Source organism: Saccharothrix sp. NRRL B-16348 (assembly GCF_001280085.1).
Taxonomy (GTDB): domain Bacteria; phylum Actinomycetota; class Actinomycetes; order Mycobacteriales; family Pseudonocardiaceae; genus Actinosynnema.
Window position 1 is genome coordinate 1 of record NZ_LGED01000257.1, and the last position, 57,671, is coordinate 57,671.

Here is a 57,671-nt window from a genome sequence, read left to right on the forward strand (position 1 = left end):
CGGCCGTGACCATGTCGAACTCACGGTTGAGAATCCCGACGTAGGTCGAGTCGCCCAGCTTGCTCGCGGCGACCGCGGTGCCGAAGTACCGGCCGCTCTCCGCGGCGGACGCGCCCAGCGTGGTGCCGGCGCTGGCCACGCTCGGCAGGACGACGGCCAACGCGCCGATCAGCCCGACCGCACCGGCCAGGGCCGCGACGCGGCGCGGCCCTCCTCGTGCCACCGGCCTGCCGGCAGCGGTGACAGCAGTTCTGGACATCACTTCCTCCAAGGGGTCGACCGGACCGGTACTGCTCCGGTGCGGGGGCCGCCCGCGCGTCGGGAGCGGCCGGGTCGAGCACGTGCGGGCTTCACTCGCGGCCGGGCGGTGCGCCGGCGGGGGATCGAAAGTTGCGACACGATCGTTTGACGCTTTCGAAAACTAAAGCGGATGATCGCCTGAGTCAAGGATGGAAATTCACCTATAGAGACGCAAGAGCGCAGGTAGGGCCGTACGGACGGCCAACGGCACTACCTTCTCCGGTTTACGAAAGTATCGGAGCCGGTGTCGACGATGTGGCACCACCACACCGGCGTCGGCTGAAGAGTGGGGCGGTCCACCAGCGACGAACGGCCCGCCGGGCTCCTAGCGTCGGCGTATCGCACGTGATCGCCATCACTCAACGTGGAGGATGCGCCCATGTCGGATCGTCGCCCTGTCCCGGCCGTTCGCGGCCCCGCCGCGGCCCTCGTCGCGGCGGTGGCCGTGGTGCTGGCCGCCGTGGTCTCCCTCGTCCCGTCGGCACGACCCGCCGCCGCCGCGACCCTGCAGGAGGTCACGGGTTTCGGGACGAACCCGGGCAACCTGCAGATGTTCCGCTACGTGCCCGCCGGGCTGCCCGCCGGCCGCCCGGTCGTCGTCGCCCTGCACGGCTGCACGCAGAACGCCACCGGCTACGGCCCGGCCACCGGCTGGCTGTCCCTGGCCGAGCGCTGGAAGTTCACCGTCGTGCTGCCCCAGCAGAAGTCGCAGAACAACGCCAACTCCTGCTTCAACTGGTTCGAGCCGGGCGACACCCGCCGCGGCTCGGGCGAGGCGCTGTCGATCAAGCAGATGGTGGACAAGGCCAAGCAGGACAACGGCGCTACGTCCGCGTACGTCAGCGGGCTGTCCGCGGGCGGCGCGATGACCGCGGTCATGCTCGCCACTTACCCGGACGTGTTCTCCGGCGGCGGCATCGTGGCCGGGCTGCCCTACCAGTGCGCCACCTCGGTGGCGGGCGCGTTCGGCTGCATGAACCCCGGCACGAACCTCAGCCCCGCCCAGTGGGGCGACAAGGTCCGCGCGGCGTTCGCGCACTCCGGCCCGCGGCCGAAGGTGTCCATCTGGCACGGTTCCGCCGACACCACCGTGCGACCGCTCAACGGCACCGAGCTGGTCGAGCAGTGGACCAACGTCAACGGCACCGACCAGACCCCCGACGTGAGCGACACCGTGGCCGGCTACCCGCACCGCGTGTACGGCGGCACGGTCGAGCACTACTCGATCACCGGCATGAACCACGGCCAGCCCGTCGATCCCGGCACGGGCGCCACCCAGTGCGGCGGCACCGCCGCGTACATGCTCGACGTCAACGTCTGCGCCGCCTACCACCTCGCCCGCTTCTGGGGCATCGACGGCGGCGGCACCGGCCCGACCAACCCCACCGCGACGACCGTCCGCCCGCCCTACACCGACACGATCACCGCCACCGCGACGGACCACTACCTGGCACAGCGGATCGACGTCGGCGAGTACAACACCCTGGGCGCCCGCTACGGCTACACCACGCCCTTCGCGCTCTACCGGTGCGGCACGGACTGGACCGACAAGGCCGACTGCTCCGCGATCTGAGCGGGGCCGGCACGTCGGTCAGGGCAGGATGACGATCTTGCCGACGTGCCGGCCCTCGCGGAACCGCCGCTGCGCCTCGTGGACGGCGGCGAGGTCGTGCCGCCCGGCGACGCGGGGACTGATCGCACCGGCGCGCGCGGTCTCGACGAGCTTGGCGAAGTGCTCCCGGGTGTGCATGGACGAGCCGATCAGGGCGATGTTGTGCAGGTAGAGCCGGCGCAGGTCGAACGTCACCACCGGTCCCGCGACCGCGCCCGCGATCACCCACCGCCCGTCGTCGCGCAGCAGCGGCAGCAGGGCAGCCAGGTCCGGGCCACCGGCGACGTCGGCGACCGCGTCCAACCCGGACGGCACGATCGCGCGCACCTGCTCGGCGACGTCGCCGACGTCCCGGGTGACGACCCGGCTCGCGCCGGCTTCGGCGACCAAGTCGGCCTTGGCGGAGCTGGTGACGGCCAGGACGTGCGCCCCGCGTGCGGCGGCGAGCTGCACGAGCGCCAGCCCGACGCCGCCGGACGCGCCGGTGACCAGCACCGCCTCACCGGCCCGGAGGTCGGCGCGTTCGAGCATGCCCATCGCGGTGCCGTAGGCCACGGGCAGGCAGGCGAGCTGGTCGTCGGTCAGCGGTGACGCCGTGACGTCGTGCGCCTGGTCGGCGGGGACGACGACGTGCTCGGCGAAACCACCGTCGGCCTCGCTGCCGAGCAGCCCGACCGGCGGCGCGTGCGGGCCCCCGTCCCGGTAGATCGCCGGGTCGACCAGGACCCGCCGCCCCGTCAGCTCACCCGGCACCCCGGGCCCGACCGCGTCGACCACGCCCGCGATGTCGCCACCCTGCACGCGCGGGAACGTCAGCGGGCCACGCCACCCCGCCAGCGCTTCCGGTCGGCCGGGCAGGCCGTACGCGCCTTCCCTGGTCCAGATGTCGGTGTTGTTCACCGCCGCCGCCGTCACCCGGACCAGCACCTCGCCCTCACCGGGGACGGGCACGGGCCAGTCGTCGCGCACTTGGAGGGCGTCGAGCCCTCCGTGCCGGGTGAGCACCGCCGCGGTCATCGTCCGTTCCATCGTTACCACGGTGACAGAAGTCGCCGGGTTCTTCAGGACGGGCCCGCGTGCGGGTTCGCGGACGACCGGGATCACCGCGCGGTGCAACCTGTGAGCGCGGTCGCGAGTCTCCATCGGGGAAGCGCGTTCACGACTGGGGAGGACACGTGCGCCTAGCACGCTGGATGGTGGTCGCCTTGCTGGCGGCCGGGCTGCTGAGCCCGGTGGCGGCACAGGCGGCGCCGGAGGTCGGGGCCGCCGCCCGGGCCATCACGTTGATCACCGGTGACAAGGTGGTCGTGGACGAGAAGGGTGCGCTCGTCCGCATCGAGGGACGGCCGGGCGCGCGGTTCGTCCGGTACGTCGAAGAGGGCCACCAGTTCGTGGTGCCGGAGGACGCGCTCGCGGAGTTGGCGCGCGACCGGATCGACAAGCGGTTCTTCGACGTCACGGCGCTGCTCGACTTCGGCTACGACGACGCGACGACCGACCGGATCCCGCTGCTCGCGGACGGGCCGCGGGCGTCGGCCGCGATCGTGAAGGCGGAGGCCGCGCGCCGGTGGGCCGACCGCCGCGTCGGCGTCCAGAGCGCGGGCAAGCTCTGGCTGGACGGCAAGGCGCGGATCACGCTCGACCAGAGCGTGCCGATGGTGGGCGCGCCGGGCGCCTGGCAGGCCGGGTTCGACGGCGGCGGGGTCACCGTCGCCGTCCTGGACACCGGCTACGACCAGCAGCACCCGGAGCTGAAGGACGTCGTCGTGGCCTCCCGGGACTTCACCGGCGAGGGCATCCAGGACAACGTCGGCCACGGCACGCACGTCGCGGCCACCGTCGCGGGCAGCGGCGGCACGTACACCGGGGTCGCCAAGGGCGCGAAGCTCGCCGTCGGCCGGGTCTGCGGCACGTGGGGCTGCCCGGAGAGCGCGGTCATCGCGGGCATGGAGTGGGCCGCCCGCGAGGTGCGGGCCAAGGTCGTCAACCTGAGCCTCGGCGGCGACCAGACCGACGGCACCGACCCGCTGTCGCAGGCCGTGGACCGGCTCACGGCCGAGACCGGCACGCTGTTCGTCGTCGCGGCGGGCAACGACTACACCTACCGCAAGGTCTCGACCCCCGCCGCGGCGAACGAGGCGCTGGCGGTCGCGAACCTCACCAAGCAGGGACAGCTGAACGAGTCGTCCTCGCGCGGGCCGCGCTTCCGCGACTACGCGGTCAAGCCCGACATCGCCGCGCCGGGCACGGACATCGTGGCGGCACGGGCGAGCGGCACGTTGCCGGACGAGGCGGTCGGCGACCTGCACGCCCGGCTGACCGGCACGTCGATGGCCGCGCCGCACGTGGCGGGCGCCGCCGCGATCCTGGCGCAACGCCATCCCACGTGGACCGCGCCGCAGCTCAAGGCGCACCTGATGGCCTCGGTCAAGCCGGTCGCCGACTCGCCCGACCACGTCGGCACGGGGTTGCTGGACGTGCGGCGCGCCGTCGAGCAGCGGGTGCGGGCGGACGTCGGCAGCCTCTCGTTCGGGCTGGTGGAGTGGCCGCACACCACCGTTCACGAGAAGACGATCACCTACCACAACGACGGCGACCAGCCCGTCACGTTGGCACTGCGGCACGACCTCGGCGGCGACTTCACCGTGCCGTCGAGCGTCACCGTGCCCGCGCACGGCAGCGCGCCGGTGATCGTGCGACTGGACCCGCGCAAGGGTCTCGGCACGTTCTTCGGGCACGTCGAGGCGACCGCCGACGGCGTCAGCCTGACCACGTCGGTGGGCGCGTACGTGCAGGAGGAACGCCACGCGCTCACCGTCACGATCACCGGGCGCGACGGCAAGGCGCCGCTCGACGAGTACCTGCTGCTGGTCGACCTGGAGTCCGGCAGGTCAAGCACCCTCGCGCTGGACGCCACCGGCCGCGGCACGGTCAAGCTCCCGGTCTCCGACTACGCCGTGCTCGGCCGCGTCGAGCAGCACTCCGCGCTCGCGAGCTGGTACACGCCGATCTCGGTCACCGAGGTCGCGGGCAAGGTCTCGCTGGCCGCGGACGTGAACGTCGAGCTGGACGCGGCGGCGGGCAAGCCGATCACGGTCGAGCTGGACGACGGAGGCGTGCGACCGCTGCACCGCGAGGTCGACCTGAGCGTGCCCATGGAGCCGGGCAAGACCTCCGGTGTCAGCGGCCCGATCGAGGGTTCCACGCCGGTGTACGGCCTGGCGTTCGGCGACCCGTTGCCGCAGCTGACCTACTCGACCACGCTCAAGGCCGCACGGCCGCGGGTGGCGCTGGGCGGGTTCGGCCTGCCGGTGCGGTACGCCGACGCGAGCCCGTACTTCACGCCCGGCACGCACAGGCTCCGCACGGCCCGGCGTGACGGTGAGGTCAAGGGGGCGCTCGTCGTGGTCGAGAGCGGCGACGAAGACCTCTACGCCGTGGCGCAGCAGCTGAAGGACGCGGGCGCGGCGGCCGTGCTGCTGCTCGGGCCGTTGCCGTTCCCGAACGCCGCGCAGCTCGCGCTGCCGGTGCTGTCCGCGTCCGACCACGGCGCGGAGCAGCTGCCGATCGGGCGCGAGGTCGCGATCGACGCGATCGACTCGTCGCCGGTCAGCTACAACCTGTTCTTCCCGGAACAGGGCGCGCTGCCGGCCGGCAAGGCGTACCGGGTGAAGCGCGGCGAGCTGGCCGAGGTCAAGGCGCGCTACCGGTCGTCGGGCGGCGACGGCCTGGTCCGCCAGCGCCTGTACCCGATGGTCCGCGGCGCCGCCGTGAACGGCCTGGGCGTGCTGCTGGACGAGGCGCTGGTCGCACCCGTCGCCCGCACCGAGTTCTACAGCGCGGGCCACGACATCGGTTGGTACCAGGAGGGTTTCGTCGGCCGCATGTTCGGTGTGGACGCGCGCGACCCGCTGGTCGGCATCTGGTCCGACCTCGAACCGGCCGTGTTCGAGCCGGGCAGGCAGTACCGGCGTGACTGGAACGCCGCGGTCGCCGCGCCGCGGCTCGGCGGGACGTCGGTCGTGCAGTGGGCGGCCGGCGGCGGCGTGACCCGCACCGGCGACGCGATCGAGGCGAAGGTCTCGCCGTTCGCGACCGGCAGCGCCGTCGAGTCCTGGGTGGCCACCGGCTACGGCAGCATGGACCTCAGGCGGGACGGCGTGTCGCTCGGGTTCACCGGCGACCCGCGGCAGGGCCGGTGGGAGGTGCCCGCCGAGCCCGGCCGCTACGAGCTCTCCGTCGACGCCGCACGCGGCGCGCCGCAGGTGGAGCTGTCCACGAACGTGCACTCGACGTGGGGCTTCACCAGCGCGGGCACGGCGGAAGGCAAGCTGCCGCTGTTGCAGGTGGACTACGAGATCCCGCTCGACCTCCGCAACAGCGCCCGGGCCGGGTTGCCGCTGCCGGTGCGGTTCACCGTGTCGCGGCAGGCGGGCGCGGGCAAGGCGACCGTGCGCGAGCTCAAGGCGTTCGCGTCGTTCGACGACGGCGCGAGCTGGACGCCGGTGAGGTCGGTGGTCCCGGCCGGCGGCAAGGCCGGCGGGTACGTCTCGCTGCGCGTCGTCGCCTCCGACACGGACGGCAACACGATCGACCAGACCGTCCTGCGGGCTTACCGCCTCAGGGGCTGATCACGTCGGTGGGGATCGCGGTCCGGTCCGCGATCCCCACCACCACGTTCAGCGCCGTTCCCGGGTCGCGGCCGTCACCAGCGGTCGGAGGTGGCGATCGCCACCAACTGCTCGACGGTCAGCGGCGGGTGCCCGGCGAGCACGGGGCCGCTGCCCTTCGGCGACTGCCGGTTGCTGACGTGCATGCCGAACACCAAGCCGTCCGGGCGGATGAGCTTGACCTCGTTGGTCACGCCGGAGCCCTCCAGGCCGAACTGGCCGGTGGCCAGCGTCGAGCCGTCGGGCAGGTCGCGCACGGTGCAGCTCGGCTCGTCCGGCAGGGCGCACTGGGCCTTGTCGCCCGCCCTGCCCGGGTACATGAGCAGGTCGAAGCCGCCGGTCACGCCGGTCGCGGTGAGCGTGCCGACGATCGACGAACCCACCTGCTTGGTCGGCTCGGGGTCGAGGGTGGTCGGCGCACCGGTGAGCGGGCCCGCGGGCAGGGTCATCACCGACGCGCCGGGCCCCGTCTCGGTCACGACGAACGTCCCCAGGTCGCCGAGCACGGCCCGGAACCGCTCCGCCAGCACCTCGGGGCTCTCGTGGGCGGGAGGCGGCGGCGGTGTCGACGTGGTCGTGACGGGCGGCGGGGTGGAGGACGCGGCGAGCAGGCCGGTCTGCGAGCCGGGGTCGTTCGTCGGCACGAGCAGCACCGCGCCGGTCGCCACACCTGCCACCACGGCCGCCGCGAGGGTGATCGGCACCAGCCGGGTGCGCGACCAGGACGCGGCGGGACGCGTGCGCGGCGGGAGGCCGAGCGGCATGCGGGCGGTCGCGGCGTCGGCCCGCCGTTCCAGTTCCTCGAAGGCGTCGTTGAGCGCGCGCAGGTCGGTCATCTCGTCTCCTGGTAGGTGTGGGGGTTGGCGGTCAGGTCGACGCGGAGGGTCGCGAGCGCCCGGGAGATCTGGCTGCGCACCGTCGTCACCCGGCAGCCCAGCTCGACGGCGATCTCGGCGTCCGGCAGGCCGGCGTAGTAGCGCAGCACCACCGCCGCCCGCTGCCGCCGGGGCAGGCGGGCCAGTCGGCGGATCATCGCGTCCCGCGCCGCCCGTTCGTCGGAGCCGTCGCCGACCGGCACGTCCTCGGCGACCTCGGCCCTCGGCGACGTGCGGGCCAGCCGCCGTCGCCAGGACAGGTACTCGTTGACGACCATCCGCCGCACGTAGGCGTGCGGCTCGGCCATCACCGAGATCCGGTCCCACCGCTCGAAGGCGCGGCCGAGCACGTCGCTGACGATGTCCTCGGCCAGCCAGGTCTGGCAGGTCAGCACCGTGGCGAACCGCATCAGCGCCGGGCGCCGCCCGACCACGTACTCAGCGAACTCCATCGGCTCTCTCCCGATCCGCCACTCGGCTTGTGATCACGCCCCTCAACGGGCGACCCCGCCGATCCGTTGCACGCCGTGGTGAAGAACTCCCGGGCGCAACATGATCACCTCTCGTGACGTCTTCGTGACGAGGGCGCGCACCTGCCCCCTCGACGGAGGAGGATTACACGTGAAAGCGATGCTGTCCGGGCTGGTCGTCGCGGCGCTGGTGTTATCGGCGACACCCGCCTACGCGGCCGATCCGCGCCCGGGCCTGGGCGACCCGTACTTCCCGAGCGCCGGCAACGAGGGCTACGACGTCCAGCACTACGACCTGCGGCTGTCCTACGAGCCGACCACGGACGTGCTGACCGGCACCGCGACCATCCGCCTGACCACCCTGCGGGAGATGTCGGGGTTCTACTTCGACTTCTGGCTGCCCGGGCGGTGGGCCAAGGTGGACGGGCGGGACGTCGGAGCGGCGCAGCACAACGGCCAGATGCTGGTGGGCGCGGGCGGCGACGTGCCCGCGGGCGCGTCGGTGACGGTCGAGGTCGGGTACTCGGTGTCGCCGTCGTGGACCCACGCGGAGTCGCCGATCACGAAGTGGCGGCAGACGGCGGACGGCGCGCTGGCGATCGCCGCGCCGACGATGTCCCCGTGGTGGTACCCGGTCAACGACCACCCCAGCGACAAGGCCACCTACGACGTGTCGATCTCCGTGCCGAGCGGGATGGAGGCCATCTCCAACGGCACGCTGGTCGGCACCGAGCCGCAGGCGGGCGGTCGGGTCGCGTGGAACTGGTCCAGCGACCGGCCGCAGGCGCCGCACGTGACGTTCCTGGCGATGGGCCAGTTCGACCTCCGGCGGTCCACCACCGCCGACGGCAAGCCGGTGCTCAACGCCTACTCGACCGCGCTGAGGGGCACCGCGGCCCAGGAGAGCGTGGAGCGCACGCCCGAGGTGGTGCGGTTCCTGGAGGGCAAGTTCGGCCCGTACCCGATGGGGGAGATGGGCGGCCTGGTGACGCCGTTCCGGTCGTTGCCGCTGGAGACGCAGACCCGGCCGGCGTACCCGGCGGGCGCGTTCCGCGACGGCCCGAACACCTACGTCGTCGCGCACGAGATGGCGCACCAGTGGTTCGGCAACTCGGTGTCGATCAGCCGGTGGAGCGACATCTGGCTGAGCGAGGGTTTCGCGACCTACGCGCAGTGGCTGTGGTCCGAGGCGAACGGCGAGGGCACGGCGCGCGAGATCGCGGACTGGACGTACCGCTACTACGCGGCCGACCACGAGATCTGGGACGTGGCGGTGGCCGACCCGACGACCCGGTATCTCTACGGGGCGGCGGTGCACGAGCGCGGCGCGCTGGCGTTGCAGGCGTTGCGGACCGAGGTCGGCGACGAGGTGTTCTTCCGGACGCTGCGGACGTGGGCCGAGCGCAAGGCGCACGCCAACGCCACGTCGGCCGAGTTCGCCGCGCACGCCGAACAGGTCGCGGGCCGTGACCTGGACGAGCTGTTCCGCACCTGGGTGTTCAGCGCGGGCAAGCCGGCGGTGGCGACCGTGACGACGACGCGCGAACCGGCGTCGTTCGACCGGATCAACCGCCGCTGACCGAGCCCGGCCGCGAGCGGTCTCCCACGGCCAGGCCGCCACCTGGCTGCGGGAGACCGCCGGAGAACCCGGGCCGCGTAGGTGGCGTCCTGGGCCGTGCTCCAGCACGTGGTCTGGTCGGTCCTGGACCAGGCCGATGTCGCTGCGGGGTCAGGTCAGCTGGATGTAGTCCAGCTCCGCGTACCCGGTGCCGCCGGCGAAGTGGGGTGAGCCCTTCGCCAGGCGGATCACGTTGTAGCCGGCTTTGAGGTTGACGGTGGTGTTGACCGTGCCGAACTGGCTCCACCCGGCCGTCGCCGGGTAGCTCACCGTCGACCACGCGCTGCCGTTGTAGGCCAGGCCGTGCGTCGCGGTCGCCCCGGTGCCGTTGGCGTACCCGATGGTCATCGTGTAGCCGCGGGCCGTCGGGACGTTGACGATGAAGTCGACGTAGCTGGCCGCGCGGGGGTCGCCGGTGTTGTCGATGCGCCCGACGTACCCGCCGTTGGACGCGTTGCTCGCGGAGAGCCGTTCGGCGCGGAACACCGACGCGTTCTCCGCCTCGTACCGCTGCTGGTAGGCGGGCACGCCGCTGGTCGGCTCGACCACGAGGTGGTACGAGGCGGTCGCGGACATGTTCGCCACCGGCACGGTGATCTGCCCGTTGGTGACGGTGTGGGTGGTGTTGGAGATCGTGGTCGGCGCGGACACGTTGGTGAAGCGGCCCGACCCAGGGGTGGACTCCAACCGGACGCGGACGGTGCCGCCGAGCCCGCTGAGGCCGGTGACGCGGACGTTGTTCGTGCCGGACTCGTCACCGAAGACGACGTCGACCCGCTTCCGCGTGCTGTCGTAGGAGGCGAAGCCGTCCAGGCCGGTCTGGGCGCGCGGGGTGGTGCGCACCATGTTGCCGGCCATGTCGCCGTACCACTTGTACATCCACCAGGAGGCGGTGGGCTGGTTGTTGTGGGTCAGGCCGTTGACCGTGCCGTACTCGTGCCAGAACGTCCGGTCGGCGGCCCAGACTCCGGCCCGTTCCAGCTTGGCGATGTAGTTGGCGGTGCGACCGGGCACGTCGACCTCGTCGGTCGCGCCGTACTCGTTGATGAAGATGCGTCGTGGGCTGATGCCCAAGGACGACTCGATCGAACGGTAGTCCGAGACGTGCGCCGCGATCTGCGAGCTGGAGTTGGAGAGCTCGTGCCAGATCACGATGTCGGGCAGCGTGTTGGTGTTCTTGGCGTTGGTGAGGAAGGCCCGCATCCGGGTGGAGTTTCAGTGCGAGTCACCGGGGCCCGCGACGGGCGTGACGGCGTCGCGGGTGCGGATGCGCTGGACGGTGCGCGTCCACCCCGCGTTGAAGTCGCCCGCGGCGGCGGTGTTCCAGGTCCAGTCGGCCTCGTTCCAGATCTCGTACGCGGCGATGTTGCTGACGGTGGTGGCGGCCAGGCGGTCGTTGACGATCTGGTCGATCTTGGCCAGCCAGTCGTTCCAGCTGACCCAGCGGTAGGGGAAGTCGCGGTAGATGTCGGGCATGCGGATGACCTGGGCGGCACCCACGCGGTCGGCCTGTGGCGCGACCAGGAGGGCGTCACCGCCGGGCGGCTGGCCGTTGGGGGCCTGGCCGACGCGCGGTGGCGGCTGGGTCAGGGTGTGCAGTTTGATGGGCAGCAGCATCGAGTCCGCCGGCCGGTTGTTCTCGGCCAACGCGTACAGGCCACCGGAGGCGGCGTGCGTGACCGGCCGGAACGGCACGGCCGCGTCGACCACCAGCGTGCTGCCCGCCGCCTGGGCGGAGTGGAGGGGTAACGCCACCAGGGTGGTGGCGGCGAGGGCGGAGACCGCTATCGCGGTCCGCAGTGTCGGCTTTGGCACCGTGCACCTCGTTCGGGGTTGGGGAGAGGGGTGTGTCATCCCGTGGTGGTGGTCGGGATCCAGACGCGCATCGGACCGGGCGACCGGTTGTCCCACAGGAAGTAGGGGATCGCGGTGAGGGTGAGCGCGGCGGCGGCGTTCTCCGAGGCGTGGGTGCGGTACAGCGCGTCCCCGTCGGGCGGCACGACCGTGCCGCGAGCGGTCAACGCGACCGGGACGTCGGGCACGTCGGTCCTGGTCACGGTCGCGGTCGGGTCGATCCGCACGTCCTCCAGCACGACGTCGGCGGGCAGGTCGGCCTGCTCCACGCAGTAGACGAGCGGGCCGCGGGCCAGCGCGACGCAGCCGCGCACGGCGTCCACGCGCGGGTGCGCGGTGACCACCCGGACCGGCATGGCCAGGTCGAGCGCGACCGTGGCGCCCGCCGACCAGTCCCGGTGCAGCCGCACGTAGCCGCGGTCGGGCCGGACGTCCACCGGCACGCCGTCGACCAGCACGGACACCTCGGCGCACCAGTCGGGCACGCGCAGCGCGAGCGTGAACGGGGCAGGCCCGGTCACGTCCAGCTCGACGCGCCCGTCCCACGGGTACTCGGTGCGCGTGACGATCTCACCGACGTCGGCGCGCACCGTGCCCGCCGAGTACAGGTGGAGCTGCACGCCCGTGTCGTCGGTGGTGGCGGTGTAGCCGTGCAGGGACGCGACGAGCCGGGCCAGGTTCGGCGGGCAGCACGCGCACGCGTACCAGGGCAGGCGCTGTGACGGCGCGTCCTCGTGCGAGCCGTCGTGACCGGTGCGCAGGTGCAGCGGGTTGGCGTAGAAGAAGCGCGTGCCGTCCGACGACGTCGAGCCCGCCACCGCGTTGTACAGCGCGCGTTCCAGCTCGTCGGCGTAGCGGGACTCGCCGGTGGCCAGCAGCATCCGCCAGTTCCACTGGACGCTCGCGATCGCCGCGCACGTCTCGCCGTACGCCCGGTCGGCCGGCAGCTCGTACGGGTCGCCGAACGCCTCGTCGCGGTGCCGCGAACCCTGCGCGCCGGTGAGGTAGGTCTTGCGGCCGAACGCGTCGTCCCACAGCCGGCGGGCGGCGTCGAACAGCTCGTCGTCACCGGTCTCCACGGCGACGTCCACCATGCCCGCCAGCAGGTACAGCTGCCGCACGACGTGCCCGGCCACCTCGTCGGCCTCCCGCAGCGGCACGTGGTCCACCAGGTAGGACGAGCCGAAGCGGTCGCCGTCGAGCAGGCCGTGCCCGCGCGCGTCGAGCATGCGCCGGGCCAGGTCGAGGTACGGCCGGTGCCCCGTCACCCGGTACAGCTCGACGAGCGCGGTCTCGATGCCGGGGTGCCCGTCGAGCGGGGTGGGTCCGTCGGGCGTGCCGAAGTGGTCGACCACCAGGTCGGCCACGCGGCGGGCGACCGCGACCAGTTCGGCGCCGACACCCGCCCGCGCGGCGGCTACGGCGGCCTGGATCAGGTGCCCCGCGACGTACAGCTCGTGGCTGTAGTGCAGTTCCTGCCAGCGCAGGTCCGGCTTCACTGCGGTGTAGTAGGAGTTCAGGTAGCCGTCGTCGCCCTGTGCCTTGGCCAGCAGCTCGGCGGTCGTGTCGACGAACGCCCGCAGCCGTTCGTCGTTCGGGTCCGAGGTGAGCTGCCACGCGGCGGCTTCCAGCGTCTTGTGCACGTCGGAGTCGGCGAACCACATGTTGCGGAACTCGCCGGTCGTCTCGCCGGCGACCAGCCGCAGGTTGTCCAGCGCGCCGGAGACCTCCAGCTGCTCGACGCAGTGCGGCAGGGTGCCGGTGGCGTTGCGGCGCTGCCACCGGCCGAGGAAGCCGTCGGCGGCGAAGGCGACGCCGTCGAGGGCGACCGGCCGCAGTGCGGTGGTGGCGGTCGGGGTCGGCTGGACGGGGCCTTGGTGCGTGGTCATGGGGTGTTCCTTCCGAGCCCGTGAGATCAGCCCTTGAGGGCGCCAGAGGTGAAACCGCGTACGTAATGTCGTTGCAGCAGCAGGAAGACGACGACGCACGGCAGCGCCGACGTGACCACACCCGCTTGCAGCGCTTCGAAGTCGACCGACCCGAGGCTGCCGGACTGGAGGTTGAACAACGCCACCGGCAGCGTGAACTTCGCGCCGTCGGTGAGGAAGATCAGCGGCGCGACGAACTCGTTCCAGGCGGACAGGAACGAGAACAGGCCGACCGTGACGACGGCCGGCAGCACGCCGCGCAGCAGGACCCGCCACAATGCGCCGCCGAGCGTGCAGCCGTCGATGAGCGCGGCCTCCTCCAGCTCGCGCGGCAGCGCCTCGAACGAGCTGCGCATCATGAACAGCCCGAACGGCAGCTGGAACATCGCCAGCACCAGCCCGAGGCCGACCAGCGAGTTCTGCAGGCCGATCCAGCCCAGCAGGATGTACAGCGGCACGAGGATGGTGGTGTAGGGCACCATCAGGATGGCCAGCGTGACGATGAACAGCAGGTTGTGGCCGGGGAACCGCAGCCGGGCCAGCGCGTACCCGCCCAGCGTGGTGGTGACGACGGTGACCGCGACCGCGACCACCGCCACCACCAGCGTGTTGGCCAGGTACGTGCCCACACCGCTGCCGTAGTCGGCCAACCGCTGGTAGTTGTCCAGGCCCCAGCCCGGCTCGCCGTCCGCGGCACGCCGGCCGTTGACCGACGAGTACAGCGTCCACAGCATCGGCAGCAGGAACAGCACGGCCAGGGCCGAGCCCGTGACGTGGAAACCGGCGGTGCGCGCGCGTGCCATGGCACCCAACCTCCTTGCGGTGGGAACGGTCACCGGCCGCGGCGCAGCAGCCGTAGCTGCGCGCCGTTGACGACGATGAGGACGGCGAGGATCGCCACGGACACCGCCGCGGCCCGGCCGAGATCCTGGGACAGGAACGCCTCGCGGTAGACGCTGATGACCACCGTGGCGGTCTCGTGCCTGCCGCCGGTGAGGATGAAGAACTGGTCGAACGCCAGCAGCGAGCCGGTCAGCGACAGCACCATGGTCAACGCGAGCGTCGGCCGAAGCAGCGGCAGCGTGACCCGCCACAGGATCTGCCACCGGTTCGCGCCGTCGGCCCGCGCCGCCTCGTACAGGATCGGGTCGATGCCCTGCAGGCCGGTCATCAGGATCAGCATGTAGAACCCGGCGAACCGCCAGGTGATCATCCCGACCGTGGACGCGAGCGCGTTGTCCGTGGAGCCGAGCCAGTCGACCACGCCCAGCCCGAGGTACCGGACCAGCTCGTTCAACGGTGACGCCTCGGTGTTGAACAGCCCGTAGAACAGCAGGCTGGTCGACGCGAGCCCGACCACGCTCGGCAGGAACAACGCCGTCCGGTAGACGCCGACGCCGGGCCGCGACTCCTGCACCAGCAGCGCGAGCCCGAACGCGACGAGACCGAGCACCACCGTCGTGACGACCGTGTACTTCACCGTGAACACGACCGCCCGCAGGAACAACGGGTCCCGCAGCGCGCTGTAGTTCTCCACCCCGTTCGGCGCCGAGGCGCCCAGCAGCGGCCAGTGGTTGAACGACATCCACACCATCAGCACGAGCGGGACGACGAACAGCACGACCACCAGCAGCGCCATCGGACTGGCGTAGAGGATGCCGAGCCTGCGCCGCGCGCCGGCGATGGTCGGCCGGCGGCGTCGCGGTGGCGTGGGACGGGTCGGTGCGGGCGGCAGGGTCCGCGTGACGGTCGCCATCGTCAGCTGCCGGCCAAGGACTCGGTGATGGTCCCGTTGTGCCGCTTCAACGTCGCGCCCACGTCCTCGGCGCCGAACAGCGCGTCGGTCACCGCGGCCGTCCACGGGCCGTTGGTGTCGTTGAACGTCTTGCCGAAGTTCACCGAGATCGGCGTCCGGCCCTCGCTCGCGAGCAGGTTGAACACCCGCAGCCGCTGGTCCTGCTTGGCGTGGTCGTTGTCGGCGAGGTCGCTGCGCACGGTGATGTTCTTGTTCTTCGCCAGCACCTCGACCTGCGCCTGCTCGGACAACGTCCAGGAGATGAAGTCCCACGCCGCCGCGGCCTTGGTGGAGTTGGCGCTGATGCCGAGCACGTCACCGCCGACGAAGGACGACCGGCCGCCCTTCGGGCCGGGGATCGGCGCGATGCCGATCTGCAGTTCAGGCCCTTCTTCCATGCCTTGCAACGCGGTCGCGCCCATCGGCTGGATGCCGATCTTGCCCTCGGCGAACAGCTGCGTCCACGTCGGACCGGACTCGTTCTTCGCCGACGCGGGCACGATGCCCTCGGCGTACAGCCGGCGCATCGTGCCGTAGACATCGGCGGCGGTGGCGTGGTCGAGCGTCGCGGCGGCGCCCTGCTCGTCGAGGACGGTCCCGCCGGCGGCCCAGATCATCGGCCAGGTGGTGAACAGCATGCAGCCGGGGCACGCGCCGCCGAAGAAGTAGCCGTCCACGTCGCCGAGCGCGTCGACCTTCTTCGCCGCCTCGTACAGGCCGTCCAACGTGGTCGGCGGGTTCTCCGGATCGAGCCCGGCCCGGCTGAACAAGACCTTGTTGTAGAACACCGCGGACAGGTCGATGTCGTGCGGCACGCCGTAGACCTTGCCCTGGTGCGTCGCGGCCTCCACGTGCGCGGGCGCGAGCTCGCCCTTGAACGGCAGCGTGTCCACCCGGGCCGTGAGGTCGAGGTACACGCCCTTGGCCGCGTAGTTCGGCGCGTACACGACGTCGGCGGCGAGGATGTCCGGCAGCTGCTTCGCGCCCGCGGCGGTGCCGACCTTCTGCTGGTAGGAGTCGGCCGGGAAGACGGTCAGCTCGACCTTGTTCTTGTGGCCGGCGTTGTAGGCGTCGACCAGGGTCTGGCTGAACGTGGCCGTGGGCGACCTGGTCCACATGGTGACCGTGGTGCCGTCGTCCACGGCGGTGGTGTCGCCCGCCGACGCGGCGGGCGGGCCGCTCTGGCACGCGGTGAGGAGCAGCAGCGCCGCCGCGGCGGTGGCGAGCCTCCGGCGTGCCCCGGGCGGTGTGAGTGGACTCATCTGGCTCGTCTCCTCGTGCGACCACGCGTCCGGCTGGGGCGGGGACGCTGTGGGAAGGAAAATTAGGAAACCGGTTGCCTTGAGAACGTAGGGACGGCGCCGAGCCGTGTCAAGGCTGAGATCTGGTGCTGTGAGGCGCTAATTCGTCGCTCGACTCAGCAGTGCGGGCTGCACGGGGTAACCTTCGCCCATGCCGCCGAGGAAAACGAAGGAAAACGCTGGGTCGCTGGGTCGCCCGGCCACGATCAGCGACGTGGCCCGGCTGGCGGGCGTCTCGGTCGGCACCGCCTCCAAGGCGCTCAACGGTCGCGGGTCGCTGCGCGAGGAGACCCGGCGGAGGGTCCGGTCCGCCGCCGACGAGCTGGGTTTCCAGCCGAACACGGCCGCGCTCTCGCTCAACACCGGGCGCACCTACACCGTCGGGATGATCACCACCGACACCATCGGCCGGTTCAGCATCCCGTTGATGACCGGCGCCGAGGACTCGCTCGGCGCGGGCCGCATGTCGGTGTTCCTGTGCGACGCGCGCGACGACCCGATCCGCGAGCAGTACTACCTGCGCACGCTGCTCAGCCGCCGGGTCGACGGCATCATCGTCACCGGCCGCCGCACGCAGGCCCGCGCGCCCATCGGCGTGGACCTGCCCGTTCCGGTGGTCTACGCGTTCATCAGCTCCACCGACCCCGAGGACTGCTCCGTGGTGCCCGACGAGGCGGGCGGCGCGCGCAAGGCCGTCGACCACCTGCTGGCCCTGGGGCGGCGGCGGATCGCCCACGTCACCGGTCCCGAGCACCACCACTCCGCGGCCGTCCGCGCGTCCGCCGCCGTGCAGCACCTGGCCGCGTCCGGGATCGACCTCGTGGGCGCGCCGCTGTTCGGCGAGTGGAGCGAGGCGTGGGGCAGGCAGGCGACCGGCATCCTGCTCGGCGCGGCCGAGGAGTTCGACGCGGTGTTCTGCGGCAGCGACCAGATCGCGCGCGGGGTGGCCGACGCGTTGCGCGCGGCGGGCCGGCAGGTGCCCGACGACGTGGCCCTCGTCGGCTTCGACAACTGGGACGTCATGGCCCTGGCCTGCCAGCCGCCGTTGACCAGCATCGACATGGAGCTGGAAGGGCTCGGGCGGACGGCGGCCGACCTGCTGCTCGCGGCTATCAACGGCGAGCCGGCGCCCGGCAGGCACGTCAGCCCGTGCCGGCTGGTGCTCCGCGAGTCGACCGCCGTGTCGGTCCGGCCCGGTTCGACCCGGGCCGAGCAGGTCTAGCGCCACGGGCGCGGTCGTCCGCGCCGGCGGGTGGGCATCGTCGCACATCGGGACGCAGCTGTTGGCGGTAACAGATTTCGGTGCTGCCACAGGCTGTCGACGACGACCGCGTCTCGGGTGGCGGGTGCTGATCGGTGTTAGCCTCCGAATTCGCGACCGTTTCGCGGATCGAGCCGCCCACGGACGGAGGGAACGGCGTGGTCGTCCTCGCGTTGTCGAACGACGGTGCCGACGCGAACCCGGGCTGGTTCGGGCCCTGGGCCGAGGAGCGCGGCCTCCGGTTCGACCTGCGGCTGCGCGAGCGGTCGGGTGAGTGGCCGGACCTGGACGGGTACGACCGGGTGGTGTCCTTCGGGTCGGCGCACTCGATCCGGGACGACGAGGACGGGTCGCGCGAACGGGAGATCGCCCTGGTCCGGGAGGCCGTGCGGACCGGTGTGCCGGTGATGGGCATCTGCTACGGCGCGCACCTGATGAGCGTGGCCCTGGGCGCGCCGCCGAAGGAAGGGCCGGAGCCCGAGATCGGCTGGGTCGAGCTGGACGTGTGGCCGGACGGCCCGGTCGGCGCCGGACCGTGGATGGTCGTGCACCACGACCTGCTCACCGTGCCGCTCGGCGCGACACTGGTCGCCCGCACCGACATCGGTCCGCAGGCGTACGTGTGGCGCAACAGCATCGCGGTGCAGTTCCACCCCGAGGCCGACCCGTCGAAGATGAACGAGTTGATCGACCGGGACGAGGAGTACCTCCGCGACGTCGGGCTCGACGTGCCGGCATTGCGCGCGGAGACGAGCGAACGCGCGCCACAGGCGCGGGCGCAGGCGTTCGCGTTGTTCGACTGGTTCCTGGCTCGTCCTCGCGGGTGAACGCGATCCGGCCCGCACCACCTCGTTGAGGCGAGGGCCGGTCGCCTGATCGGGTGTCAGACGCGGAAGGCGGCGACGTAGCGCGCCGGGTCGCGGTCGAACTCGCCCTCCCAGCGGCGGACGACGTGGTCGGCGAACGTGGTCCCGGTCTCCAGGACTTCCTCGATCGGGTCGAGGTAGCCCAGCACGGCGTCGCGCTCCAGCCCCGCCTCGACCCGGGCGGACAGTCCTTCCTTGGCCAGCCGCACCAACTCGCGGCCCAACTCCCGCGCCGGCACGTCGCCGACCATGGCCGACAGGCCCTTCTCGGGCACCTCGCGGATGGTGCGTTCGAGGTCGTCGGCGGAGTGGTCGCGCAGCAGCTCCCAGGCCGCGATCCGGGACGGCCGGTGGTAGGTCAGCCCGACCCACAGCGCGGGCACGGCCGGGATGTGCGCGTAGGGCGGGCCGTCGGGCGCGCGCAGTTCGAGCGTGCCGCGGACCCGCACGTCGGTCCACACCTGCGAGAGGTGGGAGGTCCAGTCGGACCACGTCGGCGTGCTGCCGTCGGCGAACCCGTCGACCAGGATCTCGCCGAACGTGCGGTCGCCCACGAGCCGGTACTCGCCCGCCGCGGTCTGGTGGTAGATCATCGGGATGCCCAGCGCCCACTCGACGAAGTCGTCGGGCGTCATCTTCTCCTGGAACCCGGCGGGCAGCAGGCCGCAGCGGCGCGGGTCGGTCTTCAGCCAGCACTGGCAGCGGCGGGACCGCAGGCCGGTCAGCTCGCCGCCCTCCAGCGGCGAGTTGACGAACAGCGCCGACACCACCGGCGAGGTCGCCACGTGCATCCGCACCTTCTCGGCCAGGTCCTCGTCCGAGGTGTAGTCGAGGGTGGCCTGGGTGGACAGGGTGAGCGCCATGACCGTGGGTCCCCACGCGCCGCGGTCGCCGATGCTCGCGAAGAACTCGCGCATGAGCGCGCCACGCGGTTTCGGCACCCACGGCACGTCGTCGACCCGGTTGAACGGCAGGTTCGCGCCCGGCAGGATCGCGTGGCCCTGGCCGCCGGCGAGGTCGGCCAGCCGCGCCATGGTCTCCCGCATGTCCTCCACGGCGGTGACGAGGTCGGCGGTGGGCGCGGACGCGTACTCGAGCGCGCCGCCGTGCTCCAGGGTGACGATCATGCCGCTGTCGGTCTTGACCCCGGTCAGGTGCTCGCCGTCGTGCAGCTGCTCGCCGCCGAACTCGGCGGACACCGCTTCGAGCAGGGCGCGGACGCCGTTCGGCCCCGAATAGGGCACCGCCAACCCGGTGTCCGGGTCGACCACGGCGTTCTCGATCTCCAGCCCGACCTGCTCGCGGACTTCGCCCGACTTGGTGAACAAAGACGTGAGGTCTTCTCGTCGGAGCGGCCCGGTGGTGCTCATGCGCATGTAATCCTCATCTTGTCGCCGGCCGGTCGGATCGGGGAAGTCTAGGGATGATCGCACCGTGACGGTGATCCAGGTCACCGTTCACCCGTTCGGGTGTCCGCAACTGTGCGGAATGCGAATTCCAAGCCGGGGTGCCTGGAATTCGGACAACTTTCCGAAGGTTTGCCGCACTTGCCGCACTAGCGGTGTTCGACCTGTGGGAACCGATTCCGCCTTTAGGTCTAATTAACCGGGGCGTCCTTGCCGGGCGGCCGGTGCTGGCCCTAGGTTTCAAATTGACCGGCAGCCGCCGGGAACTCGTATCCGCCGGTCTACGTCGGGTGCGCACCGTATCGGCGACTTTGTGGTAATTGGTCGCGGCGTTTCCCCTGAACTGCTGACCTGGAGAGGTCGATGGTCGACTCGCGCCCTTTTCGACGTCGTTCCGACCGATTTTCCGATTTGTCCCGCGCACGGTCCGGCGTCGCCGTCGCCGAGGCGGACGACGCGGCGCGGTGGACCGATTCGTGCCTGCACGAGCTGGTGGAGCGATCGGTCGACCGGGCGCCCGACGCCGAGGCGTTGAGCCATCGGGGGAGGGCGGTCGCGTACCGGGAGCTGGAGGACGGGGCGAACCGGCTGGCGCGGCTGCTCGTCCGGCGCGGCGTCGGCCCCGGCGACCGGGTGGGTGTGTGCCTGCCCCGTGAGCCGCGGCTGGTCGTGGCGTTGCTCGGCGTGCTCAAGGCGGGCGCGTGCTACGTGCCGCTCGATCCCGCGTACCCGGCCGAGCGGCTGCGGTTCATCGCCGAGGACGCCGACACCCGGCTCGTCCTGACCGACCGCGCCCACCGGGAGCGGCTGCCCACGTCGGCGGCGTTGTGCTGGGAAGACCTCCGCCTGGACGAGCTGCCCGCCACCAGGCCGCGGGTCGCGGTGACGCCGCGGCACCTCGCGTACCTGATCTACACGTCCGGTTCCACCGGCCGGCCGAAAGGGGTCTGCGTCGAGCACCGGTCGGCGGCACGGCTGCTGGCGTGGGTCGCGGACACGTTCACCGAGGACGAGCTGGGCGGGGTGCTCGCGGCCACCTCGGTCTGCTTCGACCTGTCGATCTTCGAGGTCTTCGGCCCGCTCGCCACCGGCGGCCGGTTCGTCCTCGTGGACGACGTGCTGGCGCTCGCCTCGCTGGACGGTGACGCGGGCGTGCGGCTGGTGAACACGGTGCCGTCGGCGATGCGCGAGCTGATCGCCGCGGGCGCCGTGCCCGCCGGCGTGCGCACGGTGTGCCTTGCCGGTGAGCCGCTGACCGCCGACCTCGCCCGCCGCACGTGGGCGCTGCCCGGCCTGCGCCGGCTGCTGAACCTGTACGGGCCGTCCGAGGACACCACCTACTCGACGTGGGCGGACATCGCGCGTGGCGACGAGGGGCCGCCGCCGATCGGGGTGCCGTTGCCCGGCACTCGCGCGTACGTGCTCGACGCGGCGTTGACACCGGTCGCGCCCGGTGAGGCGGGTGAGCTGTACCTGGCCGGCGCCGGGCTCGCCCGCGGCTACCACGACCGGCCCGCCGAGACCGCCGCCCGCTTCCTGCCCGACCGGTGGTTCCCCGGGCCCGAGCGGATGTACCGCACGGGCGACCGGGTGCGTCGCGGCGCGGACGGCCGGTTGGAGTTCCTCGGCCGGGTGGACGACCAGGTGAAGCTGCGCGGCCACCGGATCGAGCTGGGCGAGGTGGCGGCGGCGCTGGAGTCGTTGCCCGGCGTGGACGCCGCCGCGGCGGTGGTCGCGCCGGGACCGTCCGGTGACCCGCGGCTCGTGGGTTACCTGGTCGGCACGCGTGAGGTGGACGCGGTGGCGGAGCTGCGCCGGACGCTGCCCGCCTACCTGGTGCCCGCCGAGGTCGTGTGGCTGGACCGGCTGCCGCGCACGCCGAGCGGCAAGGTCGACCGGGCCGCGCTGCCCCCGCCACCACACCCCGCGCCACCACACCCCCCGCCACCACACCCCGCGCCACCACACCTTGCGCCGTCACGTCTTGCACCGTCACCTCTCGCACGGTCACACCCCGGGTCGTCACCTCTCGCGCCGTCGCGTCCCGGGCCGTTACCGGCCGACGCGCTTGAGCGGGACATCGCGGCGGTGTGGGGTGACGTGCTGGGCGTCGCGGTCGGCCGGGACGACGACTTCTTCGCGCTGGGCGGCGAATCCCTGCTGGCGACCAGGGCTTCCGCACGGCTGCGAACCGTCCTGGGGCTGCCCGTCACGCTCCGCGCGATCTTCGACCACCCGACGGTCGCCGTGCTGGCAGCGCACGCCTCGACGCTGCCGCCGGTCGCCGACGCCGTGCCGCCCGCGCTCGACCACGACGGCCCGCTTTCCCCGGCGCAGCAACGGATGTGGTTCCTGCACCGGATGGACCCCGCCGACACCTCGTACCTGCTGAGCTTCCTGATCCGGTGCGGTCCCGGCGTCGACCCGGCCCGGTTGGACGACGCGTTGCGCGCGGTCGTCGCGGCGCACGAGGCGTTGCGGACGTCGTTCACGCTCACCGATGAGCGGCCCGTCCAACGCGTTCACCCGCACGTGTCGTTGGTGGTGTGGCGGACCGAGCTGACCGGGCCGGACCACGAGGCCGAGCTGACCCGACTGGCCCGTCAGGACGCGGCGCGGCCGATGGACCTGGAGCGCGCTCCGCTGCTGCGGTGCCGCGTGGTGACCGCGGGCGGCGAGGCGGTGGCCGTCGTGCTGACCGCGCACCACATCGTCTTCGACGGCTGGTCGCTGGAGGTCTTCGTCCGCGAACTCGCCCGCCGCCACGACGATCCCGCTCCCGACGCGCGGGTGCGGCCCGGTCCGGCCCTGTTCGCGGCACGGCAACTGGCGTGGCTGGACAGCGACGCGGGACGTGCCGCGGTCACGGCGTTGGCCGACTCGGCGCGCGGCGCGCCGGAACTGCTGGACCTGCCCACCGACCTGCCCCGGCCACCGGTGCGCGGCAGCGCCGGCGGACGCGTCGAGCGGACGTTGCCCGACGCCGTCCCGGACGGGCTGCGCCGCACCGCCGCCGCCCACCGGGTCACGCCGCACATGGTGGGCCTGGCCGCGTTCGGGGCGCTGCTGCACCACTGGTCCGGCCTGGACGACCTGCTCGTCGGCTCCGCCTTCGCGGGCCGCACGGACCCGGAGTCGGAGGCCGCCATCGGCTGCTTCGTGAACCTGCTGCCGGTGCGGCTGCGCCCGGACGTCCGGCAGCCGTTCAGCGTGCTGCTGCGGCAGACCAGGCGGGCCGCGCTGCTCGCCGCGTCGGCGCAGGACGTGCCGCTGGACAGCCTGGTCGGCCGGCTGCGCCCACGCCGGACCGCCGCGCACACCCCGCTGGTCCAGGTCTCGTTCGGCATGGTCAAGCCGGCCGCGCCGGTCCGGCGGGGCGAGGTGGTGTTCGAGGCGGTCGAACTCGGCTCGGACGACGCCCGGCTCGACCTGACGCTGTGGCTGGAGGACCGGCCGGACCGGATGGTCGCCCGGTGGACCTACCGGGCCGACCTCTTCCGCGCACGCACGATCAGCGACCTGCACGACCGCTACGCCGCGCTGCTGTCGGCCGCACTGTCCCGGCCGGAGAGCGCCGTCGCGGCACTCCTCGAAGCCTGACCACGCGGGAGGCGAAGTCCATGTCCGAATCAACCGCCGGCGCGCCGGCGATCACCCGACGGGCCCGGCCGGGCGCACTGGTGGCCACGGACGCCGACTGGGCGCCGCTGGGCCTGCCCGCCCTGGTCCGCGCCACCGCGCCCGGCCTCGACCTGGCGCAGTGGATCGCGGGCAACCGGGCCTCGCTCGACGCGCTGGCCCGGAAGGCGGGCGCGGTGCTGCTGCGCGACTTCGCCGTCACGGGCCCGGACGACTTCCGGTCGGTGATGTCCGCGTTGTCGGACCGGGTGCTCGACTACGGCGAACGGTCCTCGCCGCGCAGCGAGGTGGTCGAAGGCGTCTACACGTCGACCGACCACCCCGCCGATCAGCCGATCGTGCTGCACAACGAGCAGTCGTACACGCTGAACTGGCCGTTGCGGATCGTGTTCTTCTGCGAGACCGCGCCGGAGGAGGGCGGCCGGACCCCGTTGGCGGACAGCAGGCGGGTCCTCGCCCGGCTCCGGCCGGGGACGGTGGCGCGCTTCGAGTCCCTCGGCGTGCGGTACGTGCGCAACTACCTGCCGGGCCTGAGCCTGCCGTGGCAGGAGGTGTTCGGCACCGAGAGCCGCGCGGACGTGGAGGAGTACTGCCGGAGCCGCCGCATCGGGTTCGAGTGGATCGGCGCGGACGGCCTGCGCACCAGCCAGGTGCGGCCGGCCGTGCACACCCACCCGGTGACCGGCGAGCGGACCTGGTTCAACCACGCGCTCTTCTTCCACGTGACGTCGTTGCCGGCGGAGGTCGGCGCCGGGCTGCGGGAGGCGTTGGCGCGGGAGGAGCTGCCCTACAACACCTACTACGGCGACGGCGCCGAGATCGAGGACGACGTGCTGGCCGAGCTGCGCGCCGCGTACGAGGCGGAGACCACCGGGTTCGACTGGCGGCGCGGTGACGTGCTCGTGGTGGAGAACATGCTGGCCGCGCACGGCCGCGACCCGTTCCGGGGCGCCCGCCGCATCCTCGCCGCGATGGCCGACCCGTTCGGGCCGGGTGGGTCCGAGTGAGCCCGCAGACCGCGTCGGGCCCGCAGCGGCGCGCCCGGACCGGCTCCCGCGCGCCGGTCGACCTCGTGCGCCGCGTCCCGTTGAGCGACGAGCCGTTCGTGCTCCGCGTCGAGGCCGCCGTGCCGGACCTGGACCTCGTGGCGTGGCTGTCCGAGCACCGCGACGCCGTGCTGGCCGACCTCGACCGCTACGGCGCCGTGCTGCTGCGCGGGTTCGCGGTGGACGGGCCGGCGGGCTTCGGCGCGGCGGCCCGCGCGCTCACCCCCGAGCTGCTGGACTACCTGGAACGCGCCGCGCCGCGCACCGAGGTGGCCGACAAGGTGTTCACCTCCACCGAGTTCAGCGCGGACCAGTGGATCCCGCTGCACCACGAGATGTCCTACGCGCACAACTGGCCGGGCAGGCTGTACTTCTACTGCGACGTGCCCGCGGCCGAGGGCGGCGCCACGCCGCTGGCCAGCGAACGGCACGTGTACCCGCGCATCCCGGCCGAGATCCGCGAGCGCTTCGAGCGGCACGGCGTGTGCTACGTCCGCAACTACGGCCCGGACCTCGACCTGCCGTGGCAGGAGGTCTTCCAGACCACCGACCGGGTCGAGGTGGAGGCGTACTGCCGGGCGTCGGGCATGACGTTCGAGTGGTTCCCGGGCGGCGCGCTGCGCACCCGTTCGGTCCGGCAGGCCGTGTCACGGCACCCGCGCACCGGCGAGGTGGTGTGGTTCAACCACGCACACCTGTTCCACGTGTCGAACACGCCGGCCGAGGTGGGCGCGGCGCTGGTGCGCGAGTTCGGCTTCGAGGGCTTGCCGCGCAACGCCTACTACGGCGACGGCGAACCCATCCCGGACGACGTGGTGGAGCTCGTCCGCGAGCTGTACCGCTCCTCGGCGATCAGCTTCGCGTGGCGGCGTGACGACGTGCTGGTCGTGGACAACTTCCTCGCCACCCACGGACGCGCGCCGTTCGAGGGCGACCGGCGGGTGCTGGTGGCGATGTCGGACCTACACACGGACGGCGGCCTGTGACCAACCTCGACGCATACCGGCTGCTCCCCGCGCAACGCCGCGCGTGGAGCCGTGCGCACGACGACCGACGACCGATCACGGCCAGGGTCCGCCTGGCCGCCGCGCTCGACCCCGCCCGGCTGCGGGCCGCGGTCGACGTCCTCGCCGACCGGCACGAGGCGCTGCGCCTGCGGCTCGAAGCCCGTGCCGGCGTGCGCGTCCCGTTGCAGGTGGTCGACCCGGACCTGCGGGTCGGCTCGGCGGTGGGCGACCCGTTCAGCGGGCCGTTGGTCGCCGTCACGGCCGACGACGCGGAACTGGCGGTGTCCGCGTCGGAACTGGTCGCCGACGCCGAGTCGGTGCGGCTCCTGCTGCTCGAGCTGGACGCCGCCTACGCGGGCCGGCCGCTGCCGGAGGACGACGACCGGCTCCAGTTCCTGGACGTGTCCGAGTGGCGGCTCGACCAGGGCGAGGCCGGGCCGCCGGTGGCCGCGCGACCGTTCACCGTGCCGCTGTCGGGTGGCGAACCCGGTGTGCGGCACGCGGTGGTGGCCGGCGCGTCCGCGGACGAGCTGTTCGCGGCCTGGGCGGCGACGCTCGCCCGGTACGTGGACGACGAGGGCCTGCCGGTGGCCTGGTACAGCGCCGGCCGCGCGGAGCCCGGCACGGCCGGTGTCGTCGGCCCGCTGGAGTGCGCGGTGCCCGTGGTGGTCGAGCGCACGTGGACGGGTGACGACGCGCTCGCCGCGGTGCGGGAGGCCGAGCGGGCGCTCCCGGTCGCCGCGCCCGCCGACGACCTGACCGCGGGGTTCAGCGCCGCCCGGCTGGTCGAGCCCGGCGAGCTGGCCGGGTTGGGCGCGATCGCCGTGACGGTGCGGACGCCCCCGCCGGTCCACCCGCTGCACCTGCACGCCGAGATCGGCGCCGACGAGGTGCGGCTCGCGTTGTCGTTCGACGGCTCGACCTGCGACGGGACCACCGGCGAGTGGCTGCTGGACGCCCTGGTCTCCCGGTTGGCGGGCGCCGGACCGCTCGGCGCGGCGGAACGGGCCCGGCTCGTGGCCTGGGCGGGCACCACGCCCGCGCCGACGCCCACGACGTTGACCGCGTTGCTCGACGCCGGCATCCGCGGCTCGGACGGCGAGGCGGTGCGCGCCGAGGACGGTGTGCTCACGTTCGCCGGGCTGGACGCGCTGGCGACCACGATCGCCGCACGCCTGCGCGCCGCGGGCATCGGCGCGGAGGACCGCGTCGCGGTCCTGGCCGAACGGTCCTGGCGCACGGTGGCGGCGTTCGTCGGGATCCTGCGGGCCGGCGCGGTCTACGTGCCGCTGGACCCGGCCGGGCCGCGCCACCGCACCGACCGGCTGATCGAGGCCGTCGAGCCGCGGGTGGTCCTGACCGCCGGGCCGGCGCCGGAGCTGTCCGTGCCGGTGTGGGAGATCCCGGCCGAGCCCGATCCCGGCGCGTCGGTCGACACGTCCGCGATCGTGCCGGACCAGGCCGCGTACGTGATCTTCACGTCCGGCTCGACCGGCTCGCCGCGACCCGTGGTGGTCGAGCACCGCGCCGCGGCGAGCCTCACCCGCGCGTTGGCCGACGCGGTGCACGCCGGGGAGCCCGGCCCCCTGCGGGTCGCGGTCAACGCGCCGTTCACCTTCGACGCCTCGATCAAGCAGCTCGTCCAGCTCGCGCACGGCCACACCCTGTGCGTCGTCGCCGACGACCTCCGCCAGGACCCGCGCGCCATGCTGGACCACCTGGCCCGGGAACGGGTCGACGTGCTGGACTGCACCCCCTCGCACCTGCGGCTGCTGCTCTCGGTCGACGCCGCCTTGCCGCGCCTGCTGCTGGTCGGCGGCGAGGCCGTCGAACCGGACCTGTGGGACCACCTGGCCGGGTTGCCGGACGTGCGGTCGGTCAACGTCTACGGGCCGACGGAGTGCACCGTGGACACCACCGCCGCCGAGATCACCGCCGGCCGCGCGCCGACGATCGGCCGGCCGCTGCCGGGCGTGCGGGTGTGGGTGCTGGACGAAGGGCTGCGGCCGGTTCCCGCCGGCGTGCCGGGCGAGCTGTGCGTCTCGGGCGCCCAGTTGGCCCGCGGCTACCTCGACGCGTCGGCGGCCGGCCGGTTCGTCACGACGACGTTGCCGGACGGCGGCGAGGAACGGATCTACCGCACCGGCGACCGGGTCGCGTTCGGACCGGACGGCGAGCTGACCTACCTGGGCAGGCTGGACGACCAGCTCAAGGTCAACGGCATCCGGGTCGAGCCGGGCGAGGTCGCGGCCACGCTGGCGGCGCACCCCGGCGTGCGGCGCGGCGTGGTGACGGGGCGGGACGACGACGGGCACGGCACGCGCCTGGTCGCCTACGTCCAGCCGGTGGCCGCCGCGCACGTCGACCTGGACAGGGTCGACGGCGTCAACCCGCACGAGACCCGGTACCTCTACGACGAGATCTTCCACCAACGCGCGTACCTGCGCGGCGGGGTGGTGCTGCGCGACCGCGCCGTGGTGTTCGACGTCGGCGCGAACATCGGCATGTTCTCCCTGTTCGCGCACGCCGAGTGCGCCACCGCGGCGGTGTACGCGTTCGAGCCGCTGCCCGCCGTGCGCGCCAAGCTCACCGCGAACCTCGCCGCGCACGACGTGCCGGCCAGGGTGTTCCCGTTCGGCCTGTCCGACGTCGAGCAGGACGTCGCCTTCACGTTCTACCCGGGCTACTCGGTGATGTCGGGCCGCGCGGACTACGCCGACGCCGAGGCCGAGGTGGAGCTGATCAAGCGGTACCTGGCCAACGAGCGCGGCGAGGACAGCGCCGAGCTGCTCGCGCACGCCGACGAGATCCTGGCCGACCGGTTCGACGGCGCCACCGAGGTCTGCCGGCTGCGCCGGCTCTCGGACGTGATCGACGAGCTCGACGTGCCGGTGGTCGACCTGCTCAAGGTCGACGTGCAGCGGGCCGAGCTGGACGTCCTGCGCGGCCTGGACGAACGGCACTGGCCGATGATCCGGCAGATCGCGGCCGAGGTGCACGACGGGATCGGCACCGACACCGAAGGCCGGGTCGAGGAGGTCGTCGGCCTGCTGGAGGACCGCGGGTTCGACGTCGTCGTGGAGCAGGACGCGGTGCTCGCCGGCACCGACCGGTTCATGCTCTACGCCGTGCGGCCCGAGTACGAGCGGGACCCGCGGCCGGTCGTCGGCGCCGGGTCGGTCGGCGCGGTGGACGAGGAGGAGCTGCGCGGCTGGCTGGCCGAACGGCTGCCGACGCACCTGGTGCCCTCCGCCGTCGTCGTGCTGGACGACTTCCCGCTCACCGCGCACGGCAAGGTGGACCGGGCCGCGCTGCCCGCGCCGTCCACCGACCGCGGCACGGCCGACCGGGAGCCGCCGGCGAACGAGGTCGAGGAAGCCCTGGTCGCCATCTGGGAGGACGTGCTCGGCGTCGCGCCGGTCGGCGTGACGGACAACTTCTTCCAGCTCGGCGGCGACTCGATCCGCACCATCCGGGTGCAGGCCGCCGCCGCCCGCCGCGGGCTGGCGTTCCCGTTGCAGAGCATGTTCACCCACCAGACGATCCGCGACCTGGTGCGCAGCGGCGCGACCGGCGACGCCGTGACCGAGCCGCCCGGCGAGCGGTTCACGCTGCTCGGCGAGGCCGACCGGCGGCTGGTGCCCGCCGACGTCGAGGACGCCTACCCGATCTCCGTGCTGCAACAGGGGATGCTCTACCACACCGTCCTCACCGGACGGTCGGAGAACTACCACAACGTCACGACCCACCGCGTGGACGGGCCGCTGGACGTCGACGCGCTGCGGACCGCGTTGGCCGACACGGTCGCCGCGCACCCGATCCTGCGCACCGGGTTCCACCTCGGCCGCTACTCCGAGCCGCTGCAACTGGTGCACCGGGACGTGCCCGTGCCGCTGGTCGTGGCGGACCTGCGCGCGCTCGACCCGGTGGCGCGCCGCGAGCGGATCGACGCCGCCGTGCGGGAGGAGCTGGGCACGCCGTTCGACTTCGCCGCGCCGCCGCTGGTGCGGTTCCGGGTGTTCCACACCGACCACGAGTCGTTCGAGCTGCTGGTGTCGGAGTACCACGCCGTCCTCGACGGCTGGAGCCTCGCGCTGATGCTCGACGAGATCGCCGTCCGCTACGAACGGGTCCTGCTCGGCGAGGCCGAACCGCCGCGGACGCGGACCGTGATGCCGTTCCGCCGGTTCGTGGAGGTGGAGCGGGCCGCCCGGGCCGACGACGCCGGTCGGGCGTTCTGGCAGGGGCAGCTGGCCGGCGCGACGCCGCTGCTGATCGGCGCGGCCACCGACCGGCCGCCGCGCACCGACCGGGTGCTCCACCAGCCGCTGCGCACCGACCTGCCGGGACGGCTGGAACGCGTGGGCGCGGAGTTCGCGGTGCCGTTGAAGGCGTTGCTGCTCGCCGTGCACCTGCGGGCGGTGGCCGAGCAGACCGGCCGCGACGACGTGCTGACCGGCCTGGTCACCAGCACCCGGACGGGCGAGGACGGCGGTGACCGGACGCTCGGGCTGTTCCTCAACACGCTGCCGTTGCGGATGGCGGTCGGCGGCGACCCGTTGGCCACGCTCGCGCAACGGGCCTGGCGGGCGGAGCAGCGGCTGATGGGCCACCACCTGCTGCCGCTGGCGGACGTCGAGCGCGCCGTCGGCCGGGGACGGCTGTTCGACGCGTTCTTCAACTTCACCCGGTTCGACAAGCCCGAGCCGGGCCGGCGGCGCGTCCGGCTCGAACCGGGCGCCACCGTGCCGGTGGACGTCGGGTTCGCCCTCGCGGTGGACTTCGAGGTCGACCCGCGCGACCACGGGCTCCGGCTGAGCCTCACCTACGCGGCGGAGTCCTTGCGCGACGCGGAAGTCGCGGAGCTGGCGGCGCGGTACACGTGGCTGCTGGACGCCCTGTGCGCCGACCCCGCCGTGCCGCTGCCCGCCGTGGGCCCGGCCGCCACGAGCACGTCAACGCCCGCCGTGGGCCCGGCAGCCGTGGACGCGGTGACCGAGTGGGAGCACCGGCTCACCGCGCTGTGGGGCGAAGTCCTCGGCCACCGGCCGCGGTCGCGCGACACGGACTTCTTCGAGGCGGGCGGCGATTCGCTGTCGGCGCTGCGGCTGGTCGCGGCGCTGGCGGAACGGCACGCCGTGCCGCTGGACCTGCCGTCGTTCACCCGCGAGCCCCGGTTCGACGCGCTGCTCGCCCGGTGCGTCGCCGCCGGTGGCTGAGTCGCGGTGGCTCGTCGGCCGGACGCCCCGGCGGGACGCCCGCGTGCGGCTGGTGTGCCTGCCTCCCGCGGGCGGCAACGCCGGCACGTTCGCCGAGGTGGTCTCGGGCCTGCCGGCGTGGATCGACGTCCGCGCCGTGCAGCTGCCCGGCCGCCAGGAACGCTCGGGTGAACCGCCCGTGCGGCGGCTCGGCCAGCTGCTGCCGGCGTTGGCGGCGGAACTGGACGTCGGCCCGCCCCTGGTGCTGCTCGGCAACAGCCTCGGCGCGACCGTCGCGTTCGAGCTGGTCCGCAGGCTGGAACGGCAGGCGCGGGTGCGGCCGGCGCGCCTGATCGTGTCCTCCGCGCGTGCGCCGCACGTGGCCGGGCGGCTGCCCGCCTACTCGGCGATGTCCGACGCGCGGTTCGTCGCCGAGCTGATCGGGCTCGGCGCGCTGCCCGCGGAGGCCGCCGACCACCCGGAGTTGTTGACCGCCCTGCTGCCGGCGTTCCGGGCGGACTTCGAGCTGGGCGAGACCTACCGGTACCGGCCCGGACCGCCGGTCCGGTGCCCGATCGACGCGGTCACCGGGGCGGACGACGCGCACGTGCCGTTCCACCTGGCGTCCGCGTGGGGGGAGCTGACCTGCGGCGAGTTCACCGACACGGTCGTCCCCGGTGGTCACGACATGCTCCGCGGCGGCGTCGACGGGCTGCGCGCGGCGGTGGTCCGGGGCTGTGCGAAGGCGGCGGGCGTGCCCGCGTGATCGTCCACCCGAACGGGCGAATACCACTCGGTGCAGTGGATCTTGCACCGAGCGTCGGCAAGGATGTGCCCGACACGAGCGACGTGTCGCACCCCCGCGGCGGCCTGACGCCCTGGCACGAACGGCAAGCCCACCATGACTTCTGTTGCGAGCAACCTGCTGCCACCGTCGACCGGCGGCACGGTCGTCGTCCCGTTCGGCCCGACGACCGGGGAACCGGAGGCGGTGGCCGACATCGGCGCCGGCCGCGGTCCGCAGTGGCTTGACGAGTGGCTCGCCGCGAACCTCACGAGGGTGATGTCGTGGCGGCGCACCCTGCACGCGAACCCCGAGCTGATGCGCCGGGAGTTCCGCACCACGGCGACGATCGTCGAGATCCTGCGCTCGCTGGGCCTCCAGCCGCGGGTGCTGCCGATCGAGACGGGCGTGATCTGCGAGATCGGCGCCGGGCCGCGCTGCGTCGCCCTGCGCGCCGACATCGACGCGCTGGCCGTGCCGGAGGCCACCGGCGAGGCGTGGGCGTCGACCGTGCCGGGCGTCTCGCACGCGTGCGGCCACGACCTGCACACCGCGATCCTGCTCGGCGCGGCGGCGGCGCTGGTGTCCGCGCCGGCGCTGCCGGGCCGGGTGCGGCTGCTGTTCCAGCCGGCGGAGGAGGAGCCGGGCGGCTCGCACGACGTGATCGCGGCCGGCGGCGTCGAGGGCGTCGAGCGGATCTTCGGCCTGCACTGCGACCCGAAGGTGCCGGTCGGCCAGGTCGGGATCAGGGTCGGGCCGGTCACGTCGGCGTGCGACATGCTCGAACTGCGGGTGGGCGCGTGCGGGACGGGCCGGCGCAACGAACTCGACTCCGACGTGGTGCACGCGCTCGGCGTGGTCGCGACCGGGCTGCCCGCGATGCTGGCGCGCCGCATCGACCCCCGGTCCGGCACGGTGTTGGCGTGGGGCCTGATGGACGCGCCGGAAACGCCCCTCGGCACGCCGCGCGAAGGCCTGCTGCGCGGCACGCTGCGCACCGGCGACCCGGTGGTCAACGGCCAACTGCCCGCGTTGGTGGAGGAGATCGTCGGCTCGTTGCTGAAGCCGACGGGCGTGCGGTTCGAACTCGACCACATCCGGGCCGTGCCCGTGGTCGACAACGACCCGGAGAGCACCGCGATGCTGCACCACGCGATCACCACCGCGCTCGGGCCGCAGGCCGTCACGTCGACCACCCAGTCCACCGGCGGCGAGGACTTCGGCTGGTACCTGGACCACGTGCCCGGCTCGTACGCGCGGCTGGGTATCTGGTCGGGCGAGGGGCCGCAGGGCGACCTGCACCAGCCGAGCTTCCACGCGGACGAACGCGCCCTGCCGGTCGGCGTGCGGACCATGGTCCACGTCGCGCTCGCCGCGTTGGCCTCGTCGGGCTGAGGCCCCTGGCCCGCCGGTGTTCAGCGGGCGTTCAGCGGCTTGTCCGGACGTGGTCTTCTCCTGTGTCGCGTCGGTCGACGTCCCGCCCGGTCACGGCGGGGTGGCGCGAACGGGGGACACGACGTGGTGACAGTGGATCCGGTCAGCGCCCGGAGCAGCACCGAGTACGTGGTGCTGCTCAGACGCCGCAGGGAGGTCGCCGGGCTGTCCTACAGACAGCTGGACCGCCGGGCGCGGCAGTGCGGTGAGTCGTTGCCGCCGAGCACCGTGGCCACCATGCTGCGGCGGGCCACCCTGCCGGGGGTCGAGCTGGTCACCACCTACGTGCGGGCGTGCGGCGGTGACGACGCGGAGCTGGCCGCGTGGTTGGCGGCGCGGGCCCGGATCACCGTGCCCGACCCGGACGCGGGCGGGGCCGCGGCGGCCGGACCGTGCCTGCCGGTGCCGCCACGCCGGCTCCCGCCGGGTGTCGTCGGAGTGGTCGGCCGGTGCGCGGAACTGGCCGAGCTGGACGCGGCGACCAGCGGTCCGGTGCGCGGCCTGGTCGTGGTCACCGGTGGGCCCGGTGCGGGGAAGGCCGCGTTGGCGGTGCACTGGGCCCACCGGTCCACGAGCCGGTTCCCGGACGGTTAGCTGTACGTCGACCTGCGCGGGCACGGTCCGGGAGAGCCGTTGAGCGCGGGCGCGGCGCCGGCACACCTGGCTCGTGGGGCTCGGGGTGCCGGCCGCCGCCGTGCGGCGGGCGACGACCAGGCCGCCGCGCTGTTCCGGTCCGTGGTGGCGGACCGGCGGATCGTGCTCCTGCTCGACGGCGCGGCGTCGGCGGACCAGGTGCGGCTGCTGAGACCGGGCGGCCCGGCCTCGTGCACGGTGGTGACGAGCCGGGACCGGCTGGCCGGCTTGACCGTGCACGACGGCGCCCGGGTGGTCGACGTCGGCCCTTTGGCGCGCGGTGACGCGGTGCGGGTGCCGGCGCAGTCGGCGGGCGAGCGGGTGGTGGGGAGGAGTTGACGGCCGCGAGGGCGTTGGCCGACCTGTGCGACGACCTGCCGCCGGCGTTGCGGATCGCGGCCGGCGCCCTCGACCGGAGCGCGCGGACGCCGATCGCGGACCTGGTCGCCGAGATGCGGGCAGGCGGCCGGTTGGCGGCGCTGGACGTGCACGACGACCCGCGGGCCCGGCTGGACGTCTCGTTCGGGTACTCGTACGACGCGCTGGGCGAGGTCGAGCAGCGGCTGTTCCGCCTGCCGGCAGGCTCGGCCGCGGTCGACCTGCCCGCGTCGGTGGTGGCGCGGACGGCGTTGCGCCGCCTGACGGACGCGCACCTGGCGGTGAGGCCGGCGGGCGACCGCTACACCGTGCCGGGCTTGCTGCGGGAGTACGCGCGCACCCTCGGGACGCCGGACCACCCCCTGCCCGCCCGGCAACTCCACCACGCCGACACGGACGCCGCCTGACCCCGCCCAGCCCTGACGGTCACCACTCGAACGTGAACTCGTACCAGGGACCGTCGAACGGGGTGAACTTGTAGCCGTCCCCCTTGGCGCTCACCGGCACGCGGTCCGGGCAGTAGGCCCAGCCCATGGTGTTGAGGACCCCCGAGTCCGCCACGGTGATCAACGTGCAGCCGTCGGGCCGATCGTCGCTGACGCTCACCGTGTACAACCCGAGCCGGCGGTCCTCGATCCGCCGGCCCGGCTCCGCTTCCGCGACCAGGGCTTCGAGCCTCGACCGGTGCGCGTCGAACGCGGCCTGCGGCACCAGGCCGGTCAGCACCGTCGTCGCCGCGAACAGCGCCGGCACCAGCAGGAACGGCCACAGCCGCACGGCGTGCCGCAGACGTGGTCTAGGCAGGTTGACCACCGCGAGGCCGCCCATCGTCAGCCACGCCACGGCCACCGCGAGCGCGGCGAAGCCGGCGTAGAACAACGGCGTCAAGTAGCCCCCGGGCGGGGTGACCGCCCAGCACGCCAGCGTCATCGGCACCAACGACGCGATCACGGTCCACCACGGCGACCACCACCACGACCTGCGTCCGACCATCGAACCCCCTTCGCCGATCAGGGGGACGTTCGCCAGGCGCCTCCGGTTCCACTGTCGAGGTAATCCTTGAACTGCACGGTGACCGCGTGCGCGTCCGAGGGCCAGTTCGGCACCGCGATCGTGCGCGTCACGCCGCCGCTGCCGCGCGCGGTCTGGGTGACGCGGATCGTGCCGCCGCCGTCGGCCCGCGCGGGCAGGTACGCGTCGACACCGGTCAGGAACGGCAGCGTGGCGAACGGCGGCAGCGCGACACCCGGCGTGGACGCCAAGTCGCAGTTGTCGTCGAACGCGAACGCGGCGAGGACCTGGCGCAGCCGGGCCGAGACGGCCGGTTCGAGGACGTTGACGCCGTTCAGCTCCAGCCGGTCGCTGTCGGGCTGGTCGGACCACCACTCGCGGTTGCGGATGATGGTGAGGGCGCTGTGCGTCGGGCACCGGTCGATGTTGTCGGTGATGCCGCCGGGGCGCGACACCTGCAACCGCACGAACCGGTCGCTGCGCTCGAACGGCTCGAAGTAGGAGTGGTACGGCAGTTGGCCGTCGCGCAGCACCACCAGCTCGTAGTGCTTGCGGCCGTTGACGGGCAGCGGGCCGAACGAACCGTCCACACCGGTCCGCACGGTGTGCCGGGGCGCGCCGACCCGCGCGCCGGTGCGGCTGTCCAGTTCCCAGACCTGCACCACGCCCTCGACGCCGGCGTTCTGCGGGTAGTACGTCGCCCGGCCCGAGATCCGGACCAGGGCGGGCAGTTCGGGCAGGACCCGCGTCGTCAACGCGGGCCTGCCGCGCAGAAACCGGTACATGTGGGCGAAACCGTCGGCCGATGTGGTGGTCTCGGTGTGGCCCAGGGTGGTCAGGTAGACGTTCGTCGCGCCGCCGATGGAGCCGTTGGGCTGCAGGCTGCCCCACAGCGCCAGCGTCGCCACGCCACCGGGCGGCGTGGCGCTGGAGCGTCCGTCGACGTTGACGTACTTCCGCACCGCCGCGGCCCGTTCGGGCACGGACAGGTAGGTGTGCATGACGGTCGTGCCGCGCGAGTGCGCGATCACGTCCACCTTGGCCGCTCCGGTCCGGGCCTTCACGGTGGCGATGAAGGCTTCCAGGCCGGTGATGGCGTGGTCGTTGGTCGGGATGCTGGTGTCGTACTCGTAGGCGTGCAGCAGCGCGTCGGGGTAGCCGTTGCCGGAGAACCGCTTGGCGTTGGACTGCCACTGCTGGGCCGAGCCCTGCTGGCCGTGGACGAAGACGATCGGGGTGGGCGCGTCGGCCTGGGCGGGCGCCGCCGCGACGGTCGACACCAGCGCGACGACCAGTGCTGCCAAGGGGATCCTCATCGCGTGCCTCCGAGGGCGTCCGTCAGGTTCTGCCGCGCGTCGGCGGGCTGGAGGTAGCCGGCGTGCACGTTGGCGGCGTCGGCGGTCACGACCTGCCGCACGTAGTCGCCGCGTTCGGGGTACAGGCGGGCCAACGTCGCCGCGTCGAACGGCACGTGCGTGCCGAACAGGCGGCAGAACGTCTCACCGGAGTTGTCGCCGGTGTTCAGCGCCCGCGGCGCGGCCAGCTGCGACAACCGGATGCCGCCGAGGGCGAGGCCGAGCGCGTCGCGCTTCTTGGTGACGCCGTCCGCTTCGAACTCCAACGGCCGGGCGGTCGGCGGCGGCGTGCCGCGTCCGACCCAGCGGCGCAGGTGGTCGTAGGAGGCGGCGGTCACGTGGTGCAGCGGGATCCGGCTGAACGGCGGCCGGTCGCAGTCGTACTCCGGCGCGCCGCCGAGGTCGCGTTCGGAGATCGGCCGGCGGTAGACCTGGCCCTCGTGGCCGGAGTGCGCCGCGCCGGCGACCTCCCAGCGGCGGAACCGGTCGGTGTCGGCGGGGCGCTGCGCGGTCCGCACGTCGGTCTCCGACAGCACCTGGAACACGGGTTCCGCGCCGACCCGGGTCGGCGCCGTGCCGACGATGAAGCCGTAGCCGTCGAACACCGGCTGCTGCTGGGGCAGGACCCGGTCGTACAGCACGGTCATCCGGCCCGCGGACTGCGAGGCGCCGATGGCCAGCAGCGTCTTCGTCCGCAGCCCGCCCATGACCGCGCCCGAGTCGACCGCGCGGCCCGCCTGGGTGAACACGTCGTAGGACAGCTCGTCGGCGGTGAACCGGCCGCCGCCGGTCACGTCCAGCGTGCCGTACCGGGCCGGGCTCCAGGTCTTGAGCTGGTCGACGCCGACCCGTTGGGCGGACACGCCGACCCACGCGTGACCCGCGCGGACGACGGAGTCGGCGTTCCACAAGGCGTCCAGGTCGTACCCGGCGGTGACGTTCTGCCACTCGACCAGCGTCGTGCCGGTGAACTTCCACGCGTGCGCGGGCCGGCGCACGATGACCCGGGTCGTGTACGGCACGCCGGTGGCGACCTTCGTGCCGTCGACGGCCCAGCCGTCGGCCGTGCCGGAGACGTGGAACTCCTCCTCGACGTACCCGGCGGCGGCGAGGTCGTCGGACGTGGCGAAGAACGGGTAGGTGTCCTCGATCCGGTCGGCCAGCCGGTCACCCGGCACGGTCCCGGGCAGCGGGCCGACGACGCGCGGCAGGGGACCCGGCGCGGCGGAGGCGGGGACGGACAGCGGGAGGAGCAGACCGAGCACGGCCGCGGCGAGGCCGAGGCGGCGCCAGGGGGAAGGGGACATACCGGCTCCCACAGCGATGGGGGATGGGGATCATCGCCGACCGTAGCCGGCCGCGCACGGCGCGCACCAGAACGCGACCCCATCGTGAGACCGCTGTCGCAGCAAGGGGATCGGGGGAGGAGTCACCGGGTCAGGCGGTGGCGCAGCAGGATCGTGCGGGCGGCGGTTTCGGCCAGGTCCTGGTCCAGCGGTGCGCCGGTGAGCAGTTCGGCGTAGAGGGTGGACTCCACGATCCGCACGTACAGGAACGCCACCTGGTCCAAGGCGGCGGTCGACCACGGTCCGCCGTCGACTTCGAGCAGGATCTCCTTCTGCGCCGACACGGCCCGCCGGTGCACGCCGCCGGAAGCGTTGAACAGCACCCGCGCCGCCGTCTCCGGCTCACCGCGCAGGAACGCCCGGAACGGCCCGTCCGCCCGCAACTCCGCCACGAACCGCCGCGTGACCTCCAAGACGCCTTCCACACCGGCGTTCGTGCGCTCCTGCCGGGCACGGGCCAGCAGCCGGTCGGCCAGCGACCACAGCACGTCGGCGAGCAGCCCGTCACGGCTGTGCACGACCCGGTAGAGCGTGGCCCGGCTGATGGCGAGGCTCGTCGCCAACGCGTCCATGTCGACCCGACCGTGCCGCAGGAAGAACCGGCAGGCGCCGCGCAGCACCTGGTCCTGGCTCACCACCCGCCGGGCCGGCACCACCGCTCGCCCTCGCTTCCGCCGGCACGCCCGACCGGCACCCTCCGCATCATCGCGCCCGACCCGGCCGTCCGCGAGACCCGTACCGGTGTGTGCGCCACGTCACTTCCGACCTGAAGGACGGCTGGGGAACTCGGCGACGGCTGGGGAACTCGGCGTTCGGCGCGGTGGCGGGCGTGCTGGGGCTCGGCGCGCACGGCGGTCGTCAGCCCTCGCCGCCACGCCCGGGACCGACGCCTACTTCGAGGACGAGGCCGGCTCCTGGAACAGCACGGGCGGCGCGTCGTTGGCGGGACGCGGCGCGGTCTGCTCCGGTCGAGGGGCCCACTCCTGCACGACCACCGGCTCCAGCTCGGGCGTGACGTCCTCGACGACGGCCTCCACGGCCGGCGCGGCGGCCTGCACGGCCAGCTGCTGCTGGACCTGGCCGATCCACATCAGCCACATGGCCTCGTCGCGGTGACCGCGGTACTCGGCCTTCAGCCCCGCCAGCGCGCCGCGCACCCGTGCCGCGATCACGTTGTCCTCACGCACGGCCGACCAGACGGCGCGCGCGCCGGCGTCACGGGCCTTGACCAGGAGGCGGACCTGGTCGGTCAACTCGGGCGCGGGCAGGTTCGCCCACGCCGCTGCGATTCTCTGTGCCTTGGTCACGGTGCCATCCTTGTCGAGCGGACGGCTCGCGGTGGCCGTGACACGATGTTATCAACCTCTCGTTTTTCGAGGTCAGCCGTAGGGCACGTGGTGACGGTCAGACACCGCTCGGATACGTCTCGGGTTCGAACGCGTCGACCCGGCGCGTGTGCAGGGGCCGCAGCGCCGTGGTCTCGTCGAACCAGAGGAACGCGTCGTACCGCTCGCCGAGGACCGTCGACACGTAGTTGCCCCACCGCTCGCGTTCCGGGTGGTAGACCACGCCGATGGCGCGGTGGGGGAGCGTCGCGGTGAGCAGGTCGGGCTGGTCGCCGCGGGGGAAGACGAACAGGGCCTCGCCGGGCGCGGACCCGTGCAGCACGTCCTCCAGCGACCCGGACCGGGCCGGCGGCACCGGCATCACCTGCGTGCTCGCGCCCCACGCCTCACCCGCGACGACGGTGCCGCGGTGGGCGCCGAAGCCGACCAGCACGACCTGCGCGGGGCCGAAGCGCTCCCGCGCGAGCTGACCGATGTTGACCAGCCCGGAGTCGGCCATCTCGGTGGCGCGGGCGTCGCCGACGTGGGTGTTGTGCGCCCACACGACCGCCTTCGAGCCCGGCCCGTGGTGGTCGAGCAGCCGGTCGAGGGTGTCGTCCATGTGCCGGTCGCGGACGTTCCACGACGACTGCCCGCCGAGCATGGCCCGGTAGTAGCGCTCGGCGCCGGCGACGACCTCCGCGTTCTGCCAGGCGCCGAACCGGCCCGCGCCGTCGGCCGCCGCCTGCCGGCGCAGCCGCACCAGCAGGTCGACCACCTCGTTCTCGCAGCCCGCGGGCACGAACCTGGTCGAGATCGCGTACTCCTGCGGGTCCTCGCCGTGCGGTTCGAAGCACCGGTAGGCGGCCAGCGCCGTCGGCACCTCCTCCGGGTCGTGCTCGCGCAGGTGGGTCAGGATCTCGCGCAGCGACTCCCACAGCGAGTACACGTCGAGGCCGTGGAACGCCACCCGCTCCTCCTCCGGCAGCACCGCGTTGTGGGCGCGCAGCCACCGGCAGAAGTCCACGACCTCCTCGTTCGCCCACATCCACGTCGGCCACCGGTCGAACGCGGCCAGCGCGGCACGCGGGTCCTCCGGCGCGTCCGGCAGGCACCGCACGGCCCGGTCCACCCGGTCGCACGCGGGCCAGTCGCCCTCCACGGCCACGAACGAGAAGCCCTTCTCGCTGATCAACCGGCTGGTCAGCGCCGCGCGCCACCGGTAGAACTCGTGCGTGCCGTGGCTGGCCTCGCCCAGCATCGCGACCCGCGCGTGGCCGACGCGGTCCAGCAGCACGTCGAAGTCGCCCGCGTCGCGCAACGGCGCGGCCAGCGCCGCGACCTCGTCCCCGTAACGGTCCATGATTCCCTCCGCACCTGTCGGCCTACCCGACGTCCGCCGGGGCAAACCGCTCGGCGATCGCAAGGCAGTCGTCAGGTGCGGTCGGGCCGCGTGGTGGCACGCTCGTCGGCGTGACGGCCGGCCAGGACACGGTTGTCCTGGTCGTCCAGGACGAGGACGCGACCTCGCCCGAGGAGGTCGCGCGGTGGCTGCGCGAGCACCTGGAGGGCTGGGCCGGGTTCGACGTGCTGCTGGTCGGCCTCGTGGTCGGCGAGCTGTACGACAACGCCCGGCGGCACGGTTCGCCGCCGTACGTGCTCGAACTCGTGCTGGACCGGTGGCGCGAGGCGCTGGTCGTCAGCGTGCGCGACCGCGCCGTCCGCCGGGCCGCGCCGTGGCGGACGGCGGCGGGGTTGCTCCTGGTCGACGGGCTGTCCGCGCGCTGGGGCGTGCTGACGCAGGCGGCGTTCACCACGGTGTGGGCCGAACTGGTCTTCGAGGACTGACCGCGCCCGGGCCTACCGCCCGATCGTGAGGCATAGGACGCCACTCGATCGGGAAAACAGGCACGGTGGAACTCCTCGGCATCGACCCCGTGCGCGTCGCAGGCGGCCTGGCCAAGGGACTGGTCGGCCTCGCCCTCGCCCCGCTGGAGCAGACCGCCGTGCTGCACCGCGACCGGCGCAAGGTCTGGTCGTGTCCCGGACGCCTGCACATCGAGGCGCACGGCGTGCACGGGCCGCGTGGCAAGCAGGTGGCGTCGCGGATCGAACGTGCCCTGGAGAGCCGCCCCGGTGTGCTCTGGGCCCGGGTCAACGCGCCGTCCGCGCGGGTGATCATCGCCGTCGAGGACCCCGCGCCGCCGACGAACGACCTGGTCGCGCTGGTGCGCCGGGCGGAGGCCGAGCCCGCCACCGAGGACGAGCGGCTCGTCGAGGACGAGCTGCACCACCCGGCGGACGGGCTCAAGGGCACCCGGCTGCTGCCCACGCTCGCCGCCGACGCCGCGGGCCTGGCGCTGGCCGCCATCACGAAGATCGCGCCGTGGGCGCCGATCCCCGGCGAGCTGGGCGCGTTGATCGCCGCCGTCGACCTGCACCCCAGGTTGCGCGAGCTGGCCGCGGGCAGGCTGCAGGGCCGGGAACGCGCGGACACCGCCACGTCGGTGGTCGCGGCCCTCGTGCACGGCCTGGCGTCACGCAGCGAGGGCACGTTGCTGGACATCGCCCAACGGGTGCAGCAGTGGCGCGAGGTGCGGGCGCACGAGCACGCGTGGTGCGCCGCCGAGGCCGAGCTGATCGACGGGCCGGACGCCGCCGAGGCCGAGCCGATCGCGGTGGAACGGCCGCTCCCGTTCCCCGAGGGGCCGGCCGACCGCTACGCGCGGCGGGCGTTGGCGGCGGGTGCGGCGGCGACCGTGGGCGCGATCCCGTTCACCGGGTTGCGGCGGGCCGCCGCGCTGGGTGTGGCGAGCCTGCCGAAGGCGCCGTCGGTGGGCCGGTCCGCGTTCGCCGCGCAGCTGGGCCGCGTGCTGGCCACCCGGAACGCGCTGGTGATGGAGCGCTCGGTGCTGCGCCGGCTGGACGCGGTGGACGTCCTGGTGCTCGACGAGACCGCGCTCGGCTCGGGCCGGTCGGTGCTCAGCGACCTCGTGCCGCTGCCGGGCACCGCGCCCGCCGACGCGGCCGAGCGCGCGTTCGCGCTGTTCGACCCCAAGGACCCGACGGCCGTGCGGAGGGACGGCGACTGGGCCATCGGACCGATCGACCGCCTCGCGCCGCAGGGCCGCAAGGGCGTGCGCGAACAACGCCGGCTGGCCGGTCATGCGGCGGTGCTCGGCCTGACCGAGGGCCGCCGGCTGCAAGCGGTGCTCGCGGTCGACGTCGAGACCCCGCCGGCGGTGGACGCCCTCGCGTCGGCCGCGCGGGAGGCCGGGCTGCGCGTGGTCGTGGCCACGGACCGCGACCGCTCGCCGGTCCGGTTCGCCGACAGCCTCGTCCCGTCCGGCCACGGCCTGGTCGCGGCGGTGCGCGAGCTCCAGGGCAACGGGCACGTGGTGCTGCTCGTGTCCGCCAACCGCCGCGCGCTCGGCTCGGCGGACTGCGGCGTGGGCGTGCACCCGGACGGCGGTCCGCCGCCGTGGGGCGCGCACGTCGTCGTCCGGGACCTGGACGTGGCCGTGCTGCTGGTGGAGGCGGTGCCGGCGGCACGTCGGGTCATCCGGGACGGGATCATGCTGGCCCAGGCCGCGAGCGGCATCGGCGCGGTCAGCGCGTTGAGCACGCGTGGCTCCGCGCCCGCCCGGAACGCGGCACGCGCGGTCGACGGCGCGTCGGCCGTCGCGTTCGTGGACGGCGTGTGGCGGGCGAAGCGGCTGCCCGGCAGCCGTGCGGTGGTCGCGCCGGCCACTTCGCAGCCGTGGCACCTGATGCCCGCGGCGACCGTGCTGGACCGGCTCGGCTCGGGCCGCGACGGGCTGTCCGAACGCGAGGCGCAGGGCAGGCGGCGCACGTCCGGCGGTCGGCAGGCCGTGGGCACGAGCCTGGGCAGCGCGTTCCTGGCCGAGCTGGCCAACCCGCTGACCCCCGTGCTCGCGGGCGGCGCGGCGGTGTCGGCGGCGGTGGGCTCACCGGTCGACGCGGCGTTGGTGGCCGGCGTCGTGGGTGTGTCGGCGCTGATCGGCAGCGTGCAGCAGGTCGTCACGGACCGGGCGTTGGCCACCCTGCTGGGCCGTTCGGCGGTGCGCGCCACCGTGGTCCGCGAGGGCCGGGACCGCGAGGTGACGGCGGACGAGCTGGTGCCCGGCGACGTGGTGCGCCTGGCCGCCGGCGACGTGGTGCCCGCCGACTGCCGCCTGCTCGACGGCGACGGGCTGGAGGTCGACGAGTCGTCGGTCACCGGCGAGTCCCTGCCGGTGACCAAGGACCCGGCCCCGGTGGTGGCCGCGGACCTGGCCGACCGGTCGTCGATGCTCTACGAGGGCACCACGATCGCCGCCGGTGAGGCGTCGGGCGTGGTCGTCGCGACGGGCGACGCGACGGAGGTCGGCCGCAGCATGGCGGCGGCCCGCCGCAACACGCCGACGACGGGCGTCGAGGCGCGGCTGGCCGAGCTGACCCGCAAGACGCTGCCCGTCGCGCTCGGCTCGGCGGCGGCGGTCACCGGCGCGGGGCTGCTGCGGGGCGTGCCGCTGCGGCAGAGCATGGGCGCGGCGGTGAACCTCGCCGTCGCCTCGGTGCCCGAAGGGCTGCCGTTCCTGGTCAACGCCGCCCAACTGGCCGCGGCACGGCGGCTGGCCGAGCACGGCGCGCTGGTGCGCAACCCGCGCACCATCGAGGCGCTGGGCCGGGTCGACGTGCTGTGCTTCGACAAGACCGGCACCCTGACCGAGGGCAAGCTGACCGTCAGCCGGGTCGACAACGGCCGCCGCGGCGCCGACCTCGGCCGGCTGGACGACGAGCTGCGCCGGATCATGGCCGCCGCGGTCCGCGCCACGCCGGAGGCCGACGACCCGGACGACCTCGCGCACCAGACCGACCGCGCGGTGCTGGCGGGCGCACGGCGGGCCCGCGTCCGCCCCACGACCGGCGCCCGCGGCTGGACCCTGGTCGAGGCGCTGCCGTTCGAGCCGTCCCGCGGCTACCACGCGACCGTGGGGAAGGTCGGCGAACGGCGGGTGCTGAGCGTGAAGGGCGCGCCGGAAACGGTGCTGCCGCGCTGCGACGCCGACCCGCGCGAGCTGCGGCGGCTGGGTCAGCGGGTGGAGCGCCTCGCCGGTCGCGGCCACCGGGTGCTGGCCGTCGCCGAACGCACCGGCGTCGACCACGACGCGGTGACCGACGACGACGTCCGCGGCCTGTCCCTGCTGGGTTTCGTCGCGCTGGCCGACCCGGTGCGCGACGGCGCGCCGCCCGCCGCGGCCAAGCTGCGCGAGGCCGGGGTGCGGATCGTGATGATCACCGGCGACCACCCGGCCACCGGCGAGGCGATCGCCAGCGAGGTCAGCGGCGGCGACGACATGACCGTGGTGACCGGGGCGCGGCTCGACGAGCTGGGCGACGACGAGCTGGACGCCCTGCTGCCGACCGTGGACGTGATCGCCCGCTGCACCCCGGCGCAGAAGGTGCGGATCATCGAGGCCTACCAGCGGCTCGGCCGGGTGGTCGCGATGACCGGCGACGGCGCGAACGACGCGCCCGCGATCCGGCTCGCCGACGTCGGCATCGCGTTGGGCAGGCGCGGCACGCCCGCCGCCCGTGCCGCCGCGGACCTGGTGGTCACCGACGACCGGCTGGACACGATCATCGCGGCGCTGGTGGAGGGCCGGGCCATGTGGGCGTCGGTGCGCGAGGCGCTGGCGATCCTGCTCGGCGGCAACCTCGGCGAGATCGCGTTCACCGTGCTCGGCTCGGCGCTGACGGGCCGGTCGCCGTTGACCGCGCGGCAGCTGCTGCTGGTGAACCTGCTGACCGACCTCGCGCCCGCGCTGGCCATCGCGTTGAGCAGGCCCGCCCGCGAGTCCGTGCCCGACCTGCTGCGCGAGGGACCGACGTCGTCGCTGGGCGCCGCGTTGAACCGGGACATCACCGCCCGCGCGATCACCACGTCGCTCGGCGCCACGGCGGCGTGGACGGCGGCCCGCCTCACCGGCCGCTCCCGCCGGGCGAGCACGGTGGCGCTGGCCGCCCTGGTCGGCACCCAGCTCGGCCAGACCCTGGTCACCGGCGGGCTGGACCGGTCGGTGCTCGCCGCGAGCCTCGGCTCGGCCGCCGCGCTCGGCGCGGTGATCCAGACGCCCGGCGTCAGCCAGTTCTTCGGCTGCACGCCGCTGGGCCCGGTCGGCTGGGGCATCGCCCTGTCCAGCGCCACCGCGGCGAACGTGCTGGGCCTCGCGCTGAACCCGCTCGTCACTCGACGTGCTGAGTGACGGTGCCGCGCACGAAGTGCCGCTGCGCCACCAGGAACAGCAGCACCATCGGCACGGTCGCGACGACGCTCGCGGCCAGCACCAGCTCCCACTGCTCCTCGCCGCCCTCGTCGAACCGGTCCAGCACCGCCTTCAACCCGCGCGGCAACGTGTAGAGCTGCGGGTCGCGCAGGTAGATCAACGGCTTGACCAGGTCCGTCCACGCCGCCTTCAGCTCGAACACGAACACCACGATCAGCCCCGGCTTCGCCAGCGGCAGCGCCATCGAGGTGAACAGCCGCCACGCGCTCGCCCCGTCGACCTTCGCCGCGTCGAACACCTCGCGCGGCAGGCCCAGGAAGAACTGGCGCAGCAGGAAGATGTAGAACGCCGAGCCGAACAGGTTCTGCGCCCACAGCGGGATCTGCGTCGTGGCCAGGCCCAGCGCGTGCCACTCCAGGTACACCGGCACCATGGTCACCGCGGCGGGCAGCATCATGGTCGCCAGCACCACGCCGAACAGCAGGTCGCGACCGGGGAAGCGGAACATCGCGAAGCCGAACGCCACCAGCGCGCTCGTCACCGTGGCCGCCGCCGCGGCCGCCAGCCCCACCGCGACGCTGTTGCCGATCCACGTCAGCAGCGGCACCGCTTGCCACACCTCGACGTAGTTGCCCGGCGAGAACGGCCGGGGCAGCAGCGCGTTGTCGAACACGTGCGCCCGGTCCTTCAACGACGCGCTGACCAGCCACCAGAACGGATAGCCGAACGCCAGCGTGACGACCGCCAGCGCCGCCCACACCCCGACGCGCTTCACGACCGGTCGCCCTCGTAGTGCACGTACCGGCGCGACAACCGCACCTGCACGGCCGTGATGACGGCGATCACCGCGAACAGGCCCCACGCCAACGCGGACGCGTACCCCATCCGCAGCGACCCGAACGCCTCCTGGAACAGGTGGATCACGTAGAACAGCGCCGCGTCGCCCTCGGCGGACTGCTTGGCCCGCGCGCCGAAGAACATCGCGTACGCCTCGGTGAACACCTGCAACGACGCGATCGTGTTGACCACGACGGTGAAGTACACCGTGCCGCTGATGCCGGGCAGCGTCACGTGCCGGAACTGCCGCCACGGGCTCGCGCCGTCCAGCCGCGCCGCCTCGTACCGCTCCACCGGCACGCGGGTCAGCGCCGCCAGGTACAGCACCGCCGTGCTGCCGACCGTCCACAGGCTCATCACCACCAGCCCCGGCTTGATCCACACCGGGTCGGTGGTCCAGTTCGGACCCTGGAACCCGAACCAGCCCAGGAACCCGTTCACCGCGCCGTGCTGCCCGTTGAGCAGCAGCAGGAACATCGCCGCCAACGCCACCGGCGGCGTCATCACCGGCAGGTACAGGACCGTGCGGAAGAAGCCGCTCCCGCGGCCGGCCCGGCGCAGCAGGCTCGCCAAGCCCAGCGCCAGCACGATCTGCGACGGCACGTGCAGCGCGGTGAAGAACACCGTGTTCCACAACGCCGTGCCGACGCGGTCGTCGGCCAACGCCTCGCGGTAGTTCTCCAGGCCGACGAACGCCGGCGGCTTGAGCATGTCGTAGTGCGTCAGCGACAGCCAGAGGCTGAACAGCATGGGCCCGGCGGTGAACGCCAGGAATCCGATCACCCACGGCAGCAGGAACAGCAGCCCCGCCCGCGACTCGCGTCCGCTCACCGTCACGGCGCTACCTCCCGCCCACCCGCTTGAGCGCCCGTTCCGCCTCGCGCTGCGCCTGCGCCATCGCCTCCTCCGGGCTCTGCCGCCCGACCAGCACCCGGTTCACCGCGCCCTCCCAGGCGCGCACCAGCTCGCTCGCGGCCGGGCTCGGCGGCAGCGCGAACGCCTTGTCCTGCAACGACATCACCACCGGCACGCCCTTGGCCAGGATCGGGTTGCCCCGCGGGTCGAACACCTCGCGGAAGATCCGCTCGTCGGCGACCCGGTTGGCGGTGAACGTGCCGCCGTAGGGCCGCCCGGCCTCGGCCAGCGCGTCCCGCCGCGCGGTCGCCGCCGTGACCCACGTCCGGGTGTCGGTCATGGTGACCAGGAAGCGGCACGCCAGGTCGGGGTGCCGGGCGCCCTTGGGTATCGCCCACGCCTGCCCGCCGGACTCGGTCAGCACCTGCCCGTCCCGGCCCGTGAACGGCGCGATCGTCACGTCGGCGTCGGGGGAGTTGGTGGCCAGCGTGTTGATGTACCAGGAGTCCATCGGCATCACGGCGAGCTGACCGGTCACGTACTGGTTGTTCGCGCCGAACTGGTCGAACGTGTCGCGGAACGCCTTGAACGACGCCCAGCCGCCCTGCCTGGCCACCAGGTCGGTGGTGTGCCGGACGGCCTCGACCACGCGCGGGTCGTCCAGCCGGGCGTCGGGCCCGATCAGCTCGGCGCCGTTCGCCTTCGCCCACAGCGGCAGGAACTCGGGCACCTTCGGGTCGAAGCCGATGCGCTCCACCCGTCCGCCGCCGACCCGGGCCAGCCGGTCGGCCACCTCGCCCAGCCCGGCCCAGTCCGCCGTGGACAGCGCGGCCGGGTCCAGGCCCGCGGCCCGCACCACCGGGTTGTTGACGATCACCAACCGGACGCTGGAGAACTCGGGCAGCCCGTACACCTCGCCCGAGTAGGTGACCTGGCGCAGGGCCGCCTCCCGGAACACGCCCAGGTCGACGCCGTGCTCCCGCACGCACGACTCCAGGCTCTGCACCGCGCCGCGCGCCGCGTAGCCGCCGAGCTTGCGGCGCTCGGCGTAGACCAGGTCCGGCGGGTCGCCCGCGGCCACGGCGGACAGGAACTGCTGCTCGTCGAACGCGCCCTCGCTGATCCGCAGGTCGACGCCGGGGTTGGCCGCGCGGAACACCGCCACGCGTGCCGTCGCGTGCTCGTCCGGGAGACCGAAACCCATCGTGACCAGGGCGCCGGACGTGTCCGAGCCGAGCCCGCCGCACCCGGCGGCGACGAGCGCGGGGACCACCAGCGCCGCCGTGAGCAGGAGCCCGCGCATGCCGCCTCCCGGGGCCGGACGTCACCGACGACGTCACCGGGACGGTTCCCGCCCGGCCCCGGGTCCACACGCAAGTCGCCCGGTTGGCGCAAGCGGTCAGCCGCGGAACTCCGGCAGCACCCAGTAGGTGCTGTCGTGCCAGGTGTCGGTCGGGAACCCGCCGCCGACGCCGTAGTGGTAGACGCCCGCGCCGCGCGGCACGATGAACGGCGCCCGCACCAGCGTGCCGACGAAGAAGTCCTCCGAGGTCGCGTAGCCGCCTTCCGGCGTGTAGAAGGAGATCACGTAGTCGCGACCGGGCTCGGCGGGGACGGCCGTCGGGAAGTCGATCTCGGCCATCAGGCCGGGGTGGTCCCAGGGCTGCTCGGCGAGCAGCGCGCCGGTGTCCGACCACAGCCGCAGGGTGATCGGCCCCCGGTACGCGCCACGCCCGAGGGACGCGCCCAGCAGCTGCCCCGGCCGGTCGACCCGGAACCGCATGCCCACCTCGACCGGCTCACGGTCGGGATCGTTGACGATGTCCTTGTAGTAGGTGCCGAGCTCACAGCGGGTCGCGCAGTTCACCGGCTGGGTGACGGCCACGCCGCCGACGTGGATGACGACGGGCGCGCCCACCGGACCGACACCGGAGGCAGTGACGACCCGACCGGCGACCCCGACGTCACCGGGCTGGTCGGGCGTGTAGACGTACCGCCAGTCGACCCGGGCCGGGTCGTGGTCGCGCAGGACCTCGGCGGTCACCCAGGTGGCCCCGCCGTCGAACGTAAGCTCGGTGGCGGTGATCGCGACCGTCGACGGGGCGACCGAGAGGCCGGTGACCAGGAGCGGGACGCCGACCTCGGCGGCCGAGCGGGCGGTCGGGGTGCCGACGATCACGCGGCGGTCGTCCTGCGCGTGAGCCGTGCCGGACAGGACCAGGGTCGCGGCGGCGATCGCCACCAGCAGCCTGGATAAGCGGGGCATGTGCCCTCCTCGGGCATTGTGCGGACCTACCGCACAGGAGATCGTCGCCGACCGGTGGTTTCGCTACGCCCGCACGTGAGATGCCTTCGGGTTCGGCGCGGGGCCTGCTCCAGTTGAGACCGTGGGCTGACCGGAGCCGGTCGGCTGCTCCAGAATCGGGCGCATGAGTCGCGACGCGTCGCCCGACCCCCGTCCGTCCGGTCGTTGGGTGCACACGTGGGTGTCCGCACCTCAGCTGACCGAGCCGGACAACCTGCCACCCGCGCCGTTCACCACGGCGGGCCTGGTGCTGGCCGACGCCACGCTGCGGCAGACCGCGCGCGTCACGATCGGCGGCGACCGGATCCGGCTGCGGTTCTCCAACGCGTTCGGCGGCGCGCCGCTGCCCCTCACGGCGGTGACCGTGGCGCTCCCGGCGGGCGGGCGCGCCGGGGTGAGCGCGGTCGAGCCGGGCACGGTCCGGCCGGTCACGTTCCACGGTCGGGCGGGCGTCGTGGTGCCGGTCGGGGCGCAGGTCGTGTCGGACCCGCTGGACTTCCCGGTCGGGCCGGAGGCGAACCTGACCGTGACCGTGTTCCTGGCCGACGGGCAGGCGTCCGACCTGGTCACCTCGCACCCCGGCTCCCGGACGACCTCCCACCTGCTGGCGGGCGACCACGTCGAGGCCGACGACCTGCCGAACGCCACGACCACCGACCACTGGTACTTCCTCAGCGGCGTCGAGGTGTGGTCGGAGCGCGCCGCCTCGGCCGTGGTCACGCTGGGCGACTCCCTGACCGACGGCCGCGGCTCCACCACGAACGGCAACGACCGCTGGCCCGACCGCCTGTCGGCCCGGCTCCGGGCGCACCCCGCCACCGCGACCGTCGCCGTGCTCAACCAGGGCACCGGCGGCAACCGCGTGCTGAGCGACGGGATCGGCCCGAGCGCGCTGGCCCGGCTCGACCGCGACGTGCTGGCGCAGACCGGCGTGGCGTGGCTGGTGGTGTTCGAGGGCATCAACGACCTCTGCACGGCCGACGCGACGGCCGTCGCGCAGAAGCAGGTCGTGGACGACCTCTGCGCGGCCTACGAGCAGATCGTGGTGCGCGCCCACGCGCACGGCATCGCCGTGTACGGGGCGACGCTGGCGCCGCTGGGCGGCAACGGGGCCTACGACGACCGGGACGGGCTCCGCGAGGCGTCACGCCAGGCGGTCAACGAGTGGATCCGCGCCGGCGGGGCGTTCGACGCGGTGCTCGACTTCGACGCGGCGGCACGCGACCCGCACGACCACCGGCGCCTGCTCGCGCGCTACGACGACGGCGACCACCTGCACATGACCCCGGCGGGCTACCAGGCGCTCGCCGACGCCGTGCCGCTGGAGCTGTTCGAGCAGCGCCCGTGGGTCCGCGGGACGGCCTGACGCGGGAACCGTTGCCGCGCAAAAGTTTCGCTGTCGTTCACCCACGTGAAAGTCGACAGTGGACAGCTGCTTTTCCTTGCCCGGGAACCGAAGGCGACATAGTTTGGCGGTGTCACCGATCCCGGACCTGGAGGACTTCCCACATGATCGGCGTGCACCCCGCGTGGCTTCCGGCCTCCGCGTTCCGGTCGGTCGGCTCACGGCGGGTCCGCGTCATCGGGGACGGCCCGGTCGTCGCCACGGTGCGCGCCGAGGTCGAGGCGGCGACCGCCGAGCACGGTGGCGCGCTGGTCGACGACGGTCCCGCGGACCTGGAGCTGGTGTGCGCGCCGGAGGACGGTGAGACCGACCCCGAGGCGTTCGTGGCGGGCCGCGCGGGCACCACCACCGTGGTCCGCGCGATCGACGGCGTGGGCCTGCTCTACGGCTTCCACCACCTGGTGCGGCAGGGCGAAGCGGCGTTCACGGGCGAGGCGCTGCCGCGGCGGCACGCGCCGCGCCAGCCGATCCGGATGCTCGACCACTGGGACAACGTCGACGTGCACCCGGTGATGGGCCAGGTCGAACGCGGGTACGCGGGCGGCTCGATCTTCTACGCCGACGGCGCGGTCCGCGCCGACCTCTCCCGGGCCCGCGCCTACGCGCGGCTGCTCGGCTCGATCGGCGTCAACCGGGTCGGCCTCAACAACGTCAACGTGGGCCGCACGGAGGCGCGCCTGCTCACCGACCTGCTGCCGGACGTGGCGCGGCTGGCGGAGGTGTTCCGCCCGCACGGGATCAAGGTGCACCTGTCGGTGAGCTTCGCCGCGCCGATCACGCTCGGCGGCCTGCCGACGGCCGACCCGCTCGACCCGGCCGTGCGCGACTGGTGGGCGCGGACGACGGCCGACGTGTACGCGGCGATCCCCGACTTCGGCGGGTACGTCGTCAAGGCCGACTCCGAGGGCCAGCCCGGCCCGTTCGCCTACGGCCGCGACCACGCCGACGGCGCGAACGCGCTGGCCCGCGCCCTCGCGCCGTTCGGCGGCACGGTGTTCTGGCGCGCGTTCGTCTACGACCACCGCCAGGACTGGCGCGACCGCTCGACCGACCGCGCCCGGGCCGCCTACGACCACTTCGCCCCGCTGGACGGCGCGTTCGACCCGAACGTCGTGGTGCAGGTGAAGGCCGGTCCGCTGGACTTCCAGGTGCGCGAGCCGCTGTCCCCGGTGATCGCGGCCATGCCGCGCACCCGGCTCGCGGTCGAGTTCCAGGTGACCCAGGAGTACACCGGGCAGCAGAAGCACGTGTGCCACCTCGTGCCGCAGTGGCGCGAGATGCTCGACTTCGCACCGTGGGGCGAGGGCGAGCCGACCGTCGCGGACGTCGCCGCGGGTCGTGCCGCCGCGCCGGCCGGTGGCGTGGTCGCGGTGTCGAACGTGGGCGACGACCCGTTCTGGACCGGGCACCCGTTGGCGCAGGCCAACCTGTTCGGCTTCGGCCGGCTCACGTGGGACGAGCGGCTCGCGCCGGAGGCGGTGCTGGACGAGTGGATCGGCCTCACGTTCCCCGGAGACCCGACCGTGCGCGAGGCGTTGCACGAGCTGATGGACGGCTCGTGGCTGACCTATGAGCGCTACACGACGCCGTTGGGCGTCGGCTTCATGGTGCAGCCGGGCCACCACTACGGGCCCAGCGTGGACGGCTACGAGTACTCGCCGTGGGGCACCTACCACTTCGCCGACCGGGACGGCGTCGGCGTGGACCGCACGTGCGCCACGGGCACGGGCTACACCGGCCAGTACCCGCCGCCGTGGCGCGACCGGTACGAGTCGGTCGGGACGTGCCCGGACGAGCTGCTGCTGTTCTTCCACCACGTGCCCTACGACCACGTCCTGCGCTCGGGCACGACCGTGATCCAGCACATCTACGACACGCACTTCGCCGGTCATGAGGAAGTGCGGCGGATGGCCGCCACGTGGGCCCGGCTGGAGGGCCGCGTGCCGTCGGAGGTGTTCGACCGCGTCACCGAGCTGCTGGCCGAGCAGCTGAGGTGCGCGACCGAGTGGCGTGACCAGGTGAACACGTACTTCTGGCGCAAGTCCGGCGTGCCGGACGCGCACGGCCGCGCGATCCGCTGAACGAGGAACGGCCGTCGGGTCCGCCCGGAGCGGGACCCGACGGCCGTCGGCGCTACGCGCAGCGGATCACCAGCACCGAGGTCGGGGCGAGTTCCAGCTCGTCCTCGGCCCGCAGGTCCCGCCCGCTCAACAGGTCCGTGCCGGCCACCGGCGCGGGCACGGTCCGGGCCTCGCCGTGGTTGAGCACGAACAGGTACCGCGTGCCGTCCGGCATGACGCGCTCGGTGACCTCGACGTCCGGCACGTCGCCGAGCGGCCCGATCAGCCCGTGCTCCGCCAACGCCGCGCGCACGACGGCCGCCACACCGGCGTCGTCCAGCAACGTCGCCACGTACCAGGCGTGGCCGCGGCCCCGTGCCGCCCTGGTGACGGCGGGTGTGCCCGCGTAGAAGTCCGCCCCGTAGGTGCCGAGCACCTCCGCGTCGACCGGCACGACGACCTCGAACACGTGCCGGGCTTCGTGCTCGGCGTCGAACAGGGTCACCGGGTTCACCACGTCGGGCTGCTGGGCGTCGGTCTCCTCGACCCGCAACCCCAGCAGCGACGCGAACGGCCCCGGCACGTCGGCCAGGAACGCGTTGTCGTCCTCGTCCACCCGGCCCGACAGCGCCGTCGTCACGAACGTGCCGCCGCGCTCGACCAGCGCCGTCACCCGGTCCGCGAGGTCGCCCTTCACCATGTGCAGCAAGGGCGCGACGACCACGTCGTAGCCGGAGAGGTCGGCCGTCACCGGCACCACGTCCAGCGGCACGTTCGCCTGCCAGAGCGCCCGGTGGTAGGACGTCAGCACGTCCAGGTAGCGCACGTTGCGGTTGGGGCCGTCGGACAGCTCGACCGCCCACCAGCTGTCCCAGTCGACCAGCAGCGCGGCCCGCGCGGGCGTGCGACCGCCGAGCAGCGCGCCGCCGACGCGGGCGAACTCGGCGCCCAGCTCGGCGACCTCCCGGAACACGCGGGTGTCCGTGCGGCCCGCGTGGTCGAGCACCGCGCCGTGGTACTTCTCGCACGCGCCGCGCGACTGCCGCAGCTGGAAGTACAGCACCGCGTCCGCGCCGTTGGCGACCGACTGCCACGACCACAGCCGCAGCACACCGGGCCGCTTGACCGGGTTCACGTCACGCGAGGCGGTCACCGACGGGGTCTGCTCCATGACCCAGAACGGCTCGCCGCCGCGCAACCCGCGCATCAGCCGGTGCGCCAACGCCATCCGCGCGGCCGTGCGGGTGGCCGACGGGTCCTCCGGCGGGTAGTTGTCCCACGACGCGAAGTCCAGGTGCGGCGCCCACCGGTGGTAGTCGATCGGCTGGTACAGGCCCATCATGTTCGTCGTCACGGGCACGTTCGGCGAGTGCTCGCGGATGGCGGCCTTCTCCGCCACGAACCCGCCCAGCAGCGCGTCGGACATGAACCGCCGGTAGTCCAGCGTGATGCCCTGGAACGCGGTGTGGTTCGGTCCGCGCCAGTGCTCGGACAACGCGTTCGGCGGCTGGATCTCCGCCCAGTCGGTGAACGCGTGCGACCAGAACGCGGTGTTCCACGCGGCGTTGAGCCGGTCGAGGTCGCCGTAGCGCTCGCCGAGCCACTCGCGGAACGCCTCACCGCACGCCGGGCACCAGCACGCGCCGCCGTACTCGTTGCCGACGTGCCACGCGACGACCGCCGGGTTGTCGCCGTACCGCTCGGCGAGCCGCCCGGCCAGCGCCACGGACAGCCTGCGGAAGTCGGGCGACGACGGGCACGCGTTGTGCCGCTGCCCGTAGACGTGCCGCCGTCCTTCGAAGTCGACCCGGCACGTCTCGGGGTACGCCCGCGCGAGCCACGGCGGCATCGCGCCGCTCGGGGTGGCGAGCACGATCCGCATGCCCTCGGCCGTCGCGCGCTGCACGATCGCGTCCAACGTCGAGAAGTCGTAGCGGTCCTCGGCGGGCTGGAGGTGCGCCCACGCGAACACGCCCAGCGTCACCGTGTCGACACCGGCGAGCTTGAACGCGGCGTAGTCGGAGTCCCAGACCTCACGGGGCCACTGCTCGGGGTTGTAGTCGCCGCCGTAACTGATCTGCGGGGTCACGCGGTGAACCTCTCGGTCGCGTCGCGCAGCACCGGGTCGGCGTTGCGCAGCAGGAGCAGGGTGAACGGGGAGGCGAGCAGCGCGAGCACCCAGTCGGAGGTGAGCGCGACGAGCCCGCCGGCGGCGACGAGCAGCGACAACGCGCCGAGCGCGCTCGCCGGCCGTGCGGCCAGGTAGTAGGACGCCAGCCGCGCGGTGTCACGGGTGCGCAGCGACAGCGTGGAGGACAGCACCAGCGCCTGCGTCGACCACACCAGCACCGCCACCGCGACCACGAGCAGCACCAGGCCGTACCCGGGCGGCACGCCGGCCAGCTCCAGGTTCGCCAGGCTGAAGCCGATCACGGTGAGCACCGCCAGCGCGGGCAGCCACCAGCGCAGCACGTCGAGCCAGTTGAGCCGGTAGCCGCGGCGGAAGTGCCGGGCGGGGGAGAGGTCGCGGTCGTTCAGGAACACCCGCCACGCGTAGACGGCGGCCGACAGCGCCGGGCCCGCGGGGGCGAAGCACAGCCCGATCAGGGGCGCGTTGCCCGCGCTGCGGTCCAGGAACAGCAGCACGAGGAAGCCCGGCGCCGTCGTCAGCAGGAGCATGGCCTCGATGACGCCGAACCAGTAGACGACGGACGCGATGCGCGACAGGATGCCCGCCCCGATCTCGGCGGCGGGATCACCCCGTCGTTCGGCCGCCACGGTCACGGCCTCTCGTGCGGCGCCACGAGCCGGTCGTCGGACGCGCCGAGCAGCCGCCGGTCGTCCAGCCCTTCGTGCTCTTCGACGTGCACGGGCGTGAGTTCGACGAACGTCACCTCGTGCCGCGCCAGCGCCAGGTCCAGCTCGACCCGCCCGTCCACGACCGCGGCCGACCGGTGCTCCAGGGCGGGACGCGCGCAGTCGCGCAGCACGTCGAGCGTCCGGAGGTCGGGTGACCGCGGCCGGCCCAGCTCGCGCCACGCGCCGAACGCGTTGCCGTCGTGCTCGTTCACGCGTTCCCGGCGGACGAACGCGCGCGGACCCGTCAGCGGGACCGACAGCCGCACGTCGTGCCGTTCGGGCGCGTCCGGACCCTCGGTGCCGCCGACCGGCTGCCAGGCCAGCACGGTGACCCGGCCGTCGTCGGTGGCGCACACCAGGTGGTCCGCGCCGCGCGCCAGCACGTGCGGGCCCATCCGGGCCATGAACGTGTACAGGTGGTAGGTCGGCTTCGGCACCTGCCGGTGCGTGAGCAGGCCGAACCCGCCGTGGAACAACGAGGTCGGCACGTTCTCCTCCTCGAAGACGTCGCAGAACGTCCAGTAGGAGTACGAGTCGACCAGGTCCGTGCCGCCGGCGAGCACCGGCGCCAGGTACGCGGCGTGGTAGGCCGTGTCGTGGATCGGGTTGTCCGGCCGGTAGGAGCTGTTGAACTCGGTGATGTGCACCGGCAGGCCGGCCAGCGCGGTGCCCGCCAGGTGCTTGCGGGGCGCGTCGAACTGGTCCAGCAGCGTCTCCGGCGCGGCGAGCGTCTGGTAGGTGCCGAACGGCACGTGCTGCGCCGGGCCGGACGTGTAGGCGTGCCTGCTGACGAAGTCGACGGGCACGTCATCGCGGGTGACGAACTCGGCGAACGGCTCCCACCACTCGTCCGAGCCGGGCGAGATCGCCGGGCCACCCACCTGGAGCTCGGCGTCCACGTCCTTGACGGTCCGCGCAGTCAGCTCGTAGAGGCGGAAGTAGGCCTCCTGGTCGGCGTCCTTCCAGAAGTGGACCAGGTTCGGCTCGTTCCACACCTCGATCGGCCACGTGCGCACCTCGGCCAGGCCGTAGCGGTCGATCAGGTGCCGGACGACGGCGCGGACCAGCGCGGCCCACTCGTCCCAGTCGTTCGGCGGGGTGATGTTGCCCTGCCACCAGAACACCGTGTCGTCGCCCGAGGCGAGCGCGGTCGGCATGAACCCCAGCTCCACGAACGGCCGGATGCCCAGCTCCAGGAACCGGTCGAACACCTGGTCCACGTACGTGAACGAGTACCGGGTCACCCCGTCGCGGGACCGGCGGTGCACGCCCATGTCGTCGGACAGCAGCCCGTGGCCGCGGATGTAGCGGAAGCCGATGTCGCGCTGCACGCGGGCCAGGGACTCCTGGTAGTCGGCGCGCAGCGCGAGGTTGAGCCGACCGGTGCCGACGCAGTGCCGCCACGACTCGGAGAGGCGGCCGATCGGCTCGCCGGGGACGGTAACGCGGTTCACTAACCCTCCAGATGCCGGGTCGCGTCGGTCGGACACCGACGCGGTCCGGTCACGGCGCGACGCCGTGACCGGACCGCGAGCGATCACCCGTTCTTCTCCTTGTAGCGCTTGTGGGCGCCGTTGACCAGCTCGACGAGGTCGTTCGAGCCCTTGGCCTCCAACTCCTTGACGTAGGCGTCCCACGTCGAGAGGTCGCGCTGGCCGAGGATGAACTGCAGCGTCGACTGCGTGACGAGGTCCTTGAGCGGGCTCTCCATCAGGGCGGCGCGCTCGCGCTCCTCCTCGTTCAGCGGCGCGGGCGGAGGCAGCGGCACGACCTTCTTGTCGGCCATCGTCTTCTGGAAGGCGATCTCCTCCTCGGTGAACATCGACTGCAGCAGCTCGTTGGCGCCGCCGTAGTAGAAGACACCGCCCTGGAAGCCGAAGTCGCGCTGGAGGTTCTTCGGCGCGCCGACGTTCATGCCACCGAACGCCACCTCGGGCTTGAGGGCCCG

General features: G+C 73.4%; 42 protein-coding genes and 1 pseudogene (1 of these 43 running past the window's edge). 18 read left to right on the top strand and 25 right to left on the bottom strand.

Features of this window, described 5'->3' with window-relative positions:
- Positions 1-259, bottom strand: a pseudogene (locus tag ADK67_RS53115) (hypothetical protein); the annotation flags it as partial.
- Positions 260-679: 420 nt separating this feature from the next.
- Between ADK67_RS53115 and ADK67_RS42065 the strand changes: the two are divergent.
- Positions 680-1,873 (top strand): extracellular catalytic domain type 1 short-chain-length polyhydroxyalkanoate depolymerase, encoded by a 1,194-nt coding sequence (locus tag ADK67_RS42065; RefSeq protein WP_082404663.1) that lies wholly within the window; start codon positions 680-682, stop codon positions 1,871-1,873.
- An 18-nt stretch (positions 1,874-1,891) separates the two neighbouring features.
- Here the strand turns inward: ADK67_RS42065 and ADK67_RS42070 are convergent, their stop codons facing one another.
- Positions 1,892-2,941, bottom strand: a complete 1,050-nt coding sequence (locus tag ADK67_RS42070; RefSeq protein ID WP_331459406.1) for a zinc-binding dehydrogenase — start codon at positions 2,939-2,941, stop codon at positions 1,892-1,894.
- Positions 2,942-3,087: 146 nt separating this feature from the next.
- Here ADK67_RS42070 and ADK67_RS42075 point away from each other — a divergent pair, with 146 nt between their 5' ends.
- The gene (locus ADK67_RS42075; protein ID WP_157621539.1) at positions 3,088-6,543 is read left to right on the top strand and encodes a S8 family serine peptidase; all 3,456 of its coding nucleotides are present in this window, start codon (positions 3,088-3,090) and stop codon (positions 6,541-6,543) included.
- Between the two features lie 74 nt (positions 6,544-6,617).
- On the opposite strand, the gene ADK67_RS42080 is transcribed toward ADK67_RS42075, so the two are convergent.
- Together ADK67_RS42080 and ADK67_RS42085 are read right to left on the bottom strand one after the other, a co-directional pair.
- A complete protein-coding gene (locus ADK67_RS42080; RefSeq protein ID WP_053722193.1) occupies positions 6,618-7,418 on the bottom strand; it encodes a hypothetical protein in 801 nt (266 codons plus the stop codon).
- Positions 7,415-7,909 (bottom strand): SigE family RNA polymerase sigma factor, encoded by a 495-nt coding sequence (locus ADK67_RS42085; protein WP_053722194.1) that lies wholly within the window; start codon positions 7,907-7,909, stop codon positions 7,415-7,417. Before ADK67_RS42085 ends, ADK67_RS42080 begins: the two co-directional genes overlap by 4 nt.
- Positions 7,910-8,087: 178 nt before the next feature.
- On the opposite strand from ADK67_RS42085, the gene ADK67_RS42090 reads away from it, so the two are divergent.
- On the top strand, positions 8,088-9,506 hold the full coding sequence (locus tag ADK67_RS42090) for a M1 family metallopeptidase (RefSeq protein ID WP_231648638.1): 1,419 nt from the start codon (positions 8,088-8,090) through the stop codon (positions 9,504-9,506).
- Positions 9,507-9,656: 150 nt separating this feature from the next.
- Here ADK67_RS42090 and ADK67_RS53120 read toward each other — a convergent pair whose 3' ends face one another.
- The 6 genes from ADK67_RS53120 to ADK67_RS42115 are packed head-to-tail and all read right to left on the bottom strand — an operon-like array spanning position 9,657 to position 16,384.
- Entirely contained in the window at positions 9,657-10,748 is a 1,092-nt protein-coding gene (locus ADK67_RS53120; protein ID WP_197289885.1) for a carbohydrate-binding protein, read from the bottom strand.
- Between the two features lie 12 nt (positions 10,749-10,760).
- Positions 10,761-11,360, bottom strand: a complete 600-nt coding sequence (locus ADK67_RS53125) for a hypothetical protein (RefSeq protein WP_197289886.1) — start codon at positions 11,358-11,360, stop codon at positions 10,761-10,763.
- Positions 11,361-11,395: 35 nt separating this feature from the next.
- Positions 11,396-13,288, bottom strand: coding sequence for a glycoside hydrolase family 127 protein (locus ADK67_RS42100; RefSeq protein ID WP_053722196.1), 1,893 nt, complete (start codon positions 13,286-13,288; stop codon positions 11,396-11,398).
- A 26-nt stretch (positions 13,289-13,314) separates the two neighbouring features.
- Complete coding sequence (locus ADK67_RS42105; protein ID WP_053722197.1) at positions 13,315-14,130, bottom strand: carbohydrate ABC transporter permease; 816 nt, start codon at positions 14,128-14,130, stop codon at positions 13,315-13,317.
- A 29-nt stretch (positions 14,131-14,159) separates the two neighbouring features.
- On the bottom strand, positions 14,160-15,083 hold the full coding sequence (locus tag ADK67_RS42110; protein ID WP_053722198.1) for a carbohydrate ABC transporter permease: 924 nt from the start codon (positions 15,081-15,083) through the stop codon (positions 14,160-14,162).
- A gap of 2 nt (positions 15,084-15,085) precedes the next feature.
- A complete protein-coding gene (locus ADK67_RS42115) occupies positions 15,086-16,384 on the bottom strand; it encodes an ABC transporter substrate-binding protein (RefSeq protein ID WP_053722199.1) in 1,299 nt (432 codons plus the stop codon).
- A 253-nt stretch (positions 16,385-16,637) separates the two neighbouring features.
- Between ADK67_RS42115 and ADK67_RS42120 the strand changes: the two genes are divergently transcribed.
- Complete coding sequence (locus ADK67_RS42120; RefSeq protein WP_231648627.1) at positions 16,638-17,645, top strand: LacI family DNA-binding transcriptional regulator; 1,008 nt, start codon at positions 16,638-16,640, stop codon at positions 17,643-17,645.
- Positions 17,646-17,779: 134 nt separating this feature from the next.
- The gene (locus tag ADK67_RS42125; protein WP_082404665.1) at positions 17,780-18,511 is read left to right on the top strand and encodes a type 1 glutamine amidotransferase; all 732 of its coding nucleotides are present in this window, start codon (positions 17,780-17,782) and stop codon (positions 18,509-18,511) included.
- Between the two features lie 56 nt (positions 18,512-18,567).
- On the opposite strand, the gene ADK67_RS42130 is transcribed toward ADK67_RS42125, so the two are convergent.
- Positions 18,568-19,920 carry a glutamate-cysteine ligase family protein gene (locus tag ADK67_RS42130; RefSeq protein ID WP_157621542.1) on the bottom strand — a complete coding sequence of 451 codons (1,353 nt, stop codon included), beginning with the start codon at positions 19,918-19,920 and terminating at the stop codon, positions 18,568-18,570.
- Positions 19,921-20,367: 447 nt separating this feature from the next.
- On the opposite strand from ADK67_RS42130, the gene ADK67_RS42135 reads away from it, so the two are divergent.
- The 9 genes from ADK67_RS42135 (at position 20,368) to ADK67_RS42175 (ending at position 34,482) form a co-directional block, all read left to right on the top strand.
- Complete coding sequence (locus ADK67_RS42135; protein WP_053722203.1) at positions 20,368-23,556, top strand: non-ribosomal peptide synthetase; 3,189 nt, start codon at positions 20,368-20,370, stop codon at positions 23,554-23,556.
- Positions 23,557-23,576: 20 nt separating this feature from the next.
- Entirely contained in the window at positions 23,577-24,602 is a 1,026-nt protein-coding gene (locus tag ADK67_RS42140) for a TauD/TfdA family dioxygenase (RefSeq protein WP_082404669.1), read from the top strand.
- A complete protein-coding gene (locus ADK67_RS42145; RefSeq protein ID WP_082404671.1) occupies positions 24,599-25,627 on the top strand; it encodes a TauD/TfdA family dioxygenase in 1,029 nt (342 codons plus the stop codon). Before ADK67_RS42140 ends, ADK67_RS42145 begins: the two co-directional genes overlap by 4 nt.
- Entirely contained in the window at positions 25,624-30,867 is a 5,244-nt protein-coding gene (locus ADK67_RS42150) for a non-ribosomal peptide synthetase (RefSeq protein WP_053722204.1), read from the top strand. Before ADK67_RS42145 ends, ADK67_RS42150 begins: the two co-directional genes overlap by 4 nt.
- Positions 30,860-31,612, top strand: coding sequence for a thioesterase II family protein (locus tag ADK67_RS42155; protein WP_053722205.1), 753 nt, complete (start codon positions 30,860-30,862; stop codon positions 31,610-31,612). The genes ADK67_RS42150 and ADK67_RS42155 overlap by 8 nt, the downstream gene beginning before the upstream one ends.
- Positions 31,613-31,747: 135 nt before the next feature.
- Complete coding sequence (locus tag ADK67_RS42160; RefSeq protein WP_082404677.1) at positions 31,748-33,025, top strand: amidohydrolase; 1,278 nt, start codon at positions 31,748-31,750, stop codon at positions 33,023-33,025.
- A gap of 123 nt (positions 33,026-33,148) precedes the next feature.
- Complete coding sequence (locus ADK67_RS42165; protein WP_157621543.1) at positions 33,149-33,658, top strand: helix-turn-helix domain-containing protein; 510 nt, start codon at positions 33,149-33,151, stop codon at positions 33,656-33,658.
- A gap of 39 nt (positions 33,659-33,697) precedes the next feature.
- Positions 33,698-34,036, top strand: coding sequence for a hypothetical protein (locus tag ADK67_RS42170; RefSeq protein ID WP_053722207.1), 339 nt, complete (start codon positions 33,698-33,700; stop codon positions 34,034-34,036).
- A complete protein-coding gene (locus ADK67_RS42175; RefSeq protein WP_157621544.1) occupies positions 34,033-34,482 on the top strand; it encodes a hypothetical protein in 450 nt (149 codons plus the stop codon). Before ADK67_RS42170 ends, ADK67_RS42175 begins: the two co-directional genes overlap by 4 nt.
- 19 nt (positions 34,483-34,501) lie before the next feature.
- On the opposite strand, the gene ADK67_RS42180 is transcribed toward ADK67_RS42175, so the two are convergent.
- From ADK67_RS42180 to ADK67_RS42205, 6 genes are all read right to left on the bottom strand, one after another.
- Positions 34,502-35,068, bottom strand: a complete 567-nt coding sequence (locus tag ADK67_RS42180; protein ID WP_053722209.1) for a hypothetical protein — start codon at positions 35,066-35,068, stop codon at positions 34,502-34,504.
- A 17-nt stretch (positions 35,069-35,085) separates the two neighbouring features.
- On the bottom strand, positions 35,086-36,402 hold the full coding sequence (locus ADK67_RS42185) for an alpha/beta hydrolase (protein WP_063797912.1): 1,317 nt from the start codon (positions 36,400-36,402) through the stop codon (positions 35,086-35,088).
- Positions 36,399-37,748 (bottom strand): alpha/beta hydrolase domain-containing protein, encoded by a 1,350-nt coding sequence (locus ADK67_RS42190; RefSeq protein WP_231648628.1) that lies wholly within the window; start codon positions 37,746-37,748, stop codon positions 36,399-36,401. Before ADK67_RS42190 ends, ADK67_RS42185 begins: the two co-directional genes overlap by 4 nt.
- A gap of 122 nt (positions 37,749-37,870) precedes the next feature.
- Positions 37,871-38,440 (bottom strand): QsdR family transcriptional regulator, encoded by a 570-nt coding sequence (locus tag ADK67_RS42195; protein WP_231648629.1) that lies wholly within the window; start codon positions 38,438-38,440, stop codon positions 37,871-37,873.
- A 237-nt stretch (positions 38,441-38,677) separates the two neighbouring features.
- Positions 38,678-39,094, bottom strand: coding sequence for a hypothetical protein (locus ADK67_RS42200; protein WP_053722212.1), 417 nt, complete (start codon positions 39,092-39,094; stop codon positions 38,678-38,680).
- Between the two features lie 97 nt (positions 39,095-39,191).
- A complete protein-coding gene (locus ADK67_RS42205; protein WP_053722213.1) occupies positions 39,192-40,475 on the bottom strand; it encodes an erythromycin esterase family protein in 1,284 nt (427 codons plus the stop codon).
- A gap of 110 nt (positions 40,476-40,585) precedes the next feature.
- Here ADK67_RS42205 and ADK67_RS42210 point away from each other — a divergent pair, with 110 nt between their 5' ends.
- Together ADK67_RS42210 and ADK67_RS42215 are read left to right on the top strand one after the other, a co-directional pair.
- On the top strand, positions 40,586-40,960 hold the full coding sequence (locus ADK67_RS42210; protein ID WP_053722214.1) for an ATP-binding protein: 375 nt from the start codon (positions 40,586-40,588) through the stop codon (positions 40,958-40,960).
- Positions 40,961-41,025: 65 nt separating this feature from the next.
- Positions 41,026-45,381, top strand: a complete 4,356-nt coding sequence (locus tag ADK67_RS42215) for a cation-translocating P-type ATPase (RefSeq protein ID WP_053722215.1) — start codon at positions 41,026-41,028, stop codon at positions 45,379-45,381.
- Here ADK67_RS42215 and ADK67_RS42220 read toward each other — a convergent pair.
- The 4 genes from ADK67_RS42220 to ADK67_RS42235 form a co-directional block, all read right to left on the bottom strand.
- Positions 45,362-46,177 carry a carbohydrate ABC transporter permease gene (locus tag ADK67_RS42220; RefSeq protein WP_053722216.1) on the bottom strand — a complete coding sequence of 272 codons (816 nt, stop codon included), beginning with the start codon at positions 46,175-46,177 and terminating at the stop codon, positions 45,362-45,364. The two genes, ADK67_RS42215 and ADK67_RS42220, sit on opposite strands and share 20 nt — an antisense overlap.
- Positions 46,174-47,076, bottom strand: coding sequence for a carbohydrate ABC transporter permease (locus tag ADK67_RS42225; protein ID WP_053722217.1), 903 nt, complete (start codon positions 47,074-47,076; stop codon positions 46,174-46,176). The genes ADK67_RS42220 and ADK67_RS42225 overlap by 4 nt, the downstream gene beginning before the upstream one ends.
- A gap of 4 nt (positions 47,077-47,080) precedes the next feature.
- Positions 47,081-48,397 carry an ABC transporter substrate-binding protein gene (locus ADK67_RS42230; RefSeq protein WP_063797913.1) on the bottom strand — a complete coding sequence of 439 codons (1,317 nt, stop codon included), beginning with the start codon at positions 48,395-48,397 and terminating at the stop codon, positions 47,081-47,083.
- A gap of 96 nt (positions 48,398-48,493) precedes the next feature.
- On the bottom strand, positions 48,494-49,360 hold the full coding sequence (locus tag ADK67_RS42235; protein ID WP_157621545.1) for a DUF4082 domain-containing protein: 867 nt from the start codon (positions 49,358-49,360) through the stop codon (positions 48,494-48,496).
- Between the two features lie 163 nt (positions 49,361-49,523).
- Between ADK67_RS42235 and ADK67_RS54930 the strand changes: the two genes are divergently transcribed.
- A complete protein-coding gene (locus ADK67_RS54930) occupies positions 49,524-50,765 on the top strand; it encodes an SGNH/GDSL hydrolase family protein (RefSeq protein WP_053722219.1) in 1,242 nt (413 codons plus the stop codon).
- 143 nt (positions 50,766-50,908) lie between these two features.
- Entirely contained in the window at positions 50,909-52,885 is a 1,977-nt protein-coding gene (locus ADK67_RS42245) for an alpha-glucuronidase (protein WP_053722220.1), read from the top strand.
- A gap of 52 nt (positions 52,886-52,937) precedes the next feature.
- Here ADK67_RS42245 and ADK67_RS42250 read toward each other — a convergent pair whose 3' ends face one another.
- The 4 genes from ADK67_RS42250 to ADK67_RS42265 form a co-directional block, all read right to left on the bottom strand.
- Positions 52,938-54,953: a beta-galactosidase gene (locus ADK67_RS42250; protein ID WP_053722221.1), complete on the bottom strand. Its 2,016-nt coding sequence runs from the start codon at positions 54,951-54,953 to the stop codon at positions 52,938-52,940.
- Positions 54,950-55,648: a DUF624 domain-containing protein gene (locus tag ADK67_RS42255; RefSeq protein ID WP_231648630.1), complete on the bottom strand. Its 699-nt coding sequence runs from the start codon at positions 55,646-55,648 to the stop codon at positions 54,950-54,952. The genes ADK67_RS42250 and ADK67_RS42255 overlap by 4 nt, the downstream gene beginning before the upstream one ends.
- The gene (locus ADK67_RS42260; protein WP_053722222.1) at positions 55,645-57,177 is read right to left on the bottom strand and encodes a GH39 family glycosyl hydrolase; all 1,533 of its coding nucleotides are present in this window, start codon (positions 57,175-57,177) and stop codon (positions 55,645-55,647) included. Before ADK67_RS42260 ends, ADK67_RS42255 begins: the two co-directional genes overlap by 4 nt.
- Before the next feature lie 83 nt (positions 57,178-57,260).
- Positions 57,261-57,671, bottom strand: partial view of an ABC transporter substrate-binding protein gene (locus tag ADK67_RS42265; RefSeq protein ID WP_053722223.1) — the 3' end only. It continues 1,221 nt past the right edge of the window; only the last 411 of its 1,632 coding nucleotides appear in the window; the start codon falls outside the window, past its right edge; its stop codon occupies positions 57,261-57,263.

Bases quoted from the DNA above. Each gene is read 5' to 3' on its own strand.
- ADK67_RS42115 (WP_053722199.1), bottom strand. From the start codon at position 16,384: ATGAGTCCACTCACACCGCCCGGGGCACGCCGGAGGCTCGCCACCGCC.
- ADK67_RS42190 (WP_231648628.1), bottom strand. From the start codon at position 37,748: ATGTCCCCTTCCCCCTGGCGCCGCCTCGGCCTCGCCGCGGCCGTGCTC.
- ADK67_RS42065 (WP_082404663.1), top strand. From the start codon at position 680: ATGTCGGATCGTCGCCCTGTCCCGGCCGTTCGCGGCCCCGCCGCGGCC.
- ADK67_RS42105 (WP_053722197.1), bottom strand. From the start codon at position 14,130: ATGGCACGCGCGCGCACCGCCGGTTTCCACGTCACGGGCTCGGCCCTG.
- ADK67_RS42070 (WP_331459406.1), bottom strand. From the start codon at position 2,941: ATGGAACGGACGATGACCGCGGCGGTGCTCACCCGGCACGGAGGGCTC.
- ADK67_RS42100 (WP_053722196.1), bottom strand. From the start codon at position 13,288: ATGACCACGCACCAAGGCCCCGTCCAGCCGACCCCGACCGCCACCACC.
- ADK67_RS42090 (WP_231648638.1), top strand. From the start codon at position 8,088: ATGCTGTCCGGGCTGGTCGTCGCGGCGCTGGTGTTATCGGCGACACCC.
- ADK67_RS42140 (WP_082404669.1), top strand. From the start codon at position 23,577: ATGTCCGAATCAACCGCCGGCGCGCCGGCGATCACCCGACGGGCCCGG.
- ADK67_RS42130 (WP_157621542.1), bottom strand. From the start codon at position 19,920: ATGAGCACCACCGGGCCGCTCCGACGAGAAGACCTCACGTCTTTGTTC.
- ADK67_RS54930 (WP_053722219.1), top strand. From the start codon at position 49,524: ATGAGTCGCGACGCGTCGCCCGACCCCCGTCCGTCCGGTCGTTGGGTG.
- ADK67_RS42245 (WP_053722220.1), top strand. From the start codon at position 50,909: ATGATCGGCGTGCACCCCGCGTGGCTTCCGGCCTCCGCGTTCCGGTCG.
- ADK67_RS42110 (WP_053722198.1), bottom strand. From the start codon at position 15,083: ATGGCGACCGTCACGCGGACCCTGCCGCCCGCACCGACCCGTCCCACG.
- ADK67_RS42080 (WP_053722193.1), bottom strand. From the start codon at position 7,418: ATGACCGACCTGCGCGCGCTCAACGACGCCTTCGAGGAACTGGAACGG.
- ADK67_RS42185 (WP_063797912.1), bottom strand. From the start codon at position 36,402: ATGAGGATCCCCTTGGCAGCACTGGTCGTCGCGCTGGTGTCGACCGTC.
- ADK67_RS42085 (WP_053722194.1), bottom strand. From the start codon at position 7,909: ATGGAGTTCGCTGAGTACGTGGTCGGGCGGCGCCCGGCGCTGATGCGG.
- ADK67_RS42235 (WP_157621545.1), bottom strand. From the start codon at position 49,360: ATGCCCCGCTTATCCAGGCTGCTGGTGGCGATCGCCGCCGCGACCCTG.
- ADK67_RS53120 (WP_197289885.1), bottom strand. From the start codon at position 10,748: ATGCGGGCCTTCCTCACCAACGCCAAGAACACCAACACGCTGCCCGAC.
- ADK67_RS42205 (WP_053722213.1), bottom strand. From the start codon at position 40,475: ATGGACCGTTACGGGGACGAGGTCGCGGCGCTGGCCGCGCCGTTGCGC.
- ADK67_RS42180 (WP_053722209.1), bottom strand. From the start codon at position 35,068: ATGGTCGGACGCAGGTCGTGGTGGTGGTCGCCGTGGTGGACCGTGATC.
- ADK67_RS42160 (WP_082404677.1), top strand. From the start codon at position 31,748: ATGACTTCTGTTGCGAGCAACCTGCTGCCACCGTCGACCGGCGGCACG.
- ADK67_RS42230 (WP_063797913.1), bottom strand. From the start codon at position 48,397: ATGCGCGGGCTCCTGCTCACGGCGGCGCTGGTGGTCCCCGCGCTCGTC.